This window comes from Curtobacterium sp. MCBA15_007 (genome assembly GCF_001864905.1).
Classification (GTDB): domain Bacteria; phylum Actinomycetota; class Actinomycetes; order Actinomycetales; family Microbacteriaceae; genus Curtobacterium; species Curtobacterium poinsettiae.
This window is the reverse complement of sequence record NZ_MJGM01000056.1, coordinates 144,191-199,741: the sequence shown is the minus strand read 5'-3', so window position 1 is coordinate 199,741 and position 55,551 is coordinate 144,191. Positions and strand designations below refer to the sequence as shown.

The window sequence follows — 55,551 nt, the reverse complement described above, 5'->3', positions numbered from 1 at the left end:
CGAGCCCTCGACGATGGTGCCGCCGGCCTGCAGCGCTCCGGAGGCCTCGGCGGCGTCGATGATCGCGACGCCCAGGCGGTCCTTGACGCTGGCGCCCGGGTTGTAGAACTCGAGCTTCGCGAGCACCTCGGCGCCGCCCGCCTTCGGCAGGCGGTTCAGCTTGACGAGGGGGGTGTTGCCGAACGCCTGGGAGATGTTCTCGTAGATGGTGCCGCTCATCCGGTCCGTCCTTCGCAGCTCAGGTCGCGCATCGCTCTTCCTGGAGGCGCGGTGTGCGCCCGATCCTAGCCACCGGACCCCAGGTGGTCCTGTCCGTGACGGCGCGTGCGCGCCGGACCCGATTCGCGCATCCGGGCCGGTTGCTGCCCCGGCCTGCGAAAGCGACAGGTGTCCGCGGAAGGTTCGCACGGTTCTGTCGCTTTCGCGGGAGTGAGCACGACCAGCGCCGAGGAGAGTCGCTTTCGTGGCGCGATCGACCGCGTCAGCGCACGAACGCCGTCAGGGCGAACCGCTCGTCGGTCGCCTCGAGCACCCGCAGCACGTTGCCGCCGGCCAGCGCACGCAGGTCCGACTCGCCCCAGCCGCGGCGGACCAGCTCCGCCGCGAGCACCGGGTACCGCGACACGTCGCGCAGGTCCGGCGGCAGCACCGGGGTGCCGTCGTAGTCACCGCCGAGGCCCAGGTGCGCCACACCGGCGACGTCACGGGCGTGCTCGACGTGGTCGGCGACGTCAGCCACCGTGACCAAGGGCGGTTCGCCGGACATGCCCGACTCCTCCCAGTCCGCCCACGCCCGGGACACGAACTTCGGCACGAAGGTGATCATCACGACGCCACCGTTGTCGGCGAGCCGGGCGAGCACGTCGTCGGGCACGTTCCGCGGGTGGTCGTCGATCGCGACGGTCGACGAGTGGCTGAACACGACGGGCTGGGTCGCGATGTCGAGGGTGTCCCGCATGGTGGCCGGGGCGGTGTGGGACAGGTCGACGAGCATGCCGATCCGCTCCATCTCGGCGACGACCTGTCGCCCGCGGTCGGTCAGGCCGCCGTGCGCCCGTTCCCCGGTCGCGGAGTCGGCCCAGGGGGTGTCGTCGTTGTGGGTGAGCGTCATGTAGCGGACGCCGAGCCGCGCGAGGGTGCGGAGGACGGCCAGGTCGTCGCCGATCGAGTGCCCGCCCTCGGCGCCGAGCAGGGACGCGATCCGGCCTGAGTCGACCGCCGCACGGACCTCGGCGGCGGTGCGGGCGAGCGCGAGGTCGTCGGGGTAACGCTCGATGATCCGGTGTGCGAGATCGACCTGCTGCAGGGTGGTCGTCACGGGGTCCGGGTCGTCCGCGGGCACGAACACCGACCAGAACTGCCCGACCACGCCGCCGGCACGGAGCTTCGGGATGTCGGTGTGCAGCGAGTCGGTCTCGGTGTCGATGCCGTCGACGCCGGAGTCGTGGCTGTCACGGCGTTCCCAGGGCAGGTCGTTGTGGCCGTCGATGACCGGGAACGGGAGCGCGTCGAACGTCATCCCCCGACGCTACCGCCCGCGCCGTCGTGGCTAGGCTCGTTCTGTGCAGCCCGTCACCCTCCGCACCGAGCGCCTGGCGCTCTCGGTCCCCGAGATCAGCGATGCCGACGACGACCGGTCCGCTCCGACGGTCTGGCCGACGTCGTGACCGTCTCGTTCCGTGTCGTGACGGAGCTGCCGGTGCCGCCGGAGCGCGCCTTCGCACTGTCGCTGGACATCGGCGCGCACGAGCGCTCGATGGCAGCGACCGACGAACGCGCCGTCGCCGGCACGACGACCGGCACGATCGGCCTGGGCGAGACCGTCACCTGGCGGGCGCGGCACTTCGGGATCGTCTGGAAGATGACGAGCGGCATCACCGCCCTGGAGGCTCCCCACCGGTTCGTCGACGAACAGGTGCGTGGGCCGTTCGCCCGCTTCCACCACGAGCACCGGTTCGAGCCGTCGGCCGGCGGGACGCGCATGGTCGACACCATCACGTTCCGCGCTCCGCTCGGTCCGCTGGGCCGCCTGGCCGAGGTGCTCGCGTTGGCCCGGTACATGCCGAAGCTCATCGCCGACCGCAACGCCTCGCTCGCCGCCGAGCTGCGCGGCGGGGACGGCGATCAGGGCGCTGCGAGTTCCCCCAGGGCGTCGTAGGCGGTGGCGACGGCGTCGACCCGCACCCGGCCACCAGGACCCGAGGCGTCGTAGACGTCGTTCGTGATCGCCGCGACGACGGCGAACAGCGCGGCCATCGAGTCGAACGCCGACGGTGAGTCGACCGGGCAGAGGATCGCGGTGGCCGCCGGCGCCGCGATGACTGCGGCCGTCGGGTCGCCGAGCACGACGACGTCCGCGCCGGAGTCGACGCAGTGCCGGACGATCCGTTCGACCCCGGCGGTGTGCCGACGAACGGTCACCAGGACGACGAGGTCGTGCCGGTCGAGGTCGGCGACCTCTTCCCCGAGCCGCTGCCCGGGCGACGGACCGACCCGGACGTCGGACCGCACCTGCGCCAGTTGTGACCGCAGTTGCAGCGCGATCGGGTAGGCCCCGCGTTCGCCGAGGACGAGCACCCGGCGGGCACGGACGATCCGACGGGCCAGCCGCGGCCGGTCCGCTCGGCCGAGGGACGCGAAGGCTGCGTCGAGGTTCCGTGCCTCCACCGCACGCTGGTCGACGTGGGCAGCGTCCTCGGCGACCCACGGCAGGCCCGAGCCCCGCGCCGACATCAGGTTCTGCCGGACCTCGGCGGCGTCCTGGAACCCCAGGGACCGCACGAGTCGCGAGACCGTGGCCTTCGAGGTGCCGGACTCGGCCGCGAGTTCGGCGGAGGTGCCGACGAGCAGGAGTTCCGGGTCGTGCCGCACCATGGCGGCGACCCGTCGTTCCGCGGGCGAGAGCTGTTCCCAGACGGAGTCGATCCGGGCGCGGACGTCGGGGCCGGCGGTGCTCATGCGCGTGCCACCCGATCGACGGCGACGGCCAGGGCGTCGAGGCCGAGGGCGATGTCCGGCGTCGACACGAACTCGTCCGGGTGGTGGCTGATGCCGTCGGGGTTGCGGAGGAACAGCATCGCGACGTCGGTGATGAGCCCGAGCGACATCGCGTCGTGGCCGGCTCGTGAGAACAGCTCCATCGGTGCGGCTTCGCCCGTCGACACGATCCCGGCGCGGACGGCGTCCATCAGCCGGGGCGAGCAGAACACCGCGGGCGCACGGTGCACCTCGGTCGGGGCGACGCTCACCCCGCGCCGTTCACCGATGAACGTGAAGGCCTTGGTGAGTTCGTCCCAGACCTCGTCGCGCTCGTCGTCGAACTCGCCCCGCAGGTCGACGGAGAACCGTGCGAGTCCGGGGACCACGTTGACGGCTCCGGGTTCGACGGTCATCGTGCCGACCGTGCCGACCTGGTGCGACGCCCGGCAGATCCGTTCCACCGCCAACGCCGCTTCGGCAGCGGCGAGCAGGGCGTCGTGCCGTCGTTCGTAGGGGGTGCCGCCGGCGTGCCGGGCTTCACCCACGGCCTCGACCGAGAACCGCCGGGCACTCGCGATGCTCGTGACGACCCCGAGGGCCTGGCCGGCCTGCTCCAGGTGCGGCCCCTGCTCGATGTGCGCTTCGAGGTAGCCGACCACGGAGGCCGGGTCGACCGCAGCGTCACCGACACGCTCCGGGTCGAGGCCGAAGTCGGTGAAGGCCTGCCGCAGGGTCGTGCCGTCATCGTCGGCAAGGTCCCACCAGGCGTCGTCCCAGACCCCGGCCACGGCGGACGACCCGAGCAGTGCCTTGCCGAAGCGGGTGCCTTCTTCGTCGGAGAACGCGATGACCTGGAGTGCGACGGGCAGCGGGCCGTCGGCGGTGAGCCGGGCGGCGGTGCGGATCGCCATGAGCACCCCGACGATGCCGTCGTACCGGCCGGCGTCCACCACGGTGTCCAGGTGGGAGCCGAGCAGCAGCACGGGGGCGTCGGGCGTCGCGCCCGCGGCCCGACCGTGCAGGTTGCCGGCGGCGTCCTGCCACGTGGACAGTCCGGCGTCCTGCATCCAGCCCGCGACGAGGGCGTTGGCCCGAGCGTGTTCCGGCGACAGGTAGACGCGGGTGATCCGGCCCGGTTCGGCGCTGAGGGCGGCGAGCTCGTCGCACCAGCCGGCGACGAGTTCGGCGTCGGCGGTGCCCACGGCGGTCGCGTTCAGGACGGGCAAGGCGCTCACGCGAGCACCTCGGCCTGGGCGCGTGCGGTGGCGGTGGCGGTGGGGTCGCGGAAGACGTCGAGGGCGGCGTCGACCCCGCCGCCGTGCGGCACCGCGTGCCCTGCCCGACGCAGGGCGTGCTCGAGCGCGGCCAGGGTCGTGACGACGGTGTCCTTCCGCGCGTTGTAGCCCATGGTGCCGATGCGCCAGACCCGCCCGTGCAGCGGCCCGAACGACGTGCCGATCTCGATGCCGTGGTCGTCGAGCATCGCGGCGCGGACCTGGTCGCCGACCACGTCGGACGGGATCTCGACGGCGACGACGTTGTGCATCTTGTGGGCGACGTCGCCGAAGACCCGGAGGCCGAGTGCCTGCACGCCGTCGAGCATCGCGCGCCCGGCGGTCTCGTGGCGGGTGACGACGGCGTCGCGGCCTTCTTCGAGCAGGATGCGGGCGCACTCGTGGGCGGCGTAGAGCATCGACGCAGCCTCGGTGTGGTGGTTCAGTCGGCGCGGACCCCAGTAGTCGAGGATCATCGCGAGGTCGAGGTAGTTCGAGCGGATCGGTTCGTCGGCGACGACGTCGCCGGGTTCGCGGATGCCGGCCTCGACGCTCCGCCGCTCGTCGAGCACCGCCACGGCCTTCGGCGACAGCGTGACGGGAGCACTGCCGGACGGGCCGCCGAGGCACTTCTGCAGCCCGGCGCTCACGGCGTCGATCCCCCAGGCGTCGACCTCGAGCGGGTTGCCGCCCACGGTCGCGGTCGCGTCGGTGTAGAGCAGGACCCCGTACCGCTCGCAGATCACACCGAGCTCGTCGAGGGGCTGGTTCATCGTGGTCGAGGTGTCGCCCTGCACGACCGCCAGCACCTTCGGCCGGACGCGGGCGATCGCCGACTCGATCGCGGACGGCGTGAAGACCTGGCCCCACTCGGTCTGGATGGTGTGGACTTCGGCACCGGCACGGCCGGCGATCTCGGCGAGCAGGTGTCCGAACCGGCCGAACACCGGCACGAGCACGCGGTCCCCCGGGGCGAGCAGGGACACGAGCACCGCTTCGATGCCCGCGCGCGAGGTGCCGTCGACGAGCAGCGTGGCGTCGTTCTGCGTGCCGAACACGCGGCGGTAGAGCGCCTGCGTCTCGTTCATCGTCGCGGTCATCCACGGGTCGTACTGGCCGACGAGCGGCGTCGACAGCGCCCGGAGCACGCGCGGGTCGGCGTCGATCGGCCCCGGGCCCATGAGGAGACGGGCAGGTGGGTTCACTGGGAGCATGGTGGTTCCTTCCGTTCCCGATCCGACGATACCGGAACGATCGTTACAGGGGTGTTTCCGACGCGAGCACGGGACGACTGGCCAGGCGACCCTCGACCCGCACCACGCCGCCGTCGGCCGTGGCGATGCGACGGCCACGGAGCCAGGTCTCGGTGACGCTGCCGCGCACACGGAGCCCGTCGAACGCCGAGACCGGGTTGCGGTGCTCGAGCCCGGCGACGTCGACCACGGACCGGGCAGCCGGGTCGAACACGGCGAAGTGGGCCAGCGCACCGGGCGCGATCACGCCGCGGTCGTGCAGCCCGACCAGGGCTGCGGGACCGGTCGTGAACAGCGGCAGCAGTGCCTGGAGCGGGACTCCGCGACGCTCGGCCTCGGTCCACACCGCCCGGAACCCGACCTGCAGCCCGGCGACCCCACCCCAGGCCAGGCCCCAGTCGTCGGTCTTCAGGTCCGCGGTGGAGGGCGAGTGGTCCGACACCACGAGGTCGATCGTGCCGTCGAGCACGCCCGCCCACAGCGCGTCGCGGTTGGCGTCGTCACGGATCGGCGGACAGCACTTGTAGGCGGTCGCGCCGTCCGGGATCGTGCCCGCCTCGAACGACAGGTAGTGCGGACACGTCTCGACCGTGATGCGCACGCCGTCGTCCTTCGCCGCGCGGAGCATCGGCAGCGCGCCCGCGTCGGACAGGTGCAGCACGTGCACCCGTGCCCCGGTGGCCCGTGCGCCGTCGATGACCTGCGCGATCGCGGACCGTTCGGCGGCGACGGGCCGGGTGGCCAGGAAGTCCGCGTACCGGCCACCGAGCGCCTGGTGCGGCACGAGGTGTTCCGGGTCCTCGGCGTGCACGATCAGCAGGGCGTCGATCCGCGCGGCCTCGGCGATCGCGGCGCGGAGCTGCTCGGGGTCGAGGTGCGGGAACTCGACCACACCGCTCGGCGCCGTGAAGCACTTGAAGCCGAAGACGCCAGCGTCGTGCAGGGCGTCGAGCGTCCCGAGGCTCGCGGGGACCGCACCGCCCCAGAACCCGACGTCGACCGCCACCCGGCCCTCGGCGCTCGCCCGCTTGACGGCGAGCGCCTCGACCGTGGTCGTCGCGGGGATCGAGTTGAGCGGCATGTCCACGATCGTGGTGACACCGCCCATCGCAGCGGCCCGGGTCGCGGATGCGAAGCCCTCCCACTCGGTGCGGCCGGGCTCGTTGACGTGCACGTGGGTGTCGACGAGCCCGGGGAGCAGTACCTGCCCGTCCGGCACGGTGTGGTCCTGCACGGTGTCGACGACCGCATCGACCGGCAGGACGTCGGTGACCCGTCCGTCGTGGACGACGACCGCGGCCGGACGGAACGTGCCGTCGACCCAGGCTCGGTGCGCGCGGACGACGAGGTCGGCGGTGGCGGCCGCCGCCGGGAGGCCCGTCACGCGCCCGCCCCGGCCGTCGCGACCGCCACCGGGTGGCGTTCGAAGCCGGCCAGCAGCCCCGACATCGCCTTCGTCGGCGGCAGGGCGTACTCACCACGCTTGCCCGTGGACAACCCGAGGCGGACGAGCGACTCGGCCAGGACCGTGGCAGCCGCGACACCGTCGACGACCGGCGCCCCGATCGCGAGCGAGATCTCGGCGCAGAAGTCGGCCATGCCCGCACACCCGAGCACGACGGCATCGGCTCCCCCGTCGATGACGGCTCGGCACTCCTCGGTCACGAGCGCCCGCGCACCGGACGCGGGGTCGTCGAGCTCGAGCACCGGGACCTCGCACGCACGGATCTCGGTGACGAGCGGTGCGAACCCGTAGCGCTGGGCGAGCTCGTGGGCGCGGCCGGTCGTCCGCGCCAGGGTGGTGACGACGCCGAACCGGCGGCCGAGCATCGCGGCGGCGTGGAACCCGGCCTCGGCGATCCCGATCACCGGCACCGTCGCGAGTTCCCGCGCGGCGTCGAGCCCCGGGTCCCCGAAGCAGGCGACGACGAAGGCGTCCACCCCGTCCTGCTCACCGCGGGCGATCTGCTCGAGCAACCCGGGGACGGCCAGGGCCTCTTCGTAGTGGCTCTCGATCGAGGCCGGCCCCATCGTGGGCTCGACCGCTTCGATCAGGGTGCCGGGCGCGGCGACGGCCTGGGCTGCGACGCCGATCGAACGCGTCATCGACGCGGTGGTGTTGGGGTTGACGACGCGGATGCGCATCGGGGTCCTTCCGGTGGAGCGGGTGGAACGAGTGGAGCGGTGGAACCGGTGGTGCTGGGTGGTGACCATCGTGGCGGGGCCGGGGCGGACCTCCCGGCCGTGGTGTGGATCCGTGGACGAGCGAGCGTCGCGACCCGCCCTGTGGAGGACGGGCGGCGACGCCGACGGTCAGGCGCGACCGACGGCCGCGCCGTCGTCGACCGTCGGGTCGTCCGCGTCGAGCACGGGCATGCTCGGCCGGGCGCGCTCGAGTGCCCAGAAGACGACGAGGCCCAGGCCGCAGCCGATGAACCAGCTGTAGCTCGACAGCCACGGCAGCACGCCCAGCGCCGGGGGCAGGACCGCGCTCGCGACCGAGACCGCGCCGGTGACCACGAGGGTCCAGATGGCGTTCGGGTTGAAGCCGCCGCGGTACCAGTACCGGGCAGTGCGGCTGGTGGAGTACATGTCGTCGATCGCGATGCGCTGCTTGCCGACGATGTAGTAGCCCGCGATGAGGATGCCGAACAGCGGGCCGATCAGCGCACCGAGCACACCGAGCGTGTACAGGATCGCCTGGTCGTTGCCGTACCAGTTCCACGGGGTGAGGAGCACCGAGCCGACGGCGGCGATCGTGCCGCCGGCACGCCACGAGATCTTCCGGGGCGCCACGTTCGAGAAGTCGAACGCGGGGCTGATGAAGTTCGCGACGATGTTGATGCCGACGGTCGCGGTGACGAACGTCAGGCCACCGAGCAGGATCGCGAAGGGTGCTCCGATGGCCTGCACGGTCTCGATCGGGTCGGTGATGAGCTTGCCGAACACCGGCACCGTCGCACTCGCGCAGAGCACCGTCAGGACCGAGAAGAACAGGAAGTTGATCGGCAGTCCCCAGAAGTTGCCGCGCTTGACCGCCCGGAACGACCGGCCGTAGCGCGAGAAGTCACCGAAGTTGAGCATCGGGCCGGAGAAGTAGCTGACCACCAGGGCGACCGCGGACAGCATCACCGGGATCGACGCCCCGAACGACAGCGGCTCGCCCGCCGACAGGGTGAACGAGATGTTGCCGATGCCCGCCTGGCTGACCAGGTAGACCGCGAGCACGATCATCACCACGTAGACCGCCGGTCCGGCCCAGTCGATGAACCGCTTGATGGCCTCCATGCCCATCCAGAACAGCGCCCCCTGCGCCACCCAGAGGATCGCGTACGAGATCCACCCCAGGGCCGACAGCCCGAGGAACGAGTGGTCGAGCAGCCCCGCCGACGCCGGGATGAACTTGAGGAAGATGATGTTCAGCGACTGTGCTGCCAGGAAGGTCTGCACGCCGTACCAGGCCATCGCGATGAGACCGCGGATGATGGCGGGGACGTTCGCGCCGAGCACTCCGAACACCGCGCGGTTGATCACGGGGTACGGCACTCCCGTGCGTTGCGACGGCTTGGCGACCAGGTTCGCGAAGACCTGCACGATCAGGATGCCGACCACCAGGGCGATGAGCACCTGCCAGCTCGCGATGCCGAGGGCGAAGAGCGACCCGGCGGTGACGTAGCCGCCGACCGAGTGCACATCCGACATCCAGAAGGCGAAGAAGTTGTAGCTCGTCCAGCGCTGCTCGCGGAGCGGGGCGAGGTCCTCGTTCGTGAGCGCCGGGTCGTACCCGGGCTTGACGACGCCGGCACCCGCCGGGGCAGGAGCGGCGGTCGTGGTGGGGGCGTGGGGCGCGGCGACTGGTGTCGCGATGTCGGTAGCCATGGCGTCCTCCGAGGGAGTGGGAAGCGGGGCGGTGCGTGCTTGAGCACGAAGCTACGGAGCGACTTCGCCCCCGCCGTTTCCCTCGTGTAACGGTCGTGTGTCCCAGCCCCCGTCCTGGAACGACCGTTCCGGAAGGTCGCAGGAGACCCGCACTGCGGCTTGCCGCATCGATGGGCACGCACCCCGCACGCACCCCGCACGGACAGAAGCGGTGGCGACTGCCGGTGGTACGAATCGACCATGAGCAGGGGAATCAGGATCGATCACGTGGGCGTCACGGTGCCGGACATCGACGCAGCCACGGAGTTCTTCGAGGCGGCGTTCGACGCCGTCGTCCTGTACGACATGCGCCGTCGTGACGAGATGCCGAACAGCAGTCCCGAGGCCCACGGGTACCTCGGGATCCCGAGCACCATGGCGCAGGGGGCCATGCGGATGCTCGCGCTGCCCGAAGGCCCGGGGCTCGAGCTGTTCGAGTACCTGGGACCCGAGCAGCGGCACGCCGCACACCCGTCCGACCTGGGGTGGCAGCACCTGGCGATCTACGCCGACGACCTGGACGAGACGCTCGCCCGGGTCGAGGCGGCCGGGGGCACCCGGAACTCCGACCCCCGCGACCTGCGTGGTGACGAGGCGGGGCCCGGCAACCGGTTCGTGTACACCCGCACGCCGTGGGGATCGACGCTCGAGCTCGTCAGCTACCCGACGCCGCAGCCGTACCTGGTGCACGCGCCGCGGCCGAAGTGGGCGCCGTGGCCGATGCCGGACGACGTCTACCCGGTGCCGGCACCCGCCGTGCACTGACGAGCAACCGCCGCACCGACCGACCAACCGAGAAGCAACACACCGACCAGCAGACCGCCCCTCAGTGCCGGGGCACCTGCCCCGTCCGCCGCACGGCCCGTTCGAGCAGTTCGACGTCGATCCCGACGTGCTGCCGGGCGATCACGCCCGCCTCGGGTGCGCGGCCAGAACACACCGCGTCCACCAGCCGTTCGTGCTCGTGGAGCGCACGGGTCTCCATCTCCGCCATGCCCTCGGCCGTGCCCCACAGGTGCGCCGGAGCGGCGATGGAGATCTGCGCCTCCAACCCGGCGAGCGCCGTCCGCAGGGCGTCGTTCCGCGCGGCGTCGATGATCGTCCGGTGCAGCACGGCGTCGGCCTGCTGCTTCTCGAGGCCCGAGGTGGCGTCGCGGAACACCTCGAGCCGTGCCCGGATCAGGGCGGCGTCCTCCGGGGTCACCCGTTCCGCGGCGGCCGTGGCGAGCGCCCCGTGCAGCAGCGCGATGGCGTCGGCGGTGTCCTGGATCGCCTCCCACCGGGCGAGCAGCACCCGCCCGACGGCGTCCGACGAGCTGTCCGGCCACTCGGTGCGGACGAACGTGCCACCGCCCCGGCCTCGACGGGTCTCGAGCAGCCCCCGTTCGACGAGCCGGGCGATCGCACTGCGAACGGTGACCCGGGCGACGCCGAGCAGGCCGGCCAGTTCGCGTTCCGGCGGCAGGTTCGCGCCGGGCAGGTACTCGCCCACGGCGACGGCGGTCACGAGGCGGTCCTCGACCTCGTCGACGCGCGTCTCGGTCGCACGATCGGACACACGGACCCCCCTTCACGGTGTTACGACCACGTTAAGGCAGCAGAAAAGGTATTGCGTGGGACCTTTTTCCGCTCCATGCTGACCCCCATGTCCAGCATCACCGAATCCACGATGCCGTTCCGCGACGGCGAGACCTGGTACCGGGTCACCACGCCCGACACCCCGGTCGCCGGCGCGCTGCCCCTCGTCGTCCTGCACGGCGGGCCCGGCATGGCCCACGACTACCTCCGGAACCTCGCGGCCCTGGCCGACGAGACCGGCCGGACCGTCGTCCACCACGACCAGTTCGGCTGCGGCCGGAGCACCCACCGCCCGGACGCCCCGGCCGACACCTGGCAGCCGCAGCTGTTCGTCGACGAGTACGCCGCCCTGGTCGAGCACCTCGGGCTCGGCGACCACCACGTGCTCGGGCAGTCGTGGGGCGGCATGCTCGGCGCAGAGATCGCAGTGCAGCAGCCCGCGGGCCTCCGCTCGCTGGCGATCTGCAACTCCCCCGCGTCGATGCAGCTCTGGGTCGACGGCGCCGCCGAGCTCCGCGCGCAGCTGCCCGCCGACGTGCAGGACGCCCTGACCCGGCACGAGACGGCCGGCACCGTCGACGACCCCGAGTACCTTGCGGCGACGCAGGTCTTCTACGAGCGGCACGTCTGCCGCGTGGTCCCGAGCCATCCGGACTTCGTCGACTCCGAGGAGCAGATGGAGCGCGAGCCGACGGTCTACCACACGATGAACGGCCCGAACGAGTTCCACGTCGTCGGCACGATGCGCGACTGGACCATCGTCGACCGGCTCGACCGCGTCGCCGTGCCGACGCTCGTCGTCGCCGGCGAGCACGACGAGGCCACCCCCGCCACGTGGGCCCCGTTCGTCGAGCGGATCGCCGACGTCCGACAGCACGTCTTCCCCGACGCGAGCCACTGCTCGCACCTGGAGCAGCCGGCGGAGTTCCGCCGGGTCGTCGCGGCCTTCCTGGCCGCGCACGACGACGCCTGACCCGGCCACGACCATCCCTGGAGGCGCGGGGCGGGCCCGCCCCGCGCCTCCAGACCGGAAGTCCCCACCCCCACAGCCGCACCCGTCCCTCCACCCGAAACGGAACCCGACATGTCGCAGCAGCACAGCGAGCTCTCCGCACAGCAGCAGCTCGAGGCCTACGGCTACAAGCAAGAGCTCAAGCGCTCCGTCAGCACCACCGACCTGCTCATCTACGGGCTGGTCTTCATGGTCCCGATCGCCCCGTGGGCGATCTTCGGGACCGTCTACAACGCCTCCAGCGGCATGGTGCCGCTGGTGTACCTGGTCGGCCTCGTCGCGATGATCTTCACCGCTCTGGCCTACGCGCAGATGGCGAAGTCGATCCCCCTCGCCGGCAGCGTGTTCTCGTACGTCGGCCGCGGCATCCACCCCACCGCCGGGTTCTTCGCAGGCTGGGCGATCCTGCTCGACTACCTGCTCGTCCCGACGCTGCTCTACGTGTTCGCCGCCGAGAGCATGGTCGGCATCTTCCCGGGCACGCCCCGCTGGCTGTGGGCGCTCGTGTTCGTCGCGATCAACACCGTCATCAACCTGGCCGGGGTGTCCTCGCTCAAGCTCGCGAACCGCATCTTCCTGCTCATCGAGCTCGTCTTCGTCGCGATCTTCGTCGTCATCGCGATCGTCGCGCTGACCGGCGGCACTATTCCGGACGCGTCCTTCAGCACCGCGCAGATCTGGGACCCGGCCAAGGTGTCGGCCCCGCTCATCGCGTCGGCGCTGTCGATCGCGGTGTTGAGCTTCCTGGGCTTCGACGGCATCTCCACCCTGTCCGAGGAGTCCACCGGCCGTCGTGGCGGAGCCGGCACGGCGATGATCCTGGCGCTCGTCATCGTGGCGTTCCTGTTCATCCTGCAGACCTGGCTCGCCAGCGCCATCGCCGGGGGTCGTGACGCGTTCCCGAAGGGTGAGGCCGGAAACGCCTTCTTCACCATCGTCGAGCAGGCGTCGTCGAGCGGGTGGGCCACCGCGTTCTTCGCCGTCAACGTGCTCGCCGTCGGCATCGCGAACGCCATGGCCGCGCAGGCCGCGACGAGCCGCCTCCTCTTCTCGATGAGCCGCGACCGTCAGCTGCCCGCGTTCCTGCACAAGCTCAACGGTCGCCAGGTGCCGCAGAACGCGATCATCGTCGTCTCGGTGCTGTCCGCGATCCTGGTGCTGTTCTTCGTCGGGCAGATCGACACGATCTCGTCGCTCGTGAACTTCGGCGCGCTGTTCGGCTTCATGCTCCTGCACGTGTCCGTCTTCGTGCACCACGTCGTCAAGGGGAAGTCGCGCAACTGGCTGCTGCACCTGGTCGTGCCGCTGATCGGGTTCCTGATCATCGGGTACGTCCTGCTGAACGCCGCGGTCGAGGCGAAGGTCGGCGGCATCGTCTGGCTGATCGTCGGCGCGGCCGTGTTCCTGTACTACCGACGCACCGGCCGTTCCACCGAGGTCGGCTCGGAAGCAGAACCGACGACGGAGGACGCACGATGACCCCGGACCACTTCCTGCCGAACACCCTCGGCCGCCCCGGGTTCTCCGCAGACCGGGAGCCCGTGCTGCGGGTCCGCCCCGGCACCGGCGAGACCATCGGCTTCGAGACCACCGACGCCGTCTACGCCGAACTCGACCAGCACCACGACATGGCGCAGCTGCAGGCACCGATCAACCCGGTGACCGGCCCGGTGTTCGTCGAGGGGGCAGAACCCGGCGACACCCTCGTGGTGACCATCCACGCCATCGAGCTGACCACGCACGGGTGGTCGGTGTCCCTGCCCGGCTCCGGGGCCCTGCAGCACGTGATGGGCGACCGGGTCTTCGCCCGCCGATGCCGGATCTCGGACGGCACGGTGCAGGTGTCCGACCGGCACCGGTTCCCCGTGCGGCCGATGATCGGGTGCATCGGGACGGCCCCGGCCGAGGGTGAGAACTCGACGATCATGCCGGCCTACCCGGAGGGCGGCAACATGGACGTCACCGAGGCCCGCCCCGGCTCGACCGTGTCCCTGCCCGTCCGGGTCCCCGGCGCACTGCTGTCGATCGGCGACATCCACGCGCTCATGGCCGAGGGCGAGTCGTCGTTCGTCGCCATCGAGGCCCAGGGCACCGCGATCGTCTCCGTCGACCTGGTCAAGGGCGGCCCCGTGCTCCGCGCACCCCGCATCGAGACCGCTGACGGCTGGCTGTTCGTCGGTCTCGGCGACCCCGTGCAGGAGAGCGTCCGGCGCGGGTACGAGGACGCCTTCGCGTTCCTCGTCGACGAGCACGGCTGGACCGCCGAGGACGCCTACGCGGTGCTCAGCGCGGTCGGTGACTCGAAGCTCGGCGGGCCGACCGGCTCCACCGCGCCGGACCCGTTGCACCCCTTCGCCGCCGTCGGCGCAGTCACCCTGCACCGGGTCCCGAAGTCGGTGCTGTGAGGGTTCGCTGATGCGGGTTCCCGGTACGACTGTCGTGCCGGGAACCTGCACAGGCATGTGCACGATGATGGGCGCATGCACGACACCATCCGCTACGTCGCGATCGGCGACAGCTTCTCGGAGGGCATCGGCGACGCCGGACCCGCTCCGTTCCCCGGCTGGACCGGACGGCTCGCGAGCGCGATGGCGGGAGCCTCGGACGCCCACGTCTCGTACGCGAACCTCGCGGTGCGCGGCCGACTGCTCGCCGGCGTCCTCGACGGTCAACTCGAGGCCGCACTCGCGCTCGACCCGGCGCCGACCCTGATCACCTTCTGCGCCGGCGGCAACGACCTGCTGCGCCCGCGCTTCGAGGTGGACGCGCTGATCGGGCAGGTCGAGACTGCCGCCGACCGCGTCGAGGCCACCGGGGCGCGCCTGGCACTCTTCAGCCCGGCTGACCCGAGCGCCCGCCTGCCCCTCGGATCCCTGATCAACCGCCGCGGTGATGCCTGGGCCGAGGCGCTCGGCACCCTCGCCCGGCGCCGCGGTCTGCCGTTCGTCGACGTCTCCCGCGACCCGCACCTCGGCCGCGCCGAGTTCTGGTCGGACGACCGGCTGCACATGAACGCCACCGGGCACCAGCGCGTCGCGGACCTGGCGCTGCACGCGGTCCTCGACGGCCCCGCGCCGCTCGAGCCCGCGGACGCCGGCGCCACCCGGGCCCGCCTGGGAGAAGAGCTCCGCTACTACCGCGAGTACGTCCTGCCGTGGCTGCAGCGCCGGATCACCCGCACGTCGTCGGGCGACGGGCGTTCGGCGACCTACCCGACGTGGACGCCGGTGCACGGTCGGGACGCGTAGCCAGCGTCAGCCCGCGACGTACACGCGGGTGGTGACGCCGCTCAGCGCGTGCGCGAACTCGTCGCCCGTCGCCACGAAGCCGCCCGCCTCGTACAGCCGCACCGCCCGGTCGTTGTCGCCGAGCACGTGCAGCACCACGCGCGGGTGGCCGGCAGCCCGGGCATCGTGCACGGCCTCGGACAGCAGCGACCGTCCGACCCCGCGGGCCTGCACGCCGGGACGCACCGCGAGCAACGACAGGTAGGCGGCGTCCGCCGGGTCCGTCGACCGTCCGGTGCCGGGTGCCGTGACCAGCACGAAGCCGTCCACCGCGCCGTCCGGTCCGGGCGCCACCAGCCAGGCGACGTGGTCAGCGGCGAACTTCTGCCGGGCGCGCTCCCGGACCGCCGGGTCCTCGGCGACGCCGTCACGGGCCGCCACGGCCGCAGCCCACAGGTCGATGCAGGTGTCGGTCTCGTCCGGGGCCGCAGGACGTACGACCACGGACGACTCGATCACCCGATCAGCCTACGACCGCCCGGCTCCCGATCCTGAACGACGCCCCACGGTGCTCGTCGGGCAGCCGGTCCCCGCGGCCGTGCAGCTTCTGCCGGAGCGAACCCGGCTCGTACTCCTTCGGGTAGGCCCCGCGGGCACGGAGTTCCGGGATCACGAACTCGATGACGTCCTCCCACGTGCCCGGGGTGACCGCGTACGCCAGGTTGAAGCCGTCGACGTCGGTCAGCTCCTGGATCTCCTGCAGCCGGTCGGCGATGGTCGCTCCCCCACCGACCGCCACCGGGCCGAGCCCGCCGATCGCCGTCTGCCGCGCCAGGTCGCGGATCGTCCACTTCGACCCGTCCTCGCCGGTCGCTGCCGCGATGTTCGCCGCCGCCGACTGGATCGCGTTCGACTCGACGTCGCCGAGGGGCTGGTCCGGGTCCCACTGCGACAGGTCGACGCCCATCCAGCCGGAGTTGAGCACCAGCGCACCGAGCTCCGACGCGTACGACAGGTAGTCCTCGTACTTCGCTTGGGCCAGCTCGTCGGTGGCGTCCGTGATCACGGTGAGCAGCGTGTAGACGCGGGCTGCGTACCGGTCGCGACCAGCTGCCTCCAGGGCGTCCCGGACCTTCGCGACGGTCGACGCGAGCTGCTCGACGGTCGGTGCACCCACGAAGACCGCTTCCGCGTTCTCCGCGGCGAAGCGGATGCCGCGCGGCGACGCGCCCGCCTGGTAGATGACGGGCGTGCGCTGCACGGACGGTTCGGACAGGTGGATGCCGGGCACGTCGAAGTGCGTGCCGTGGTGCTCGATCGGGTGCACTTTCGCCGGGTCCGTGAAGACCCCGGCTTCGCGGTCGGCGACGACGGCGTCGTCCTCCCACGAGCCCTCCCACAGCTTGTAGAGGACCTCGAGGTACTCGTCCGCCACGTCGTACCGGTCGTCGTGCGACAGCTGGTCCGTCTGGCCCATGTTGCGTGCGGCGCTCGGCAGGTACCCGGTGACGACGTTCCAGCCGACCCGGCCCTTCGTCAGGTGGTCGAGCGTCGACATGCGTCGGGCGAACGGGTACGGGTGCTCGTACGCGGTGCCGGCCGTGATGCCGAAGCCCAGGTGCTCGGTCACCGACGCCATCGCCGACACGAGCAGGATCGGGTCGTTCACGGGCACCTGCGACCCGGTGCGGAGCGCGGCCTCGTTCGAGCCGCCGTACACGTCGTAGGTGCCCAGGACGTCGGCGATGAAGATGCCGTCGAACGCCCCGCCCTCGAGCGTCTTCGCCAGGTCGGTCCAGTAGGTCAGGTCGCGGTAGTCCCGCGACCGGTCGCGGGGGTGCCGCCACAGTCCGGAGGACTGGTGCGCGACGCAGTTCATGTCGAACGCGTTGAAGCGGATCTGCCGGTGCTCGCTGCTGGTGGTCACGGGTCGAGACGCTACGTCGGACACCTCGGACCGTCACGGATCGTGACGAAGCGTGACGGTCGGCTCCGGCGACGGACTGGAGGCCCGCCCCGCGTCCGGCGCGCCGCCCGCGCCCGACGCGTGGTCGGCTCCGGTGCTCAGGCGCGGTCGTGGAGCGTGACGTGGTAGCCGTCGGGGTCGGCGAACGTGAACGTCCGGCCGAACGGGCCGTCGATCGGCGCCGAGACGATCCGGTGCCCGTCGGCCACCAGCGCGTCGTGGATCGCCTGGACGTCGGTCGCGTGCAGCCAGATCGCGGCGCCGATGCCGGGCTGTGCCACCGCGTCGAGGTCCGTGCCGGGGACGATGTCACGCAGGGCGAAGGCGATCGGCGTCGTCTCGAACACGACGGCGTGCGGCGGGCCTGCCTGGGAGCGGACGAGACCGAGGTACCGCTCGTAGAACGCCTGCGAGGCATCGAGGTCGCGGGTCTGCAGGGAGATGAAGTCGGGGCCGGTGACGGGCATGTGGTGCTCCTCAGGTTCGTGTCAGTCTTCTGACATGGGACAAGCTATGTCAGACTACTGACATGCGTCAAGACGACACCGGCATCCACCTCGAGACGTCGATCGGCTACCTGCTCAAGGAGACCGCGAGCGCCCTCCGTGCCTCGATGGAAGCCGTGCTGCGCCCACTCGGCATGACGGTGACGCACTACTCCTGCCTCGAACTGCTGGCGCAGCGACCCGGCCTGTCGAACTCCGAGCTCGCGCGCGGCACGTTCGTCACCCGGCAGTCGATGAACGTGCTGCTGCAGACCCTGGAGCGGGACGGCTTCGTCACCCGTGCCACCGAGCCGTCGGTCGGCAAGGCGCTCCCCACGCAGCTGACCGACAGCGGACGACGGAGCCTGGCGCAGGCGAGTGCGGCGATCCGCGGGGTCGAGCAGCGGATGCTCGCCGACCTGACCGCGGACGAGCAGACCGAGGCCCGTCAGATCCTGCGGAGCATGGTCGCTTCACTCCGCAGTGCGGTCTGAGCGCTCGCGGGGTTCGTAGGCTGAGCGGATGGACGTCGCACTGCGGAACAGCACCACCGAAGACCTCGAGTGGCTCGTCGAGCTCCGGGCCGTGGTGCTGCGCGACGACCTGACACGACTCGAGGTGTTCGACGAGGCGCGTGTGCGACAGCGCCTCCGCGACGCGTTCCAGCCACAGCTGACCCGCATCGTCGTGGTCGACGGCCGCGACGTGGGCTCGATCACCGTGCGCAACGAGGACGGCGTCCGCTGGGTCGAGCACTTCTACCTCGCGCCCGACGTCCAGGGCCGTGGGGTCGGGTCGACCGTGCTGCGCGCCGTCCTCGACGAGCCCCACGACGGCCCGACGCGGCTCAACGTGCTGGTGGGCAGCCCGGCTCGCCGACTCTACGAACGACACGGCTTCGTGCTCGACACCGACGACGGCGTCGACGTGTTCATGACGCTTCGGGCCGCCGATCGAGCACCCCACGGAGCGCACTGAGCTGCTCGTCGACCACGTCGGCCATCCGGCGCTCGGCCGGTCCGGTGAGCCAGGCCTCGAGGGCCAGGTGGAACAGCATCACGGTCGTCTCGGCGATGACCGCCGCCTCGGACGGATCGAGCCCGCGGTGGACGAAGGCCTCGCGCACCGCGTCCGTCAGGTCGGCACGCTTCCGGGCGTCGCGCTCCCGGAGCGAGGACTCGGACAGCACCAGCCGCCGCACCGAGCCGACCTCGCCGTGCCGCCCCTCGAACCGCTCGTCGGCGACGGTGCAGAGGCCGTGCACGACGATGTCGAGCGGGTCGATCCCGGTCGGCGCGCCCTCGATGGCAGCCCGGGCGAGGTCGGGGATCTCGTCACCGGCGAAGATCACCTCGCGCTTGTCGGCGAAGTACCGGAAGAAGGTGCGGGTCGTCAGGCCGGCCCGTGCGGTGATCTGCGGCACGGTCGTCGCCTGGTAGCCCTGCTCGGCGAAGAGCTCGAACGCCGCACGCTCGAGTCGCCCTCGGGCATCCGGAGACCAACGCATGTGTCCACAGTAGTGGTGATGACACGTCGTGTCATGGTTGACTGGACGATGACACGTCGTGTCATGACTCACTTCGAGCAAGAGATCGGGACACCATGTCGCCATCGGGCAACGCAGCACTCTGGACCACGTCGACCGGGCGGTTCACCGTCGGGCCCGCACCGGTCCCCCAGCCCGGCCCCGGCGAACTCGTCGTCCGCGCCGAGGCCGTCGCGGTCAACCCGGTCGACGCCGTCGGCGGGCTCTTCCGGCACCTGGTGTTCCCGAAGCTGCGGTTCCCCGCGGTCCTCGGCTCGGACGTCGCCGGCACGGTCGTCGCGATCGGCCCGGACGTCGAGCGCTTCCGCGTGGGCGACCGGGTCGTCGGGCACGCCGCGGGGCAGGAGCAGCACCGGAACAGCGCTGCCGAAGGCGCCTTCCAGCACCAGGTCCTGCTGCTCGAACGCGTGACGACCCCGGTGCCCGACGACCTGTCCGCCGAGCAGGCGGCGGTCCTGCCACTCGCCGTCTCGACCGCAGCGGCCGGTCTCTTCGAACCGGACCAGCTCGCACTGTCACTGCCGACGGCAGACACGGTCGACCGCGACGGCGTCGTCCTGGTGTGGGGTGCGTCCACGAGCGTCGGTGCCAACGCCGTCCAGCTCGCCCGGGCCGCCGGGTACGCCGTGATCGGCACCGCATCGCCGAAGAACCACGGGTTCGTGCAGGACCTCGGGGCCGAGGCCGTGTTCGACTACCGCGACGACGGTGCCGCACGCCGCATCCTCGACGCACTCGCCGACCGGGAGCTCGCCGGCACCCTCGCCTTCGGTCAGGGTTCGTTGACCCGCACGCTCCCGATCGTCCGGACGGCCACCGGCTCCGGCCGGCTCGCATCCGCGTACCCGACACCGGTGACGACGATCCGTGCGCGGCTCGAGCGCCGACACGGGGTCCACGTCACTGCGATCTGGGGCGGCCGCCCGACGGAGTCCGAGGTCGGCCCGGCGATCTACCGCGACTTCCTGCCCGAAGCGCTCCGCACGGGTCGTTACCGTGCCACCCCGACCGCCTCCGTCGTCGGATCGGGACTCGCCGCGATCCCCGACGCCCTGGCCGGGCTCCGCGCCGGTGTCTCCGCCCGGAAGCTCGTCGTCACGCTCCCCTGAGCCGATAGCGTCGGGAGCATGACCGATGCCGACGTGCCCGACGACGAGACCTTCAGCTTCACGATGTCGGGCGGAGGCACGCCACGGGGACACCTGCAGGACCCGAGCGCCGTCACGCTGCACCTGGACCCGCGGCTCCTCGGCGACGCCGCCAGGGGCAAGGAGATGTTCGCCCGAGCCATCGACCAGCAGCACGCGGCACTGTCCGCCTACGCCACGGCGCTCCAGGTCGCCGACGGAGACGTGACCGCCTCCGCGGTGCAGGACGCTGCGACCGCACTGCACGAGGCGCTCCAGTTCCTGCCGATCGCCCACACCGTGTACACGGGCGTCGGCTTCCCCACAGCCCGCGTCGGGGACGGCCCCCGCCCGACCTCGCTGCGACCGGAACGCGGCGAGCGCGGCCTCGGCGTCCATCCGGACATGCTCACGGCGATCCACGGCGACACCTCGCAGCGGTGGGAACTCGCGTGCGAAGAGGGCCTCCCCCTCGCCGTCGAGATCGCACTGGCGACCGATCCGGACGAGAACGTGCGGTCGGCCTTCCTCACGGCGACGAGGTCACGAACCGTCGTCCTGCTCATGGAACAGCGAGAGACCGATCCGGGCGTCCTCGACCAGCTCGCCCAGCAGAGCTACGCGAGCCCCGAACGGAAGTTCCCGCTGCGGTTCATGCACCTCGCACCGCGTGAGCTCGACGGGCTCTACGAGCTCCTCGGTCTCGACGAGCAGGCCATCGCGCGCGCGGAGGCCCGCTGGGCGCAGGCGCAGGATCGGAACGAGCGCATCAGCGTCGGTGACGCGCTGCGTGAGATCGGCGTCATCAGCTGATCCGCTTCGCGTACCAGCGGTCCGAGTACGGATCATCGTTGAACGGCGACACCCGGACGAAGCCGAGCCGTTCGTAGAGCGCACAGGCCTCGGCGAGCTCGGCCCGCGTGTCCAGCCGCAGCGACGTGGTCCCGCGGTCTCGGCAGAAGTCCTCCACGTGGCGCAGGAGCGCCGAACCGATGCCTCGGCCGCGGTGTTCCGGCAGTGTGAACACCTTCGTCAGCTCGCCGACGGCACCGACGAAGCGCACGCCGGCGCAGGCGACAGCGGCTTCCCCTTCACTCGCGACGACGAACACCCCGGAGTCACCCTGCAGGTCGTCGTACGGCTCCTCGTCGAGCGCACGGTCGACCTCGGCCGACGTCGCCGCGCGCCCGTACCACCGCGACGCGACCTCGGTCAGGTAGGCCCGCACGATCGCGTCGGCCCGGCCTGCGCCGGGTCGCTCCGTCTCGAAGATCATCGCGCCCCATGCGTGGCCGCACCCGGCTCAGCGGGACGCGGTCGCCTCGCGCGCGGCGGCTTCCGCCGCGACCCAGGCGAGCATGCCGCACTTGACGCGCATGACGAACTTGGAGACGCCGTGGAAGGCGACGAGGTCCTCGAGGACGTCCTCGTCGGGTTCACCGACGCCGCGTGAGCGCATCATGGTGCGGAACTCCTCGGTCAGTGCGAGGAACTCGGGCACCGTGCGGCCGACGGCCATGTCGGTGAGGACCGATGCCGAGGCCATCGAGATCGAGCAGCCGTCACCCTGCCAGGCGAGCCCGGCGATGCGGTCGGTGCCGGCTTCGAGCCGCAGGCTGACCGTGATCTCGTCGCCGCACGTGGGGTTCCGCTCGAAGTGCGAGGCGTCCGCGTCCGACATCGCACCGTCGCCGTGCCGCGCCTTCGCGTGGTCGAGGATGACCTGCTGGTACAGGCTGTCGAGGGCGTTCACGCGGTCGCTCCGAAGTAGTCGCGGATCTCGGCGACGGCTGCGAGGAACCGGTCGACGTCGTGCTCGGTCGTGTACACGTACGTGCTGGCACGGCTCGTCGCGACGAGGCCGAGCCGGCGGTGCAGGGGCTGGGCGCAGTGGTGGCCGGAGCGCACGGCGATGCCCTGCGCGTCGAGGTACTGCGAGACATCGTGGGCGTGCACACCGTCGACGTCGAAGGACACCAGGCCGGAGCGCGGGACACCGGCGGGCGGGCCGACCAGGCGGATGCCGGGCACGGCAGCGAGGCCGACGAGCATCCGGCGGGCGAGGTGCTCCTCGTGGGCGCGGACCCGTTCCATGCCGATGCCCTGCAGGTAGCGCACGGCCTCGGCCAGGGCGACCGCCTGGGACACGGGCTGCGTGCCGGCCTCGAACCGCTCGGGCGCCGGCATGAACTCGGAGCCCTCCATCGTCACGGTGGTGATCATCGAGCCGCCGGTGCGGAACGGCGGCAGGGCGTTGAGCAGCTCGCTCCGTCCCCAGAGCACGCCGATGCCGTTCGGGCCGAGCATCTTGTGCCCGGAGAACGCGGCGAAGTCGACACCGAGCTGCTGCACGTCGAGGGGACGGTGCGGCGCGGACTGGCAGGCGTCGAGCACCACGAGGGCACCGCGGGCGTGGGCGAGGCCGACGACCTGCTCCACGGGGGCGATCATCCCGGTGACGTTCGAGACGTGCGAGAACGCGACGACCCTCGTGCGGTCGGTGACCAGCGCTGCGGCGTCGTCGGCGGTCCAGGTGCCGTCGTCGGCGACCGGGATCCAGCGCAGGGTCGCACCGGTCAGGGCTGCGAGTTCCTGCCACGGCACGAGGTTGGCGTGGTGCTCGGCCTCGGTCACCAGGATCTCGTCGCCGGCGCCGAGCCGGAAGCGTGCGGCGTCGACGCCCCCGCGACCGCGGCTGGCGTTGGCCATGCCGTAGGCGACGAGGTTGAGGGCGTCGGTGGCGTTCTCGGTCCAGACGACCTCGGCCGGGGCAGCCGCGCCGATGAACCCGGCGACGGTGGCACGGGCGTCCTCGTAGGCGTCGGTGCTGAGCGCCGCGAGCGTGTGCGCACCGCGGTGGACGGCGGCGTTGTCGTGCTCGAGGAAGCGTCGCTCAGCGTCGAGGACCTGACGCGGGCGTTCCGCCGTCGCCCCGGAGTCCAGGTACGCCAACGGCTGCCCGTTCACGTCCTGCGCGAGGATCGGGAAGTCCTGCTTGATCGCCTCGACCTCGGTCTCGGTGAGCGGCTGGTTCGGCGCCACGACTGTCACGTCTCGTCCTCCTGGTGCTGCTGTCCGGAGCAACCCGTCCATGGTGTCCGTTGTTCCCGACCGCGTCCAGTCGGCACGGTGACGGCCCAGGACCACGCCGGGACCTGGGCCGTCGCACGTCGTTCGTTACTCGTTGCCGATCTTCTCGTCCGCTGCGTCGCGGGCGCCGTCGATCTTGTCGTCGTACTTGCCGCCCGTGGCCTTCTTGACCGCGTCGGCCACGCCGCCGAGCACCTTGTCGCTGACGTCCTCGGCCTTCTCGCTCTTCAGGGCGTCCTGGACCTTGCCGTCCTTCAGGAACTCCTGGGCCTTCTTCGTGATGTCGTCGAACCCCGCCATCGGCTGCTCCTCGTCTCGGTGCGGAGCCCGTCGCTCCGTCCTGGCGCCGACAGTAGGCCCCTGGGCCGCCGTCCGCACCGGAACGTCCGGGGTCCTCACACCATCTGGGCGCTGCGACGACGGGCGAGGACGTACCCGACGGCGACCGCGCCGGACACCGCGAGCAACGAGGGCACGAGGATGTCGGTGCCCTGCTGCGTGAACTCGACGACGAGCACGAGCGCCGTGAACGGTGCGCGCATGGTGGTGGCGAGGAAGGCCGCGGCACCGACGAACGCGAAGGCCGCCAGGCTCGGGCCGTCAGCCGGCCAGAGCAGCAGCCACGCGCCACCCAGTCCGCCGCCGATCGCCGAACCGATCGCGATCGAGGGGGTCAGCGTGCCACCGACCGCACCAGCGCCGATGGTGGCCGAGGTGGTCACGGTCCGCAGGACCCCGAGCAGCAGCAGGAACACCACCGGCGAGAGACCGGCGAACGACGAATCGTCCAGGGCGCTGTTCATCGCGACGAGGCCGAGCGCCCGCCCGTTGCCGAGGATCTCCGGGAACGGGATCGCGATGAGCCCGACCATCGCGAACACCAGCGGCAGCACGACGAGCAGGTGCCAGCCCTTCGGCGCGATGCCCTGCAGTCGGTTGGTCAGCTTCACGAACCCGACCCCGGCGAGCCCGAGCACCGGCCCCACGACGATCGCCCAGACCAGCAGCGACGGCGACAGGTGCATCGCGGGCACGTGGTAGAGCACCTCGTCCGGGATCACGAGCCGGGCGGTGATGGCGGCGACGGCACTCGTGGCGAAGGCGGGCAGCGCGGTCGCGAAGCTGATCTCGCCGAGCAGGACCTCGACCGCGAACAGGGCACCGCCGAGGGGCACGTCGTACACGGCGGCGAGGCCGGCCGCGGCACCGCAGGCCACGAGGATCTTCGTCTCGCGCGCCGTCAGCCCCGCACGACGGGTGACGAGCTGGGCGAGCCAGGCCCCGACCTCGCGCGGCGCGACTTCCTTGCCGATGGACGCCCCGAGCCCCACGGCCAGGATCTGGACGCCGGCGTTCGCGAGCGTCGCCAGGGCGGGCATCCGCTTGCCGTCGACGGCCGCGGTGACCGAGACGATCGAACGACCCCACCGACGGAGCGCCCACCAGGCGAACCCGGTCAGGACCCCGGCGGCGGTGAGCGCGAGGAACCGGTTCAGCCCGGAGGGGGCGTCGGCCGCCTCGAGGTGCCCACCGAACCCGTACCCGAAGGCGACGAACTGGATGAGCTGGAGCGCGAGCCAGACCGCGATGCCGGCGATGCCGCCGGAGACGCCCACCAGGGCGGTGACGACGGCGAGCTTGAGGGCCCAGACCGGGGTCGCGTGTCCGGAGTGCGGCATGACCGGAAGCCTAACGGGCCGGACGCACCCGATGACGGACCGCGACGGGCCCGCCGGACGCGGGGCGGGCCTCCAGGCCGGGTGTCCCGACCACCCGCCGTCAGACGGCCGTCACCCGGAACGGCACCACGCCCTCGGCCGGCATGAGCGGCGGCTGCAGGCCGACCGTGCCGAGCACCCGTCCGCTGAAGACGCGCGGGCCGGACCACCAGTCCGGTCGAACCAGGTCATGGCCGGCCCCGATGACCACGGGGTCGACGCGGTACGACGTGTCCGGGTCGAGGTCGCGGAAGGTGACCCGGCCGGTGCCGGACACCTCGGAGCGCCCGATGCTCGCCAGGAAGAAGACCGCCTGCTGCCGGTCCGGCGTGACCGTGCCGTACACGAGCCGCGAGTCGTCGACCTCGTCCGAGCGCACCAGGTCGCCGCCGTGCAGGAGCGGGCGGAGCTCCCGGTACAGCGCGATCCACTCGGTGAGCGCCCGGGACTCCTCGGCGGTCGCACCGGCCAGGTCCCACTCGATGCCGAGGTGCCCGACCAGGGCGGTACCGGCGCGGAAGGCGAGGTCGTGGACCCGACCGGTGGTGTGGTTCCGGCCGCTGGCGATGTGCGAGCCGAGCAGCTCCGGCGGCAGGAGCTGCTGCGTCCACCGGTGCATCTGCTGACGCTCGAGCGGGTCGATGTCGTCAGACACCCACACCCGCGCGGTGTGCTCGATGACGCCGAGGTCGACGCGGCCGCCACCCGACGAGCACGACTCGATCTCGAGCGCCGGGAACCGCTCGCCGAGCGTGGCCATCAACCGGTACGCCGCGAGGGTCTGCTCGTGGACCGCTGCACCGCCACCGGGGAAGCCCGCCTCGACGAGGTCGCGGTTGTGGTCCCACTTGACGTACTCGATGCCGTACTCGCCGATGATCGCCGTCATCCGCTCGAGCACGTACGCGAAGGCCTCGGGGATCGCCAGGTTGAGCACCTGCTGGTCGCGGGAGCGCGCGGGCAGTCGTCCGTCGGCCTGCAGGATCCACTCCGGGTGGGCGCGGGCGAGGTCGCTGTCCTCGTTCACCATCTCGGGTTCGAACCACAGGCCGAACTCCATGCCGAGTGCACGGACGCGGTCGACCAGGGGTCCGAGCCCGTCCGGCCAGACGTCCTCGTCGACGTACCAGTCGCCGAGGCCGGCGTGGTCGTCGCGGCGCCCGCGGAACCAGCCGTCGTCGAGCACGTAGCGTTCGACGCCGAGGGCCGCAGCACGCTCGGCGAGGTCGACGAGGCGGGCCAGGTCGTGGTCGAAGTACACGGCCTCCCACACGTTGATCGTCGTCGGGCGCGGCGTCGTCGGGTGCTGCGGGCGGCTGCGGAGCCAGCGGTGGAACCGTCGGGCCTGGTCGTCGAGTCCGTCGCCGTGCGCGAAGTACACCCACGGCCCCTCGTAGGTGGCACCGGTGTCGAGCCGGACCTCGCCGGGCAGCAGGAGTTCGCCGCCGCCGATGACCTGGCGGCCGGTGGCGAGCCGTTCGGCGTGGTGCCGGTGGTTCCCGCTCCACGCGGTGTGGACGCCCCAGACCTGGCCGCGGGCGAAGCCGAAGCCCGGCTCCCCCACCGTCAGCACGGTCGCCGCGTCGGTGCCGGTGCGGCCCTTCCGTCCCTCGCGCTGGTGGGTGCCGACGACGAGTTCCCGGCGCTGCGGGGTCCGTTCCTTGCCCCAGCGGCCGGCGAAGTCCAGGATCTCGCGGGCCCCCGACGGGATCGGCATCGCGAGCGTCAGGTCGTCGACGGTGTAGGCACCGTCGACGGTGTTCGTCACGCTCGCCCGGGCCCGCACGAGCCCGGAGCCGAGCATCTCGACCACCACCCGGATCGTGAGCCCGGCGGTGGTGTCCGCGGCGTCGGCGGTGACCGTGGTGTCCGTGACCGCGAGGGCCGTCACCGTGAACGCCGGCGACCAGTCGGCACCGTCCCGGTGCCCGGCGAGCCCCGGACGGCCGCTCCAGCCCCGGTGCGGTTCGGGCAGCACCGACAGGCGGACGGGGGCGTCCATCTCGTTCGGGGACACCGGGGTGACGTCGGCGTCGGCGAGGGCCGTCAGCGCGGCGGTGTCGAGCGGGCCGAGCGCCGCTCCCCAGTGCACGACGGCGGGGAGCGCGTCGTCGCGGCAGTCGAGGACGAGCGAGACGCCACCGGCGCTCAGGTGGACGAGTTCGTGCGGCATGCGGGCTCCAGTCGGCGTCGTTGCACGTCAGAGCTTTCCGGTCCGGGGCCGTCCGCTGCAAATCCGGCTGCGGCGCGGCTCAGAACCAGCGCTTCACCTTGAACACCACGTACAGGATCGCCGCGAACAGGACCATCGCGACGATCGACAGCGGGTACCCCCACGTCCAGCCGAGTTCGGGCATGTGCGTGAAGTTCATCCCGTAGATCGCGGCGATGAGCGTCGGTGCGAACAGGATCGCCGCCCAGCCGGAGATCTTCTTCGTGTCGTCGTTCTGCTTCTGGGCCGCCAGGGTGGAGTCGACGGTCAGGGCGTTCTGCAGCAGCTGCCGGAAGGTGTCGAGCCGCTCCACCACCCGGATCGAGTGGTCGAGGACGTCGCGGAACCGGCGCTGCATCTCCACCGGCAGGTGGTACTTCTCGGCACCGCGGTGCAGGTTCTCGATGATGTAGACGAGTGGACGCGCTGCACGCTGGAAGTCGACGACCTCGCCGAACAGCTCGTACACCCGGCGGGACACCCCGGCCTCGCCGGAGAACAGCTGGTCCTCGATCTGGTTGATGTCCTCTTCGAGCCCGTCGATCACCGGCACGTAGCCGTCCACGATGGAGTCCATGAGCGCCCAGAGCTGCGCCTGCGGCCCGACCGTCACCAGACCCGGCTTGCCGCTCATCCGCTGCAGTGCCCGGGGAACGGTCTGCTTGCCCCGCGGGTCGGCCTTCACCACGACGAGGAAGAACGTCTCACCGACGAAGGCGTGCACCTCGCCGAACGCCACCTCTTCCTGCTGGTCGTTGTACAGCGCGGGCTTGAGCACCACGAACAGCGTCGATCCGTAGCGCTCGAGCTTCGGTCGCTGGTGCCCCTCGGCGGAGTCCTCGACGGCGAGCTCGTGCAGACCGAGGGCGACCGCGACGTCGCCGAGTTCCTGGGCGTCGGGCTGGTGCAGGACGATGCACGCACTGGCGCCCTGCTCGTCGAGCATCCGGAAGGTGTCGTCGAGGGACGGACTCGCGATCGGGGCGATCCGGTCGATGTAGACGGTGTTCAGTTCGACGCTCACGCGCCCACCGTACGCAGGGTGGCCGGTCTCCGGCCTGGAGGCCCGTGCCGGCTCCGCCACACGCCCCGCGTCCTGCCTGAACGCGCGCTGCACGACCGCCGCCACCGGCCGCCTACGGTGCAGGTCATCAGCATGCTGACGAAAGGGACTGTCATGAAGAGGATCTGGAAGCGCATCGCGGTGGCCGTGAGCGCGGTCGTCGCCGTCATCGGCGCGTACGTGGGGTCGGGCGCTGCCGGCGGCACGCCCATCCAGGACGCCGCCGGTGGCGCCCTGTCGGCGTCCTCGACCGCGATCGCCCCGGACGGCCCGGCCTTCTCGATCTGGAGTGTGGTCTACGCCGGGCTCATCGGCTACGCGGTGCTGCAGCTCTTCCGCACCGCGAACGACGAACGGCACGAGCGGCTGGTGGTGCCGGCGGTGCTCTCCCTGCTGCTCAACGCCGCGTGGATCCTGTCGGTGCAGTTCGGGTTCCTGTGGGCGAGCGAACCGATCATCGTCGCACTGCTCGTCGTGCTGATCTGGACGTTCACGATCCTGCGCCGGACCCCGTCCCGGGGCGTGGTCGAGGCGATCCTGACCGACGGCACGTTCGGGCTGTACCTCGGGTGGGTCTGTGTCGCGACGGCCGCCAACACCGCCGCGGTGCTGACGGCGGCGGGCTTCCGTGGCTTCGGACTCGGACAGGACCCGTGGGGCGTGCTCGTCGCCGCGGTGGCCGGGCTCGTCGGGGTGCTCATCGCGCTGTGGGGCCGGGGACGCCTGGCACCGATGGCCTCGGTCGCGTGGGGCCTGGCGTGGGTCGCGGTGGCCCGGTTCGACGGGCCGCTCGTCTCCGTCCCGACGGCGGTGGCGGCCGTGGTGGCTGCGGCGGCCGTGGTCGTGGTGACCGTGGTGGTGCGGGCCCGCGCCGGCTGGGTCGGCGGCCGTGCCGGTCGGGCGGCGGCTCCGGTGGCGGCCTGACGCGCGACTGCCTGCGCGTCGTTTCGGGCTGAGCAACACCTCACGCAGCGATTGGGCCGTGAGGTGTCGCTCAGCGCGAAGAATCAGCGCGCGGACACGACCAGGCCGTGCGCGGCGGCGACCGCGGCGTTCGTGACCCGGCCGGCGTGCACGTTCAGGCCTCCGGCGAGGGCGGGGTCGGCCTCGAGCGCGGCTTCCCACCCGCGGTCGGCGATCGCGACGGCGTAGGGCAGCGTGGCGTTCGTCAGCGAGATCGTGCTCGTGCGCGGGACGGCGCCGGGCATGTTCGCCACGCAGTAGTACACGGTGTCGTGCACGGCGAACGTGGGGTCGTCGTGGGTCGTCGGGCGGGAACCCTCGAAGCAGCCGCCCTGGTCGATCGCGATGTCGACCAGCACCGAGCCGGGTCGCATGTCGGCGACCATGGCGTCGGTGACGAGCTTGGGAGCCGAGGCCCCGGGGATCAGCACCGAGCCGATGACCAGGTCCGCGTCGCGCAGGGCCTCGGCGATGGCGTGCGCCGACGACCGCAGGGTCGTGACACGCCCGTCGAACCGGGCGTCCAGGGCCCGGAGCCGCGGCAGGCTGATGTCGAACACGGTGACGTCGGCCCCCATGCCGAGCGCCATCGTCGCGGCGTGCTCCCCCGCGACGCCGCCGCCGATGACGACCACGCGGCCCTTCGGCGTGCCGGGGACCCCGCCGAGCAGCAGTCCGCGTCCGCCGTTCGTCCGCATCAGGTGGAACGCGCCGACCTGGGCGGACAGCCGCCCGGCGACCTCGGACATCGGCGACAGCAGGGGCAGCGAGCGGTCCGGCAGCTGCACGGTCTCGTAGGCGATGGCCGTCGCACCCGAGTCGATGAGGGCGTCGGTCAGGGGGCGGTCTGCGGCGAGGTGCAGGTAGGTGAAGAGCACCTGCCCCGGGCGGATCATCGGGTACTCCGACGCGACCGGCTCCTTCACCTTGAGGATCAGCTCGGCGCGTTCCCACACCTCGGCCGCGGTGTCGACGATCGTGGCGCCGGCGGTGCGGTACTCGTCGTCGGTGAACGCCGAACCGGACCCGGCGCCGGCCTGCACCAGGACCTGGTGGCCGTGCGATGCGAGCTCGGCGACACCGGCGGGGGTGGCCGCGACGCGGTACTCGTTGTTCTTGATCTCGGTGGGGACGCCGATGCGCATGCGGACTCCTTCGTGGGCGGTGCGTTCGTCCCGTCCATTCAGCACCGGATTCGCCCACAGCAGCGCTGAGCCGAACATCCGGACAGCGGCAGCGCGATCCGTGTCACGAGATTCGGCGGAACCGTCCGCAGCAGCAGTCGGTCAGTGCCCGCGCAGCGACTCGCTCGGCAGCTCACCGAAGCGGCTGCGGTAGGTCGCCGAGAAGCGACCGAGGTGCCCGAAGCCCCACGTCCGCGCGATCTCGGCCACGGTCGTCTCGTCCAGCGCACCGCCGACCAGGTCCGTCCGGGCGCCGTCGAGCCGCACGCCGCGCAGGAGTTCCCCCGGCGTCTGGTCGAGGTGCCGACGGAGCGACTGCTGCAACCCGCGGGGGCTGAGGCCGGCCGCCGCCGCGATGTCCGGCGTGCCGATCGCTTCACGCGCGTGCTCGTGCACGAACTCGAGCGCCCGGCGCAGGCGGTCGTGCTCGGGGCCGCTGCCGGACACCGACGCACGCCACTTGTTGCGCCGCGGGAACGCACGGATCGCCGCGGTCGCGAACGCCTCGGCGATGTCGTGCTGGACCATCGGGCTCATGGCCTGTTCGACGTCGAGCCAGACGGCCGAGTACTTCCGCACCACCGATCGCCACAGCGCGATGCCGTCGGCGGTCGGGCGGCGCATCGGTTCGAACGCGAAGTCGTCGTCACCGGCGACGGCACGGACGAAGTCGCGGTCGAGCTGCACCAGGTTCAGGGCGATGTCGTGGTGGTGCAGGGCGTAGGGCTCGGCGAACGGCAGCACGACCGGCACCCCGGCCTGGAGCTCGAACGTCTCGCCGCCCGTGGTGATCCGGCTCGAACCGCTGCGCAGCCACGCGACCAGGAACTCGTCGTCGACCTGGCTCTCGCTGCGCAGGTCGACCATGAACCGCGACGAGCGCAGGGACATCCGCTCGTCACCGACGCCCGCGAAGTCCCAGTGGGCGTTCTCGTGGGTGCGCCGGACGACGGGAGCACGGAAGTCGTAGTCGCCCGTGAAGAACGCGAGGGCCTGGTCGACGTCGCTGCCGACCATCCGCCGGAAGTACCGCGGCCCGGGCCGTTCGAGAGAAAGCACCATGCACCAGAACGTAGGACGGACCACCGACAAACTGCGTCAGATCCCGACTCAGGGCTGCAGGATCGCCTGCCCCACGCTCTCGTCGAGGATCAGGTCCGTGATCAGCCCGGCGGCCAGCGCACCCCGCAGTGACGCCGCCTTCGACCGCCCGGCGACGACGCAGACCCGCCGGGGCGCGCGCTTGATCGTGTCGAGGTCGGGAGCGCCGGCCCGTGCGTTCACGCCGATGTCCTTCCACGAGCCGTCGGACCGGTAGAACACCGTCGAGACGTCCCCGACGACCCCGGCCTGCGTGAGCTCATCGCGGTCCTCGGGGTCCAGGTACCCGCCGGAGTAGACGTGCGAGGGCACCGGGGCCTGCGGGGCGCCGACACCGAACACGACGAGGTCCATCCGCTCGTGCAGGTCGAGCACGCGGCGGATCGAGCGCTCGCGGAACAGTGCCTCCTTCGTCGCGGGGTCGTCGAAGAACGCCGGCACCGGGAACTGCTGCACGAACGCCCCGTACGCCTCGCCGAACCGCCGCAGGATCTCGGACGCGTAGACGATGCCGGTGGTGCGGGTGTTCGCGGCGCCGTTGATCTGCACGATCGTCGAGCCGTGGGTGGTCTTCGGCACCAGGTACCGGCTGACCGCGCTCACGGTCGAACCCCACGAGATCCCGATCACCATGTTCGACTCGACGTACTGCGTCAGGATCCGGGCGGCGGACAGTGCGACGCGCTCGAGCCGGTCGACGTCGCTCGTGTGGTCCGGCACCGGGACGACGTGCGCGTGCACCCCGAAGCGGGATCGGATGCTCCGGCTCAGCGCGGCGGCCTGGTCCAGGGGCGACCGGATCTGGATGTCGACGAGCCCGGTGTCCCTGGCGTACTTCAGCAGCCGCGACACCGACGAGCGCGAGGTGCTGAGTTCGTCGGCGATCGCGTCCATCGTCAGGTCCTGCAGGTAGTACAGGTGGGCGGCGCGCAGCGCCTGCTGCGTGCGCATGGGCTGAGCCGCGTCACTCATGGTGCTCCGATCTGTCGAACGCAACCATGCACGGACGTGCAGGGCCTCTGCAACCCCGGCCGCGCCTCCAGACCGCCGCGTCGGGCCTGGACGACACGTGTGCTGCACGTTCGTGCACGCGAGTTGCCCGCCCTGTCGAACGAGCGCACGATCGATCCTGACCCCACGAACAGACGAAGGAAGCGACGAACCATGTCGAAGAAGACACAGCCCCGGAACACGGTGACCGCCCTCACCGAGCGCCCGAACGCGCAGGTCCTCGTCGTCGGCGGCGGCATCAACGGCATCGCGACGTTCCGTGACCTCGCACTCCAGGGCGTCGACGTCGCCCTGGTCGAGCGTGGCGACTACGCCTCCGGCGCCTCCGCGGCCTCGAGCCACATGATCCACGGCGGCATCCGCTACCTCGAGAACGGCGAGTTCCGCCTGGTGCGCGAGAGCGTGCAGGAGCGCAACGGCCTGATCCGCATCGCCCCGCACTACGTCAAGCCGCTGCAGACGACCATGCCGATCTTCTCGACGTTCTCCGGCATCATGAACGCCCCGCTGCGCATGCTGACGCACAAGCAGCGCTCCACCAAGGAGCGCGGCGCGATGCTCATCAAGATCGGCATGACGATCTACGACTCCTTCTCGCGCGACGGCGGCTCCGTCCCGAAGCACGTCTTCCGCACCAAGAAGGCGGCGCTCGAGGACATGCCGGCCCTCAACAAGGACCTGAAGTACACGGGCACCTACTACGACGCGAGCGTGCACGAGCCCGAGCGCCTGGCCCTCGACGTCCTCAAGGACGGCCTGGCCGCGGGAGCCGACAAGGCACGCGCCGTCAACTACGTCGAGGCAGCCGGCACCCGCGACGGCGGCGTCCTGCTGCGCGACCGCGAGACCGGCGACGAGTTCGTCTTCACGGCCGACGTCGTGATCAACGCCTCCGGCCCCTGGACCGACCTGACGAACGAGGCGTTCGGCGGCGAGACGAAGTTCATGGGCGGCACGAAGGGCTCGCACATCGTCGTCCACAACGACGAGCTGCTCGAAGCCACCAAGGGCCGCGAGCTGTTCTTCGAGAACGACGACGGCCGCATCGTCCTCATCTACCCGCTCAAGGGCCGGGTGCTCATCGGCACGACCGACATCGACGCCGACCCCGCGAAGCCGGTCACGACGACCGACGAGGAGATCGACTACTTCTTCGGGCTCGTCAAGCACGTGTTCCCGCAGATCGAGGTCACCCGCGACCACATCGTCTACAGCTACTCCGGCATCCGCCCGCTCCCCCGCCACGAGGACACCGCCCCCGGCTTCGTGTCGCGTGACTACCGGATCGTGGACACCCAGATCGCCGGCCTGCCGAAGTCGACCGTGCTGTCGCTCGTCGGCGGCAAGTGGACGACGTTCCGTGCCCTCGCTGCACACCTGTCCACCGAGGCGACGACCAAGCTCGGCATGAGCCGCAAGGTCGACACCACCGGCATGCCGATCGGCGGTGGCAAGGAGTTCCCGACCACCGACGCCCAGCGCGCCCTGTGGATCAAGTCGCACCGCGACGGGCTGGACGAGTCACTGGTCGAGGGGCTGCTCGAGCGCTACGGCACCCGTGCCGCCGAGGTCGTGGACGTCCTGACCGACGGCCCGGTGGAGCCGCTCGAGTCCGACCCGTCGCTCACCCGCGCCGAGGTCGCCTACTTCGCCCGCCACGAGCAGGCCGTCCACCTGGTGGACGTCGTCCTGCGCCGCACGAACCTGGCGTTCGTCGGTGGGGTCACGATCGACCTGCTCGACGAGCTGGCCGACGTGCTCGCCGGTGCGCTCGGCTGGACGACCGAGGAGCGCGCGGACGAGGTCCAGCGCACGCTCGACGTCCTGCGCGAGTCGCACGGCGTGATCGTGCCGCTGACGTCCGCTTCGGCGCCGACGTCGCAGCTCGCGTAGTCGACGCCCCGACGGACGGACGGGAGGCCCGGTACCAGCTGGTACCGGGCCTCCCGTCCGTTCGGGGTCGCGTTGGCGGCCCGCTGGTCGCGTCAGAAACGCTCGCCGGTGGGGTCGAGCGCCGTGCGGTCGATGAGCTGGTCGCCGCCGACGGGCTCGCCTTCCCAGTCGACCAGGCGCCAGCCGTCGGCGAACGAGCCCTCGAGTTCGACGATGCCGGTGTTCTCCAGGTGGCGCTTTGTGCCGAAGTGGTCGGGGGTGTTCTGCGCAGCTGCGCTCGCCCACGTGCGGATCGCGGCACCGTGACTGACGGCGGCGGCCACCGCCACCCCGGTGGCCTCGATCTGGCGGACGGCATCGTCGTAGCGCTCGAAGAACTCGACGCCGCTCTCGGCGCCGGGCATCCGAGTCGTCCGGTCACCGCCGGACCAGCCGTGCACGGTGGAGATGTAGGTCTGCACGGAAACCGTGTCGCTCTTGCCCTGGGTGTCGCCCGCCTCGATCTCGCGGAGGCCCGGCAGCACCACGGGCTCGAGGCCGAGCGAGGCCGCCAGGGGTGCCGCCGTGACCTGCGTGCGGACCATCGACGACACGAACAACCGCTCGATCCCACGGTCGGCGAGCGCTGCGGGCAGGGCGTCGGCCTGCTGCTGCCCGAGCTCGGTCAGTCCTGGTCCGGGCACCACGGCATCGAGGATGCCGTGCACGTTCGCGGGGGTCTGGCCGTGGCGGATGAGCAGCAGTCGCATGCCGCCACCCTACGGACCGCCGCTGACGTCAGCCCTGCCGGGTGTTCCAGCGGGGGTTCTTCTTGTTGATGACGTAGACGCGGCCGCGGCGCCGGACGACCTGGGAGCCGGGGATCTTCTTGAGCGCCTTGAGGGAGTTGCGGACCTTCACGACGAGCCTCCTTGTTGATAACGGTTTTCAGTTACAGTAGCCCACATGCGTGCTGCTGCCATCACCCTCGTCACCGCCCTGCACCAGGTCGACGCCGACCGCGTCGCCGCCCGGATCTCCGACGGGCACCGGATGCACGTCGCCGGGAGCGCCTTCGCCACCGCCCGTGCCGTGGCGGACCGCGCCGACCAGCTCGACCGGCTCTGCGGGCCCGAGGCCGACCACGGGCTCGTCGTCACCCTGCACCCGGGGGCCGATGCCCGCGCCGTCGGCATGCTGCTCGCCAACGCGGCACGGTCCGAGACCGGCGACGACCGGGTGCTCCGGCACGTCGTCGGGGTGCTGCGGGCCGACGACGTCGCACACCTGCTCTGGTCGGACGTCGACGACGCCTTCGTGGCCGCGGACCGGATGGCGGCACTCGTCGAGTACGCGACGGTGATCGCCCTCGACCGCATCGAACCGCTGTCCGGCCGTCGGCGTCGGGCGCTCGTGTCCCTGCTGCACCGGATGGCGCCCCAGGCCGTGATCGTCGCCCTGCCCGCGATCCGGAGCGCCGCCGACCTGCCGGCCTCGAACGGCGGCGCGGCACGGGTGCTCGCCACCGGCGCCGGCTGGATGCGCGCACTGTCGAGCGGCGCGGACACCGGGCGCGACGCCCGCGACGCCCTGGTCTCGATGCGCTACCGGGAGCCGCTGCCGTTCCACCCCGGGCGACTGTCGTCCGTCATCGCCGAGGACCTGTCCGCCGGGGTGAACGGTCGCGTGCTGCGGTCGCGGGGGTTCTTCCGCCTGGCATCGCGGCCGGACCACGTCGGCTCGTGGTCGAGCTTCGGGTCGATGCTCGCGCTCGACCCCACCGCGAACCCGTCGTGGGACGCCGATGCCCCGATCGGGCAGGCGCTGTGGTTCGTCGGCGAGCAGCTCGACGTCCGGGCGATCGAGCGGGCCCTCGACGGGGCGCTGCTCACGCCGTCGGAGCTGCTCGCCGGGCCGGACGTGTGGCGCAGCTGGGCGGACCCGTTCCCGGAGTGGCCCGCGGTGGACCCGGCGTCAGAGCACCGGCACGAGTGAGGGCGCGCGTGGGTGCGCACACGTCCCGCGACAGAGCACGAGTCGATCGTCGCGTGCATCGTCGTCTCATGCGCACACACCCGCTGCGTGCGCAGGTTGCGACAGAGCACGAGTCGATCGTCGCGTGCATCGTCGCAGCGCACGCACGCACGCACGGACGGGAGGCGCGGTGCGGGTCGGACCCGCACCGCGCCTCCCGTCCGTGGTCACGTCGAGAGCCGCAGCGTCAACGCGCCGGTGACGCCTCACGCGCAGCAGCCTCGCGCGCAGCGGCAGCCGCGGCGTCCTGCGCGGCGAACGGCAGGTCGCCGAGGTCCAGGTGCGGGTTCGTGTCCTGCGTGAGCACGAGCTCCTTCGCCTCGTCCTCGGTCTCCACGGCCGGCATCGAGCCGGGCAGCGGGCGCTGCGAGGACTCCTTCATGCAGAAGACACCGATCGCGCCGACGACGCTCATCGCCATCAGGAAGTACGCCGGGGCGAGCTCGTCACCCGTCGCCGTGAGCAGCGCCTGCACGATCAGGGGCGTGGTCCCGCCGAACACCGCGATCGCGATGTTGTAGGCGAAGCCCATGCCGCCGTACCGCGTCGACGTCGGGAACAGCGCCGGCAGCGACGCGGCCTGGTTCGACACCCACAGCGCGGTCATCAGCGCGAGCAGCCCGAGGCCGGCGAGCGTCGACCACTGCGCCCCGTGCCCGATCAGCATGAAGGCCGGCACGACGAGCACGACCGTGGTGGCCGCACCGATCCACATCACGACGCGACGGCCGAGGCGGTCGGAGAGCTTGCCGGTCAGCGGGAGCATCACCGCGAGCAGCAGGAGCACCGGGATCGTCAGCAGGGTGCCGTCGATGGCGGAGTAGCCGAGCGAGTCGGTCAGGTACGTCGGCATGTACGAGGTCAGGGCGTAGCCCACGGTGTTCGACGCGGCGACGAGCATGATCGCGATGACGATCGGGCGCCAGTGCTGGCGGACCATCGCGACGACGTTCGCCGGACGCTCACCGTCGAAGGACGCACGGGACTCGCTCGCGGCCTCCTGCGCGGCCTGGGTCGCCTGGAACACCGGCGACTCCTCGATGCGCAGACGGAAGTAGATGGCCACGACACCGATCACACCGGCCGCCAGGAACGGGAAACGCCAGCCGTAGGCGGTCATCGCCTCCTCGCCCAGGGTGATCTGCAGCACCGACACGACGGTTGCACCGAGCGCGAAGCCCAGGTAGCTACCGAAGTCCAGGATGCTCGCGAAGAAGCCGCGACGGCGGTCCGGGGCGTACTCGGTGACGAAGGTCGTGGCCCCGGCGTACTCGCCACCGGTCGAGAAGCCCTGCGCGAGCTTCAGCACGACGAGCAGGATCGGACCGAAGACGCCGATGGTGGCGTACGCGGGCAGCGCACCGATCAGGAACGTCGACGCCGCCATCATGATCAGCGTCGTCGCGAGCACCTTCTGGCGGCCGATCTTGTCGCCCAGGCGTCCGAACACGATGCCGCCCAGGGGGCGTGCGATGTACGTCGCCGCGAAGACACCGAGGCTGAACAGGATCTGCACCGAGGGTTCGGCCGTCGGCAGGAAGACCTTCCCCATCGTGACGGCCAGGTAGCCGTACACGCCGACGTCGTACCACTCCATGGTGTTGCCGACGACCATGCCGCTGACGGCTCGTCGCATCATGCTCTTGTCGACCACGGTGACGTCGCTCTCACGCAGCCGTCGGTGTGGTCGGGTGTTGGTACTGCTGGGGTCGGAACCCATGCCTTGCTCCTCGAGAAGATCGGTGGGCCGTCGGGTACCGGCCCAGAACAGCGAGCGACGTTACCGAGCAACCGAAATGTCATTGGCCGGGGATTCTCAGGAACCGGCGTGTCACCCGGACGGGGGTCACGCCCGATCCGCACCAGCGCGCGGAAGGACGGAACTGTGTAACGACGCCGTAACATCGGGCCCGTGGCGATCGAACCCGAGACGAAGAGCTGGACGTGGGTCATCGAGACCGCGTGCCCCGAGTGCGGCTACGACGGCAGCGCCGTGACGATCCGCGACGTGCCGGGCATCATCGACGACAACACCGCAGGGTGGCCCGAGGTCCTCGGACGCGACGAGGTCCGGGACCGCCCGGACGACCACACGTGGTCACCGCTCGAGTACGGCGCCCACGTGCGGGACGTGCACCGGAAGATGGCCGAACGCCTGGACCTGATGCTCACCGAGGACGCCCCCGCCTTCGCGAACTGGGACCAGGACGCCACCGCCGTCGAGGACCGCTACGGCGAGCAGGACCCCGCGGTCGTCGCCCGGCAGCTGCGGGAGTCGGCGGACCGCGCGGCCCGGGCCTTCGCCGCCGTCCCCGACGAGGTGCTCGAGCGCACCGGGCTCCGGTCCGACGGCAGCGCCTTCACCGTCGCGACGCTCGCCACCTACTACGCGCACGACCCGGTGCACCACCTGTGGGACGTGCGCGGCACGCGCTAGACGTGGGACCACCGGTCGGGAGGCGCGGTGCGGCCCCGCCCCGCGCCTCCCGGCCGCAGGCGGTCGCCCCCGGAACCGGGCGTACCTGCCGGAACCGGGCGTACCTGCCACGAACAAAGGACCAGGGATGCCCGGAAGCACCATCCAGCGCGCGCGTGATGGGAAGGAACGGTCGCTCAGGCGAGTGCGTCGAGCACCGCACGCGCCGTCGCGGCGTCCGTGACCAGCTCGTTGACCAGCCCGCCCCGCACCGCGGCGACGATGCTCGTGACCTTGGCGCTGCCCACGGCCACCCCGACGGCGTGCGGCACGGTCGACAGGACCTCGCGCGAGGTCCGCACCATCCGGTCGCTGCCGGGGAACTCGATCGCCGAGCCGTCGGCCGCGTAGAAGTTCAGGCAGACGTCACCGGCGGCCCGGTCGAACGCGGCGTCCTCGACCGGGATGCCCCGGGCCAGCGCGTCGCGGGTGTGGGTCGGCGCACCGATGCCGAGGATCGCGCCCTTCGCCCGGCTCCAGAGTCCGACGACGTGCTGGAACGCCGGGTCCTCGTCGAGGGTGGACCGCATCGCCGGGGACGGCAGCGCCTGGGCGAACAGGAACGCCGGGATCGCGCCGGAGCGCTCCGCGGCCGTCCGGGTGATCTCGTTCGTCTGGAACCACGGCATCGGGTCGGCCTGCCCACCCACGGTCGGGACGAGCTGGACGCCGGGCATGGTCGGCATGCCCGATCGTGCGACGTCGTACACGGTGCGACCGGACGACATCAGGACGGCGTCGCCGGGGACGAGTCCCATGCCCTCGACCGCGGCGGCCAGCGGTGCGGCCAGGTCGGCGCCGAGCGTCGCGGCGTGGGTGACCGCGGCGAGGTGCACGGCGCGGAGCCCGAGCACGACCTGCAGGCGTTCGGCGAGCGCCACGGTCTCGTCCTGGAACGGGTCGACGACCTCGATGCGGACGAGTCCGGCCTTGCGGGCCTCGGCCACGAGCCGCGAGACGGTCGGGCGCGAGACCCCGAGGCGCGAGGCGATCTCGACCTGGGTGGCGTCCTCGAGGTAGTACATCCGCGCCGCCTGGTAGACGGTGTCCAGCGGGAACCGGGTCCGCGACGAGTCGGGGCCGGGGCCGGCAGTGCTCTCGGACGACATGGAGCGGGACCCTTCGACTCGATCGGACACCGCGATCGTAGTCCGAGCACGGCTCAGCGGATCGTGAACCCGCCGTCCACACGGAGGTCCGCGCCGTTCACCATCGCGCTCGACTCCCCCGCCAGGAACAGCACGGCCGCGGCGATCTCGTCGGGCGTCGCGAAGCGGCCGGTGGGGATCTCGTCCTGGTGCCGGATGCCGTTCTCGTTCGCCCAGGCAGCACGGCCGAGGTCGGTCAGGACGACGGTCGGCGACACGGTGTTCACGGTGACGCCGCGTCCGCCCCACTCGAGCGCGAGCACCGTCGTCAGGCCGATGACGCCGGCCTTCGACGCGCAGTAGGCGGCGTGCCCGTCGATGCCGACGTGGGCCGCCTGCGACGCGATGTTCACGATCCGCCCGTACCCGGCGTCGAGCATGTGCCGGCCGACGGCCTGCGCCACGCGGAACGTGCCGGTCAGGTTGACGTCGATGGTCTTCGCCCAGGTGTCGGCTGCCAGGTCTTCGGCCGCGGCGAGGGCGGCGATGCCGGCGCAGTTCACCAGCACGTCGACGCCGCCGAAGTGCCGGACGACGTCCGCCACGGTGCGGGTCACCGAGTCGGCGTCGGTCACGTCGCAGGCGAACCCGGCGTGGAGGCTCGTGGCCGCGTCCGCCCCGTCGGCGGCGGTGTCCGGTGCGGCCGTCGACGGCACGGCGGACGTGGGCAGGTCGGCCGCGGCCGACGTGGCACCGTCGGCCCGGACGTCGACGATGGCGACGCGGGCGCCCCGGGCCGCCAGGGCCCGGGCGATCGCGTTGCCGATGCCGGACGCCCCGCCGGTGACCACCGCCGTGCGGCCGCTGAAGTCGTTGGTCAGGTCGATCGTGTCGGGGCCCGGTCGGAGGGCCGCGGCGAAGTCCGTCGTCATGTTCGCTCCCTTGCGTTCGGTGCCGAACGTACCAGAAATTGTGTTCTGGACAAACGTTCTCGAAGGTGTACAGTCATCGCCGAAGCCACCCAACGGAGGAACAGCTCATGTCGACGACGACCGAGAACGCGGCCACGACCGCCCCCACCACGATCCCCACGACGATGCGCGCCGTCGTCGTCCACGGCCCCGGTGACTACCGGCTCGAGGAGCGTCCGGTGCCGACGCCCGGCCCCGGGGAACTCCTGCTCCGCACCGACGCCGTCGGCATCTGTGCGAGCGACCTGAAGTGCTACCACGGCGCCGCGAAGTTCTGGGGCGACGAGAACCGTGCGGCCTGGGCCGAGCGCGACCGCATCCCCGGGCACGAGTTCGTCGGCACGATCGTCGCCGGCGACGACGCCGCCCTGGCCAAGCGCGGCGTCGACCTCGGCGACCGGATCGCCTGCGAGCAGATCGTGCCGTGCTGGGAGTGCCGCTACTGCCTCGAGGGCGCGTACTGGATGTGCAACGTGCACGACATGTTCGGCTTCAAGGGCTACGACGGCGCGATGGCCGAGTACGTCCTCGTGCCCGCCAAGGCACTGACCCACCCGGTGTCGAAGGCCCTGCCCGGCCAGGTCGCCGCGTTCTCCGAGCCGCTGTCGTGCGCCTTCCACGCCGTCGAGCGCGGTGACATCAAGTTCGGCGACACCGTGGTGATCGCCGGCGCCGGCCCGATCGGCCTCTCCGCCATCGCCGGTGCGCGGCAGAAGAACCCGCTCCGGATCATCGCGCTCGACGTGGTCGAGGCGAAGCTCGAGCTGGCCCGCAAGGTCGGTGCCGACCTGACGATCAACATCGCCCAGGAGGACGCGGTCGCCCGGGTCAAGGAGCTCACCGACGGCTACGGGGCCGACGTCTACATCGAGGCGACCGGGCACCCGTCCGCGGTGCCGCAGGGACTGAACCTGCTCCGCAAGCTCGGGACCTTCGTCGAGTACTCGGTGTTCAAGGACGACGTGTCCGTGGACTGGTCGATCATCTCCGACGACAAGGAGCTCGACGTCCGCGGCGCCCACCTCGGCCCGCACACCTGGCCGGCGGCGATCAAGCTGCTCGAGGCCGAGACCCTGCCGATGTCGGAGATCTGCACGCACCAGTTCCCGCTCGAGCAGTTCCAGGAGGCGCTCGACCTGGTCGGCGACTCCGCCGGTGCCAGCGTCAAGGTGTCGATCATCCCGTCCCTGACCGCCCCCACCACGGCCGCGCCGCAGGCCTGACCGACTCCACCAGCAGGGAGAGAACGAGCATGTCAGCGACGACATCACGCGCCACCGGCGCCCGCACGACCACCCCCCGCGCCGAGGGCCGCCTGGACCGGATGGGCATCCCCCGTCCGCTCGCCCTCGGGTTCGTCGCCGTCCTGGTCTTCATGACCGGGAACGGCGTCGAGTCGAACTTCATCACGCCGCACATGGTGGCGGTGCTCGGCAGCCCCGAGGCCACCGTGGCGACGATCGTCACGTTCTACAGCCTGGCCGCACTGATCGGCAGCTACGTCTCGGGTGCCCTGTCCGACCTGGTCGGGCCACGCCGGGTGATGATCCTCGGCTTCGCCGTCTGGGTCGTGTTCGAGGTCCTGTTCCTGCTGGCACTCGGCGCCGGCAGCGTCCCGTTCGCCGCCGTCACGTACGCGTTGCGCGGCTTCGGGTACCCGCTGTTCGCCTTCGCGTTCCTGGTCTGGGTGAACATCACCACCCCGGTCGAACGGAACGGCTCCGCGGTCGGCTGGTTCTACGTCGCCTTCACGGGTGGTCTGCCGACCCTCGGCTCGCTGTTCGCGATCGGTGCGATCCCGGTGTTCGGCGGCGGGACCGTCGGCGAGACCGGGGCGATGGTCGCCTCGATCGCCCTCGTCGTGATCGGGTTCCTCATCATGCTGTTCGGCGTCCGGCTGCCGAACGGGTTCACGCGCATCGCCCCCGCCGGTGAGAGCGCCTGGCAGGTGCTGACGAGCGGCATCCGCCTGACGGTCACGCGACCGAAGATCCTGATGGGCTTCCTCGTCCGACTCATCAACACCGCACCCGAGTTCGGCATGTTCGTCGTCCTGCCCGCCGTGATCGCGAACGAGCGCGGCTGGGGCCAGAGCCGCTGGCTGCTCATGACGGTCTGCGTCTACGCCACGAACATCCTGGTCAACGCCCTGTTCGGCTGGGTCGGCGACAAGATCGGCTGGCAGCGCACCGTCAAGTGGTTCGGCATCGTCGGCTCCGCCCTCGGGCTCATCGCCTGGTGGTACGTGCCGCAGCTCGTCCCCGCCGGTTCAGACTGGGGCTACGTGCTCTCCGTCGTCGCCGGCTGCGTGTTCGGCTGCCTGCTCGCCGGGTTCGTGCCGATGGGCGCGATCATGCCGGCGCTGGCCCCCGAGCACAAGGGCGCCGCCATGGCGATGTACACCACGGCCGCCGGCGGTGCCGCGTTCCTCGGCACCGGTGTCGTCGCCGCGGTCTTCGCCCTGGGCGGCGGTGGCCAGGCCGCCACGTGGACGTTCGTCGGCCTGTACGCCTGCGCGTTCGTGATGATCCACTTCCTCAAGGTCCCGCAGGGCGACCGAGGACACTGAGACCCGGGCGACGACGGTCGTCCCGTCGTCGCCCGGTGCACCACCCCACCACCACCTCCGGAGGACCCGCACCATGACCACGATCCACGACGACCCGGACGAGTTCGCCGAAGACCAACTGAGCGGCTGGCTCGCGCTCTACGCCGACCGGGTCCGCGGCGTCCACGGCGGCGTCGTGACCCTGCCCACCGAGGGGGCCGCACCGCAGGTCGCCGTCGTCGTCGGGGGTGGCTCCGGCCACTACCCCGCGTTCTGCGGCGTCGTCGGCCCGGGCTTCGCCACCGGCGCCGTCGTCGGCAACGTCTTCACCTCGCCGTCGACCGCGCAGGTCTACTCGGTCGCCAAGGCCGCCGACCAGGGCCGCGGTGTCGTGCTGTCGTTCGGCAACTACGCCGGTGACACCATGAACTTCGGGCTCGCGGCCGAGCGGCTGCGTGCCGAGGGCATCGACACCCGCATCGTCGTGGTCACCGACGACATCGCCAGTGCCGACGACGAGACGAAGCGCCGCGGCATCGCCGGTGACTTCTCCGTCTTCAAGGCGATGGGCGCCGCCGCTGCCGAGGGCGCCGACCTCGACGAGGTCGAACGGATCGGCCGGGCGTCGAACGCCGCCACCCGCACCATCGGCGTCGCGTTCTCCGGCTGCACCATGCCCGGTGCGACCGAACCGCTGTTCACCGTCCCCGACGGCCACCTCGGCCTGGGGCTCGGCATCCACGGCGAGCCGGGCATCCAGGACGTCCCGCTGCTCCGTGCGACGGACCTGGCGTCGCTGCTCGCCGAACGACTGCTCGCCGACCGCCCCGCGACGGCCGGCACCCGGGTCGCCCCGATCCTCAACGGGCTCGGTGACACCAAGTACGAGGAGCTCTTCCTGCTCTGGGGCCGGGTGCTGCCGCTGCTGCAGGACGCCGGGCTCGAGGTCGTCGAACCCGAGGTCGGCGAACTCGTCACGAGCCTCGACATGGGCGGCTGCTCGCTGACGCTGCAGTGGCTCGACGACGAACTCGAACGGCTCTGGCGCGCCGACGCCTACACGCCCGCGTACCGCAAGGTGGCGGCACCGGTCGCGGCGCTCGTGCCGGCCGATGCGGTGGACGCCGCCGAGGACGAGGCGACGGTCGTGCCGGAGGCGACCGATGCCTCCCGGCAGGCCGCGCAGACGGCGCGAGCCGCCGTCGAGGCGATGGACGCGCTCCTGCGCGAGCACGAGGAGACGCTCGGCCGCATCGACGCGGTCGCCGGGGACGGCGACCACGGCCGCGGCATGGTCAAGGGGATCGGTGCGGCGCGCAAGGCGGTCGACGGGCTCGGCCCGGAGGCCGGGGTCGCCTTCGTCCTCGGACGCGCCGGTGATGCGTGGGCCGCGTTCGCGGGCGGCACCTCCGGTGTCCTGTGGGGCGCCGCACTCGAGGCGTTCGGCCGCTCCCTCGGCGACGACCGCGAGTCGTACCAGGCAGCCGACGTCGTCGACGCGGCACAGGCCTTCGCCGACTCGATCGTCCACCTGGGCGGGGCGTCGCGCGGTGACAAGACACTGCTCGACGCACTGCTGCCGTTCGTGGAGCAGTTGCGTTCCTCGGTCGAAGCTGGTCAGCCACTCGCCGGAGCGTGGCAAGCTGCAGCGGAAGTCGCTCGGGACGAGGCCGACAAGACCGCCGACCTCACGCCGAAGGTCGGACGGGCCAGGCCGCTGGCCGAGAAGAGCCTGGGGACACCCGACGCGGGTGCCACCTCGATGGGGATGATCCTCACGCGGATCGGCGAGGTCCTCGCCGCCCGTGCTGACAAGGAAGGAACACACGCATGACGTACCGTCTCGTGATCGGGTCCGACGACGCCGGGTTCGACTACAAGGAGATCATCAAGGCCGACCTGCTCGCCGACGACCGGGTGTCGGACGTCACCGACGTCGGCGTCGACGCGGACGGCCACACCGCCTACCCCCACGTCGCCGTGGACGCTGCGCGCCTGGTGGCGAACGGCGAGGCCGACCGGGCGATCCTGATCTGCGGCACCGGCCTCGGTGTGGCGATCAGCGCCAACAAGGTGCCGGGCATCCGTGCCGTCACCGCGCACGATTCGTACAGCGTGGAGCGCTCGATCCTGTCGAACGACGCCCAGGTGCTCTGCATGGGGCAGCGCGTCGTCGGCGTCGAGCTCGCCCGTCGGCTGGCGAAGGAGTGGCTCGGCTACGAGTTCGACCGTTCCAGTGCCAGCGCTTCGAAGGTGCAGGCGATCTGCGAGTACGACGGCAGCGCTCCCGCCGGGGTCGACGCGCAGGCGTAGGCAGGGTTCCGCACGACACCGGTGTTCGCGCACTGAACACGCCCATTCGGGTGTTCGGCACGCGAACACCGGTGTTCCGCGGAGCGGCGCCGCCGCCGCTCAGCCCCGCGCGGCCAAGCGGTGCACGACCGCCTTCGTCGCCTCGTACAGGTCGCGGTAGTCGCGGTACCCCGCCTCGTACGCCGCCGTCGCCTCGGGGTCCGGCTCGATCACCGTCGCCGGCGGGTTCCACGCACCGATGTCCACGGTGTCGCCCGGCCCCGCGACGAGTTCGGCCGCCAGGAACGCCGAGCCGAAGCACGCACCGATCGTCACGCTCGGCACCGTCTGCCGCAGCCCGGTGACGTCCGACACGATCGTGGGCCACAGCCGTCCGAGCAGCCCGCCGCCAGCCCCGACGAGTTCGCGGACCTCGACCCCCGCGTCGCCGAGGGCCTCGAGGTGGTGCCGCACCGCGTACGCCGTCGCCTCGAGCGTCGCCCGGTAGATGTCGCCGCGCGTGTGCCGGACTGTCAACCCCGCGAGCACGCCGCGAGCGTCCGGGTCGGCGATCGGCGTCCGTTCCCCCGCGAAGTACGGCAGCATCAGCAGCCCGTTCGCCCCGATGCCGGAGCACCGCGCTTCCTCGAGCATGGTCGACCACTCGCCGTCGACCAGCCGTCGCAGCCAGTCCGTGATCGCCCCGGAGGTCGCCATCCCACCGGACACGCTCGGCTGCCCCGGGTGCGTGCCGACGGTCGTCCACATGCCCGGCACCGACGTGGGTTCGGCGGTCGGCACGATCATGAACATCGTGGTGCCGTACTGCAGGAACATCCGGCCCGGCACGGACTCGCCGACGCTCACGCCCTCGGCCCAGGCGTCGATGGTCCCGGCCGTCACGGGGATGCCGGCCTGGAGGCCCGTGGCCGCGGCCGCCTCGGGCGTCACGACGCCCGCCTGGTCGCCGGACCACAGCAGGCGCGGCATCGCGAGACCGGGTGCCAGTCGGTCGCACCACTCCGGGATCCAGGCGTTCGCGTGCACGTCGTAGAGGGGTGTCGTCTGACTGGCCGAGTGGTGGTCGAGGACGTACTCCCCCGTCAGCCGTTCGACCACGCGGGACGACGGCATCGTGAACCGTACGGCCCGCGCCCAGACGTCGGGTTCGTGCCGCGCGAGCCAGGCGAGCTTCACGCCGGCGGCCTGCGTGCTCAGGGCGGACCCGCAGCGGGCGCGGATCGCCCCCTCGCCGCCGAGCTCCGCCGTGACGTCGTCGAGCAGCGTCGCCGTCCGGGTGTCGATGCCGTACAGGATCGCCGGACCGAGCGGCGAACCGTCGACGTCGGTCAGCAGCGCGCACGGTCCGATGCCGCTCACGCCGACCGCCTGCACCTCGACGTCGGGCACACGGTCGAGCAGGGAGCGGGTGAGCGACGTGAACTCCTCCCACCAGACGTCGGAGTCCATCTCGACCAGGCCCTGCTCGGGCCGGTCGACCTCGTGGCGACGGCTCACCTCGGCGAGCACGGTGCCGTCGAACCGGGCCAGCAAGGCCTTCGTGCTCGACGTCCCGATGTCCAGACCGAGCACCGCGCGCATGCCGCCTCCTTCGCCGCCACACGACCGCCGCCGGTCGCCCCACGAGTCTACGAGCGACGCCCAGCTGCCTGTCGGGGGCCGGACGTACGGTACCCACGACTCGAATGCTCCACGAGGGGAACCCGATGAAGAAGTCAGCCTGGCTGCCAGCCGTCATCGCACCGGTCGTCGTCGCCGGCGCCGTGGCCGCGCCGATGATCGCGAACGCCGCGAACGACCCGATCGCGGGGACGAACCCCACTGCGGCGGCCGTCATCGCCAGCATCGCGAAGTCGTCGGACGCCCAGTACTCGGGCAAGCTCTCGCAGACGAGCGCGCTCGGGCTCCCCGAACTGCCCACCGGGTCCGGCGGCTCCTCGGTGGAAGGCGACGCCTCCGACGTGCTCGGACTCCTCACCGCGTCGCACACCGCCCGTGTCTACGTCGACGGCCCCGACAAGCAGCGCGTCCAGCTGACGCAGCAGCTCGCCGAGCAGGACGTCGTCCGGAACGGCTCCGACGTCTGGACCTGGGACTCGAAGGAGCGCACCGCCACGCACGTGACGCTGCCGAGCGACACCGCGAAGGACCCGCAGGACGGCACGACGGCCCCGGCCGACATCGCGGAGCAGGCCATCGACGCCATCACCCCGACCACCACCGTGTCGAAGCCGACCCAGGTCAGCGTCGCCGGCCACGACGCCTGGCAGATCACCCTGACCCCGAAGTCGTCCGACACCCTCGTCGGAGCCGTCCGGTTGGCCGTCGACCAGCAGACCGGGCTCCCGCTCCGTGCAAGCGTCCAGGCCGCCGGCGCGGACGAGCCCGCGGTGCAGGTCGGGTTCACCAGCCTCGACTACGGCGCCCCGGCAGCCCGGCTCTTCGACTTCACCCCGCCGTCGAACGCGAAGGTGACGGAGAAGGACCTGTCCGACGCCGGCACCCACACGAAGGGCGAGCACGGCGACCGCCGTGGCACCCCGAGCGGTGACGAGCCGACCTTCACGGGCACGGGCTGGGGCACCATCGCCGAGCTCCCCACGGGCACCGCCGACCAGTCCGGGCTCGACGGAGACGCCTCGGGCCTGCTCGACCAGCTGACGAAGCCCGTCGACGGCGGCCGCGCGGTGCAGACGTCGCTCGTGTCGGTCTACCTGACCGACGACGGCCGCGTCTTCGCGGGCGCCGTGCCGGTGGCCTCCCTGGTCGACGCCGCGAAGTGAGCACGGCCGACCACCAGGTGAGCACGGCCGGGCCGGCGCCCGACCTGGCGATCCGCACCACGGGCCTCCAGAAGGTGTTCCGCAAGCAGCGCGCGGTCGACGGCATCGACCTGGCGGTGCCGCGCGGCGCGGTCTTCGGGTTCCTCGGGCCGAACGGTTCCGGCAAGACCACCACCATCCGGATGCTGCTCGGTCTGTCGAGCGCGAGCGGCGGCACCATCGAACTGCTCGGTGAACCGATGCCGAAGGCGCTGCACGATGTCCTGCCCCGCGTCGGCGCGCTCGTCGAGGGGCCGGCCTTCTACCCGTACCTGTCTGGTCGGGCGAACCTGCAGCGCTTCGACGCGGCCGACCCCACGTCCGACCCGCGAACGCGCAAGACCCGCGTCGCCCGTGCCCTCGACCGCGTCGGGCTGACCCACGCCGCCGACAAGAAGGCGCACGCGTACTCCCTCGGTATGAAGCAGCGGCTCGGCCTGGCGAACGCCCTGCTGTCCCCGCGTGACCTGCTGGTGCTCGACGAGCCGACCAACGGCCTCGACCCGCAGGGCACGCGCGAGGTCCGCAACCTGATCCGGTCCCTGGCCGACGACGGCACGACGGTGTTCGTGTCGAGCCACCTGCTGGCCGAGATCGAACAGGTCTGCACGCACGCGGCCGTCATGCGGACGGGCAAGATCGTCGCGCAGGGCCCCCTCGACGAGCTGCGCGCAGCCGGCGCCCGGACCGTGACCGTGCGGACGCCCGACGTCGGCCAGGCCGGCACCGTCCTCACGCGGCTCGGGCTGACTCCTCGGCACGACGGCGGGGCCGACGTGCTCGTGGCCGACCTGCCGAACGAGCTGCTGCCCGAGACCATCACCGCCGAACTCGTGCGCGCCGACGTCCGGGTCCGTGGCCTGGACGTCGGCGGTGGCACCCTCGAGGACCTGTTCGTCGCACTCACCGGAGAGGGATTCGATGTCGCAGCCTGACGTGGCCGTGCGCGAGGTGCCCGTGCGCCGTCGGCAGCGCACGTTCGCACTGCTCGGTTCGGAGCTCGCGCTGGTGTTCCGGCGACGCCGCACCTGGGCGATGCTCGGGGCGCTGGCACTCGTGCCGATCCTGATCGCGGTCGCCGTGCGGCTGACCACCGACGGCGACGACGGCGGGCCGGCGTTCCTCGGCGACATCACCAACAACGGGCTGTTCGTGGCGTTCACCGCGCTGACCGTGTCGATTCCGCTGTTCCTGCCGCTCACCGTGGGTGTGGTGGCCGGGGACACCGTCGCGGGCGAGGCCAGCCACGGCACGATCCGCTACCTGCTCGTCGCACCGACCGGCCGGGTGCGGTTCGTCCTGGTGAAGTTCGTCGGCGCCGTCGCGTTCTGCCTGGCCGCCACGCTGCTCGTCGTGCTGGTCGGCGCCGCGATCGGTGCCGTGCTGTTCCCGATCGGGCCGGTCACGCTGCTGTCCGGCACGCAGGTCGACGGCTGGTCGTACGCCGGCCGGGCCCTGCTGCTCGCGCTGTACGTCGCGATGTCGATGCTCGGGCTCGTGGCGATCGGCATGTTCGCCTCGACCCTGACGAACGTGCCGGTCGGGGCGATGGCGGCGACGGTCGTGCTCGCCGGGGCGTCGCAGGTGCTCGACCAGCTCCCCCAGCTCGACTGGCTGCACCCGTACCTGTTCTCGCACCAGTGGCTCGGCTTCGGCGACCTGCTGCGCGACCCGATCTCGTTCGACTCGTTCGGATCGAACGCGGTGCTGCAGCTCGGGTACGTCGTGGTGTTCGGAGCGCTGGCCTACAGCCGGTTCGCCTCGAAGGACATCCTGAGCTGACGCGGACGGGGCCCGGCACGAAGGTGCCGGGCCCCGGCAACGCTCAGCTCGCTCAGCTCGCGGGCGAGGCCGATCCGCCGGCCATCGTCTCCGTGTCGGTCCCCCGCGCGTCGGCGTACCGGTCGCGCAGGTCACGCGCCTTCTCGGAGCGGTACCAGTCGAGCCGCGCCCCGGTCTCCACGGTCTGCATCCCGATGACGACCTTGCCGCGGGACTTCATCTCGGCCAGGTCCTCGTACGCCTCGACGATGTACTCGAACGGGTAGAAGCCCGAGATCAGGACCTGCACGCGACGGTCCTGCACGGCCTTCGCCAGCAGGGTCAGCAGCTCGCGGGTCTCCTCGTCCTCGGCGGGCGCGCGGAGGAACCGGACCTCGATGTCCCGGCGTTCCTCGGACGACACGAACCGCTCCTGCCCGACGCCGAGGCGCTCGGCCAGCAGCTCGGCGTTGCTCTCGCCGTGGTTGTCGATGAACGCGGTGATGGGCCGTCCGTCGGCGATGTCGCGGATGCGGTCCTCCTCGCCCTCGCCGTACGCGACGGGCAGCGTCCCGATCTGTCGCAGGTAGTCGTGGTTGCGCGGGCTGCCCAGGGCGATCACGGTCGCGCCGGCGTCGTGCGCCAACTGGCACTCGATGTGCCCGACACCACCCGCCGCGGCCGAGATGACGACGGTGTCCTGCGGTCCGAGCCGCAGCGACCGGACGATCGACACCGCCGTGCAGCCCGCCAGGTACAGGCCGCCGGCGACCTCCCACCCGACGTGCTCCGGCTTCTTGATGACGGCGCCGCGCGGCACCGCGATCCAGGTGGCGTGGGCGCCGCCGGTCGGCGCGTGCCCCATCACCTCGTCGCCGATGCGCAGGTCCTTCACGCCGTCGCCACGCGCGCGGACGATGCCGGCGAAGTCGACGCCCTGGTGTGCGGGGAACTCGAGGTCGACGTGGTCGCGGAGCTTCCCCTCGCGCAGGAACCGCTCGATGTGGTTCAGGCCCGCGGCCACGATCTCGACGACGATCTCGCCCGGACCTGCCGTGGGCTTCTCCTGGGGGACGAGCTCGACGACGTCGAAGTCTCCGTACCGGTCGTACTGCACTGCACTGCCGACTCGCATGGGTGCTCCTTCGCTCAGGTGTGCGTCCGTGCTACTCGGTGTTCCCGCATGCAACCCGAAGACGCGGGGTACCGCGGCTGTGGACGCGACCAGACGACGGACGGGAGGCCCGTGGCGGCCCCGCCACGAGCCTCCCGTCCGTCCTGACGCGCGTGCACCGCACGCAACGGCCGGGCACGACGCCTGCTGGCGCTCGGATCAGTGCTTGCCGGCGGCCGCGATGACGGACCGGACCGTCTCGGCGTCGAGGTGGAAGGCCTGCGGGTCGGCGGCGCCGCGCGGCACGCGGACCGGTGTGGACCAGACCGAGCCGTCCGCGGCGACGTCGACGACGAGTGCGCCGCTGTCGACGACGGCGGACTCTTCGTCGTAGGGGCCGACGACGTCGGTGTCGTTCGCGACGCCGGGGGCGACGAGGACCGGGACGCCGGCGAGCGACCCGGCGAAGTGGTGGTGGTAGTGGCCGCCGAGGACGACGCGGACGTCGGAACCGCGGATGACGTCGGCGAGCGCCTCGGGGTTCTGCAGGCGGAGTGCCTCGTGCAGCTCGGTCGGGGCGGGCAGCGGTGGGTGGTGCAGCACGACGACGGTGCCGTGCGGGGCGTCGGTTGCGCCGTCCGCGTCGGCGAGGGCCGTGCGCAGGTGCTCGAGCGCCGTGTCGCTGAGCTCGCCGTACCCGGCACCCGGCACGCTCGTGTCGACGGTCACGATCCGGCAACCGGCCACGACCGACTGCCCGGAGACCGGGACCGTCGGCGGCAGGTACTCCATGGTGTGCACGAGCGCCGCGCCGCCCTCGCCCAGGACGTGCCCGTTGGTCAGGACCTGACGGAAGCCCTCGCGCAGGTCGTGGTTGCCGGGCACCGCGACGAGGGCTGCACCGTGCCGTTGCGCCCAGCCGCCGACGCGGTCCCGCACGGTGGCGTAGGACTCGGGACTGCCGTCCTCGGAGACGTCGCCGGAGACCACCACCAGCCCGATGCCGGGGACGTCGTCGACGTGGGCGAGCAGCCGTTCGAGCGCGACCGTGGTGTCGACCGCGCCCTGGTGCAGGGCCCCGTCGCCGGTCAGGTGGGTGTCGGAGAGGTGGAGGATGCGGAGGGTCCCGGCTGCTGGCGGCTGCATGCGTCCACGGTAGCCACGGCCCCCGTCAGTCCGGTGCGGCGGCCACGGCAGATCGTCTCTGCCCTCGATCGATCCGGAGACGTAGGATGTCTGCATGACCTCGACGGACGACCAGCACCGGATCGACCCCGCCACCGGGGCACCGGCACCCGCGACCGGACCTGCGTCCGCCGCTCGCACGCGGGTCAAGCGGCAGCTGCCGACGGTGCGGGACCTCGCGCCGCTCATGCAGTTCAAGAAGCCGTCGCTGCCGGGTCGGCGTCAGCGCCTCGAACAGGCCTTGACGATCTGGGACCTGCGGGACATCGCCGCCCGCCGTACCCCGAAGGCCGCGTTCGACTACACCGAGGGCGCGGCCGAGGCGGAGATCTCGCTCGCCCGTGCGCGGCAGGCGTTCGAGGACATCGAGTTCACCCCGGCGATCCTGCGGGACGTGTCGAAGGTGGACACCTCGCGTCAGGTGCTCGGGGCGCCGGTGTCGTACCCGTTCGGCATCGCGCCGACGGGCTTCACGCGGATGATGCAGACCGAGGGCGAGCGGGCCGGCGCCCGGGCGGCCGGGCGAGCGGGCATCCCGTTCTCGCTGTCCACGATGGGCACCACCGCGATCGAGGACGTCCGCGACGCCAACCCGCACGGCCGCAACTGGTTCCAGCTGTACATGTGGAAGGACCGCGAGAAGTCGATGGCGCTGGTCTCCCGGGCCCAGCAGGCCGGGTTCGACACGCTCCTGGTCACCGTGGACGTCCCCGTCGCGGGTGCGCGGCTGCGGGACAAGCGGAACGGGTTCTCGATCCCGCCGCAGTTGAGCGCTCGGACCGTGGTGAACGCCATCCCGCGGCCGTGGTGGTGGTTCGACTTCCTGACCACCGAGCCGCTGGCGTTCGCGTCGCTCGACCGCTGGTCCGGCACCGTCGGGGAGCTGCTCGACCACATGTTCGACCCGACGGTCACCTACGAGGACCTCGCCTGGATCCGCGACCAGTGGCAGGGCAAGGTCGTCGTCAAGGGCGTGCAGTCCCTGGCGGACGCGAAGCGCCTCGCCGACCTGGGGGTCGACGGGATCACGCTGTCGAACCACGGCGGTCGGCAGCTCGACCGGGCACCGGTGCCGTTCCACCTGCTGCCCTCCGTGGTCAAGGAGGTCGGCAACGACACCGAGGTGCACCTCGACACGGGCATCATGTCCGGCGCCGACATCGTCGCCGCCGTGGCCCTCGGCGCGACGTTCACGATGGTCGGCCGTGCCTACCTGTACGGGCTGATGGCCGGCGGCGAGGCCGGGGTGGACCGGATGATCCAGATCCTGTCCGAGCAGATCGAGCGGACCATGCGGCTGCTCGGGGTGGCCTCGCTCGACGAGCTCGAGCCGGGACACGTGACGCAGCTGCAGCGCCTGCAGCCGATCCCCCGGGCCTGATCGCGCGTTCGACTGCGGCCACCGGATGTTCGTCGGTCGATTTCCGTGACACCCCCCGAACGGGTCACAGATGATGCAAGATGTGCGTGGACGCGTCAACGAAACCCTCGGCACCCGGCCGGCTGCTGCGTCCGTCCCTCCCCGCATCCTGCGCCCGAGCATCCACGAGGAGCCCGACATCTCGACCCGAAGCACGTGCACGCCGCCGCGCGGCACGACCCCACGACACCCGTCCACTCCCCGGTCCACGACCGCCTCTGCACCCACCGACGGGCGCACCCGATGATCCGCCACCGCGCGATCCTGGCGGCCGCGACCGCCGGCGCCCTGGTCCTCGGCGTCCCGACCGCCGCTTCCGCCCGCACCTGGTGGGGCTGGGACGGGGAGCGCCACCGGCACCACGCCCCGGTGGACCCTACCCCGACACCGGTCCCGGACGAGACGGAGCCCACGGCCCCCACCGACGAGTGGACCCCGGAGGCGGAGCCCACGCAGGACTCCGCGCCGGTCGAGGACACCGCGCCCGTCGTCGAACCCGAACCCGCGTCCGCGCCCGCGCCCGACGCGGAACCCGGAGTGGACGCTGCCCCGGACGCCGACGCCTCCCCCGCAGACCTGTCCGCACTCGCGCCCGACGCCCCGTTCGTCGAGGACTTCACCACGAACGCCGTCACCGGCCTGGTCCAGTCGCTCTACCCGCAGTCGTGGCACCCGTACCCCGACGGCACCTCGGGCATCTACGCGCCGAGCAAGACCGTCTCGGTCCACGACGGCGTGATGGACGTCGCCCTCGGCACCGGTGCCGGAGCGGCCGGCACCTTCGGTTCCTCCGACGGCGCCTGGGACCACGTCGGCGGCTCGTTCTCGGTGCGCGCGAAAGCGACCGGCGGCGACGGCAACGGCGCGGCCTTCATGCTGTGGCCGACGTCGAACGTGTGGTCCGACGGCGAGATCGACTTCCCCGAGGGCAACTTCGAGGACAGCCCCTCGGCGTTCCACCACTCGATGACCCCGGGCAAGGAGTCCGACCGGGTCCAGGTCGGCACCGGTGTCTCGTGGCGCGAGTGGCACACGTACAAGGTGGACTGGGTGCCCGGTGAATCCGTGACCTACAGCGTCGACGGCACGGTCCTCGACACCGTCACGGAGGACGTGCCGACGACCCCGCACCGCTTCATGTTCCAGGTCGGCAACTGGGGCGAGCAGGGCAACCTGCTCATCGACTGGGTCTCGACGACCGAGTAGCGTCCGCAGGCCGCACCACGACGGACGGGAGGCC

Annotated in this window: 54 protein-coding genes (1 of these 54 running past the window's edge); 23 read left to right on the top strand and 31 right to left on the bottom strand. The window is 71.7% G+C overall.

Features of this window, described 5'->3' with window-relative positions; translation table 11 throughout:
• Together cysK and BIU95_RS14700 are read right to left on the bottom strand one after the other, a co-directional pair.
• Window positions 1-219: the 5' portion of a cysteine synthase A gene (gene cysK, locus BIU95_RS14705; protein ID WP_017888498.1), read on the bottom strand. The gene continues 720 nt to the left of window position 1, outside the view; only the first 219 of its 939 coding nucleotides appear in the window; its start codon is at window positions 217-219; its stop codon lies beyond the left edge, outside the window.
• Window positions 220-481: 262 nt separating this feature from the next.
• On the bottom strand, window positions 482-1,519 hold the full coding sequence (locus BIU95_RS14700; protein WP_071252011.1) for a dipeptidase: 1,038 nt from the start codon (window positions 1,517-1,519) through the stop codon (window positions 482-484).
• A 144-nt stretch (window positions 1,520-1,663) separates the two neighbouring features.
• On the opposite strand from BIU95_RS14700, the gene BIU95_RS14695 reads away from it, so the two are divergent.
• Window positions 1,664-2,158: an SRPBCC family protein gene (locus BIU95_RS14695; protein WP_056070522.1), complete on the top strand. Its 495-nt coding sequence runs from the start codon at window positions 1,664-1,666 to the stop codon at window positions 2,156-2,158.
• Here BIU95_RS14695 and BIU95_RS14690 read toward each other — a convergent pair.
• The 6 genes from BIU95_RS14690 to BIU95_RS14665 form a co-directional block, all read right to left on the bottom strand.
• Entirely contained in the window at window positions 2,125-2,958 is an 834-nt protein-coding gene (locus tag BIU95_RS14690) for a MurR/RpiR family transcriptional regulator (protein WP_056070518.1), read from the bottom strand. The two genes, BIU95_RS14695 and BIU95_RS14690, sit on opposite strands and share 34 nt — an antisense overlap.
• Entirely contained in the window at window positions 2,955-4,214 is a 1,260-nt protein-coding gene (locus tag BIU95_RS14685) for an allantoate amidohydrolase (protein ID WP_017888493.1), read from the bottom strand. Before BIU95_RS14685 ends, BIU95_RS14690 begins: the two co-directional genes overlap by 4 nt.
• The gene (locus BIU95_RS14680; protein ID WP_040420060.1) at window positions 4,211-5,467 is read right to left on the bottom strand and encodes an alanine--glyoxylate aminotransferase family protein; all 1,257 of its coding nucleotides are present in this window, start codon (window positions 5,465-5,467) and stop codon (window positions 4,211-4,213) included. Before BIU95_RS14680 ends, BIU95_RS14685 begins: the two co-directional genes overlap by 4 nt.
• Before the next feature lie 43 nt (window positions 5,468-5,510).
• Window positions 5,511-6,890 (bottom strand): allantoinase AllB, encoded by a 1,380-nt coding sequence (gene allB, locus BIU95_RS14675; RefSeq protein ID WP_071252010.1) that lies wholly within the window; start codon window positions 6,888-6,890, stop codon window positions 5,511-5,513.
• The gene (locus BIU95_RS14670) at window positions 6,887-7,651 is read right to left on the bottom strand and encodes an aspartate/glutamate racemase family protein (protein ID WP_071252009.1); all 765 of its coding nucleotides are present in this window, start codon (window positions 7,649-7,651) and stop codon (window positions 6,887-6,889) included. Before BIU95_RS14670 ends, allB begins: the two co-directional genes overlap by 4 nt.
• A gap of 168 nt (window positions 7,652-7,819) precedes the next feature.
• The gene (locus BIU95_RS14665; protein ID WP_071252008.1) at window positions 7,820-9,385 is read right to left on the bottom strand and encodes an NCS1 family nucleobase:cation symporter-1; all 1,566 of its coding nucleotides are present in this window, start codon (window positions 9,383-9,385) and stop codon (window positions 7,820-7,822) included.
• A 240-nt stretch (window positions 9,386-9,625) separates the two neighbouring features.
• Here BIU95_RS14665 and BIU95_RS14660 point away from each other — a divergent pair, with 240 nt between their 5' ends.
• Complete coding sequence (locus BIU95_RS14660; RefSeq protein WP_071252007.1) at window positions 9,626-10,189, top strand: VOC family protein; 564 nt, start codon at window positions 9,626-9,628, stop codon at window positions 10,187-10,189.
• A gap of 61 nt (window positions 10,190-10,250) precedes the next feature.
• Here the strand turns inward: BIU95_RS14660 and BIU95_RS14655 are convergent, their stop codons facing one another.
• Window positions 10,251-10,982: a FadR/GntR family transcriptional regulator gene (locus tag BIU95_RS14655; RefSeq protein ID WP_017888487.1), complete on the bottom strand. Its 732-nt coding sequence runs from the start codon at window positions 10,980-10,982 to the stop codon at window positions 10,251-10,253.
• Between the two features lie 87 nt (window positions 10,983-11,069).
• Between BIU95_RS14655 and BIU95_RS14650 the strand changes: the two genes are divergently transcribed.
• The 4 genes from BIU95_RS14650 (at window position 11,070) to BIU95_RS14635 (ending at window position 15,262) form a co-directional block, all read left to right on the top strand.
• On the top strand, window positions 11,070-11,975 hold the full coding sequence (locus tag BIU95_RS14650; RefSeq protein WP_236559519.1) for a proline iminopeptidase-family hydrolase: 906 nt from the start codon (window positions 11,070-11,072) through the stop codon (window positions 11,973-11,975).
• Between the two features lie 111 nt (window positions 11,976-12,086).
• Window positions 12,087-13,493: an APC family permease gene (locus tag BIU95_RS14645; protein ID WP_071252005.1), complete on the top strand. Its 1,407-nt coding sequence runs from the start codon at window positions 12,087-12,089 to the stop codon at window positions 13,491-13,493.
• Window positions 13,490-14,419, top strand: a complete 930-nt coding sequence (locus BIU95_RS14640) for an acetamidase/formamidase family protein (RefSeq protein WP_071252004.1) — start codon at window positions 13,490-13,492, stop codon at window positions 14,417-14,419. The genes BIU95_RS14645 and BIU95_RS14640 overlap by 4 nt, the downstream gene beginning before the upstream one ends.
• A 75-nt stretch (window positions 14,420-14,494) precedes the next feature.
• Window positions 14,495-15,262 carry an SGNH/GDSL hydrolase family protein gene (locus BIU95_RS14635; RefSeq protein ID WP_071252003.1) on the top strand — a complete coding sequence of 256 codons (768 nt, stop codon included), beginning with the start codon at window positions 14,495-14,497 and terminating at the stop codon, window positions 15,260-15,262.
• A gap of 6 nt (window positions 15,263-15,268) precedes the next feature.
• On the opposite strand, the gene BIU95_RS14630 is transcribed toward BIU95_RS14635, so the two are convergent.
• The 3 genes from BIU95_RS14630 to BIU95_RS14620 form a co-directional block, all read right to left on the bottom strand.
• Entirely contained in the window at window positions 15,269-15,760 is a 492-nt protein-coding gene (locus tag BIU95_RS14630) for a GNAT family N-acetyltransferase (RefSeq protein ID WP_071252002.1), read from the bottom strand.
• A 4-nt stretch (window positions 15,761-15,764) separates the two neighbouring features.
• Window positions 15,765-17,168 (bottom strand): LLM class flavin-dependent oxidoreductase, encoded by a 1,404-nt coding sequence (locus tag BIU95_RS14625; RefSeq protein ID WP_071252001.1) that lies wholly within the window; start codon window positions 17,166-17,168, stop codon window positions 15,765-15,767.
• Between the two features lie 137 nt (window positions 17,169-17,305).
• Complete coding sequence (locus tag BIU95_RS14620) at window positions 17,306-17,674, bottom strand: VOC family protein (RefSeq protein ID WP_017888480.1); 369 nt, start codon at window positions 17,672-17,674, stop codon at window positions 17,306-17,308.
• A 62-nt stretch (window positions 17,675-17,736) separates the two neighbouring features.
• Between BIU95_RS14620 and BIU95_RS14615 the strand changes: the two genes are divergently transcribed.
• On the top strand, window positions 17,737-18,186 hold the full coding sequence (locus tag BIU95_RS14615; RefSeq protein WP_071252000.1) for a MarR family winged helix-turn-helix transcriptional regulator: 450 nt from the start codon (window positions 17,737-17,739) through the stop codon (window positions 18,184-18,186).
• A gap of 28 nt (window positions 18,187-18,214) precedes the next feature.
• Window positions 18,215-18,670, top strand: a complete 456-nt coding sequence (locus BIU95_RS14610) for a GNAT family N-acetyltransferase (RefSeq protein WP_071251999.1) — start codon at window positions 18,215-18,217, stop codon at window positions 18,668-18,670.
• On the opposite strand, the gene BIU95_RS14605 is transcribed toward BIU95_RS14610, so the two are convergent.
• Entirely contained in the window at window positions 18,624-19,199 is a 576-nt protein-coding gene (locus BIU95_RS14605; protein ID WP_071251998.1) for a TetR family transcriptional regulator, read from the bottom strand. The two genes, BIU95_RS14610 and BIU95_RS14605, sit on opposite strands and share 47 nt — an antisense overlap.
• Before the next feature lie 95 nt (window positions 19,200-19,294).
• Here BIU95_RS14605 and BIU95_RS14600 point away from each other — a divergent pair, with 95 nt between their 5' ends.
• Both BIU95_RS14600 and BIU95_RS14595 read left to right on the top strand, forming a co-directional pair.
• Window positions 19,295-20,347 carry a zinc-binding alcohol dehydrogenase family protein gene (locus BIU95_RS14600; protein ID WP_056070474.1) on the top strand — a complete coding sequence of 351 codons (1,053 nt, stop codon included), beginning with the start codon at window positions 19,295-19,297 and terminating at the stop codon, window positions 20,345-20,347.
• An 18-nt stretch (window positions 20,348-20,365) separates the two neighbouring features.
• On the top strand, window positions 20,366-21,178 hold the full coding sequence (locus BIU95_RS14595; RefSeq protein ID WP_071251997.1) for a hypothetical protein: 813 nt from the start codon (window positions 20,366-20,368) through the stop codon (window positions 21,176-21,178).
• Here the strand turns inward: BIU95_RS14595 and BIU95_RS14590 are convergent.
• The 7 genes from BIU95_RS14590 to BIU95_RS14560 form a co-directional block, all read right to left on the bottom strand.
• A complete protein-coding gene (locus tag BIU95_RS14590; protein ID WP_017888473.1) occupies window positions 21,171-21,641 on the bottom strand; it encodes a GNAT family N-acetyltransferase in 471 nt (156 codons plus the stop codon). The genes BIU95_RS14595 and BIU95_RS14590 overlap by 8 nt on opposite strands.
• 27 nt (window positions 21,642-21,668) lie before the next feature.
• Complete coding sequence (gene sufU / locus BIU95_RS14585; RefSeq protein ID WP_017888472.1) at window positions 21,669-22,118, bottom strand: Fe-S cluster assembly sulfur transfer protein SufU; 450 nt, start codon at window positions 22,116-22,118, stop codon at window positions 21,669-21,671.
• Complete coding sequence (locus BIU95_RS14580) at window positions 22,115-23,407, bottom strand: aminotransferase class V-fold PLP-dependent enzyme (RefSeq protein ID WP_071251996.1); 1,293 nt, start codon at window positions 23,405-23,407, stop codon at window positions 22,115-22,117. Before BIU95_RS14580 ends, sufU begins: the two co-directional genes overlap by 4 nt.
• A gap of 135 nt (window positions 23,408-23,542) precedes the next feature.
• Window positions 23,543-23,755, bottom strand: a complete 213-nt coding sequence (locus BIU95_RS14575; RefSeq protein WP_017888470.1) for an antitoxin — start codon at window positions 23,753-23,755, stop codon at window positions 23,543-23,545.
• 95 nt (window positions 23,756-23,850) lie between these two features.
• Entirely contained in the window at window positions 23,851-25,134 is a 1,284-nt protein-coding gene (locus BIU95_RS14570; RefSeq protein WP_017888469.1) for a chloride channel protein, read from the bottom strand.
• 100 nt (window positions 25,135-25,234) lie between these two features.
• Window positions 25,235-27,346, bottom strand: a complete 2,112-nt coding sequence (locus tag BIU95_RS14565; RefSeq protein WP_071251995.1) for an alpha-galactosidase — start codon at window positions 27,344-27,346, stop codon at window positions 25,235-25,237.
• Window positions 27,347-27,425: 79 nt separating this feature from the next.
• Window positions 27,426-28,409, bottom strand: coding sequence for a magnesium and cobalt transport protein CorA (locus tag BIU95_RS14560; protein WP_017888467.1), 984 nt, complete (start codon window positions 28,407-28,409; stop codon window positions 27,426-27,428).
• Window positions 28,410-28,562: 153 nt separating this feature from the next.
• Between BIU95_RS14560 and BIU95_RS14555 the strand changes: the two genes are divergently transcribed.
• Window positions 28,563-29,372: a tryptophan-rich sensory protein gene (locus tag BIU95_RS14555; protein WP_017888466.1), complete on the top strand. Its 810-nt coding sequence runs from the start codon at window positions 28,563-28,565 to the stop codon at window positions 29,370-29,372.
• An 83-nt stretch (window positions 29,373-29,455) separates the two neighbouring features.
• Here BIU95_RS14555 and ald read toward each other — a convergent pair whose 3' ends face one another.
• The 3 genes from ald to BIU95_RS14540 all read right to left on the bottom strand — a co-directional run bounded on the left by ald (window position 29,456) and on the right by BIU95_RS14540 (window position 32,647).
• On the bottom strand, window positions 29,456-30,556 hold the full coding sequence (ald, locus tag BIU95_RS14550; RefSeq protein WP_017888465.1) for an alanine dehydrogenase: 1,101 nt from the start codon (window positions 30,554-30,556) through the stop codon (window positions 29,456-29,458).
• Window positions 30,557-30,697: 141 nt separating this feature from the next.
• A complete protein-coding gene (locus tag BIU95_RS14545) occupies window positions 30,698-31,657 on the bottom strand; it encodes an AraC family transcriptional regulator (RefSeq protein WP_083389395.1) in 960 nt (319 codons plus the stop codon).
• Between the two features lie 48 nt (window positions 31,658-31,705).
• Entirely contained in the window at window positions 31,706-32,647 is a 942-nt protein-coding gene (locus BIU95_RS14540; protein WP_017888463.1) for a sugar-binding transcriptional regulator, read from the bottom strand.
• Window positions 32,648-32,860: 213 nt separating this feature from the next.
• Between BIU95_RS14540 and BIU95_RS14535 the strand changes: the two genes are divergently transcribed.
• Window positions 32,861-34,600, top strand: coding sequence for a glycerol-3-phosphate dehydrogenase/oxidase (locus BIU95_RS14535; protein ID WP_017888462.1), 1,740 nt, complete (start codon window positions 32,861-32,863; stop codon window positions 34,598-34,600).
• A gap of 92 nt (window positions 34,601-34,692) precedes the next feature.
• Here BIU95_RS14535 and BIU95_RS14530 read toward each other — a convergent pair whose 3' ends face one another.
• Together BIU95_RS14530 and ykgO are read right to left on the bottom strand one after the other, a co-directional pair.
• Window positions 34,693-35,349 (bottom strand): histidine phosphatase family protein, encoded by a 657-nt coding sequence (locus tag BIU95_RS14530; RefSeq protein WP_017888461.1) that lies wholly within the window; start codon window positions 35,347-35,349, stop codon window positions 34,693-34,695.
• 28 nt (window positions 35,350-35,377) lie between these two features.
• Window positions 35,378-35,500 (bottom strand): type B 50S ribosomal protein L36, encoded by a 123-nt coding sequence (ykgO, locus tag BIU95_RS14525; protein WP_017888460.1) that lies wholly within the window; start codon window positions 35,498-35,500, stop codon window positions 35,378-35,380.
• A gap of 45 nt (window positions 35,501-35,545) precedes the next feature.
• Here ykgO and BIU95_RS14520 point away from each other — a divergent pair, with 45 nt between their 5' ends.
• Window positions 35,546-36,574, top strand: coding sequence for a GTP-binding protein (locus BIU95_RS14520; protein ID WP_017888459.1), 1,029 nt, complete (start codon window positions 35,546-35,548; stop codon window positions 36,572-36,574).
• Between the two features lie 226 nt (window positions 36,575-36,800).
• Here BIU95_RS14520 and BIU95_RS14515 read toward each other — a convergent pair whose 3' ends face one another.
• Window positions 36,801-38,333, bottom strand: a complete 1,533-nt coding sequence (locus BIU95_RS14515) for an MFS transporter (RefSeq protein WP_071251993.1) — start codon at window positions 38,331-38,333, stop codon at window positions 36,801-36,803.
• A 192-nt stretch (window positions 38,334-38,525) separates the two neighbouring features.
• Between BIU95_RS14515 and BIU95_RS14510 the strand changes: the two genes are divergently transcribed.
• Entirely contained in the window at window positions 38,526-39,050 is a 525-nt protein-coding gene (locus tag BIU95_RS14510; protein WP_042538191.1) for a DinB family protein, read from the top strand.
• A gap of 176 nt (window positions 39,051-39,226) precedes the next feature.
• Here the strand turns inward: BIU95_RS14510 and BIU95_RS14505 are convergent, their stop codons facing one another.
• Both BIU95_RS14505 and BIU95_RS14500 read right to left on the bottom strand, forming a co-directional pair.
• The gene (locus BIU95_RS14505; protein ID WP_071251992.1) at window positions 39,227-40,198 is read right to left on the bottom strand and encodes a sugar-binding transcriptional regulator; all 972 of its coding nucleotides are present in this window, start codon (window positions 40,196-40,198) and stop codon (window positions 39,227-39,229) included.
• 53 nt (window positions 40,199-40,251) lie between these two features.
• Window positions 40,252-41,109 (bottom strand): GolD/DthD family dehydrogenase, encoded by an 858-nt coding sequence (locus BIU95_RS14500; protein WP_071251991.1) that lies wholly within the window; start codon window positions 41,107-41,109, stop codon window positions 40,252-40,254.
• 107 nt (window positions 41,110-41,216) lie between these two features.
• Between BIU95_RS14500 and BIU95_RS14495 the strand changes: the two genes are divergently transcribed.
• The 4 genes from BIU95_RS14495 (at window position 41,217) to BIU95_RS14480 (ending at window position 46,009) form a co-directional block, all read left to right on the top strand.
• Window positions 41,217-42,371: an erythritol/L-threitol dehydrogenase gene (locus tag BIU95_RS14495; RefSeq protein ID WP_017888454.1), complete on the top strand. Its 1,155-nt coding sequence runs from the start codon at window positions 41,217-41,219 to the stop codon at window positions 42,369-42,371.
• 29 nt (window positions 42,372-42,400) lie between these two features.
• Window positions 42,401-43,717, top strand: coding sequence for an MFS transporter (locus BIU95_RS14490; protein WP_042538194.1), 1,317 nt, complete (start codon window positions 42,401-42,403; stop codon window positions 43,715-43,717).
• A 73-nt stretch (window positions 43,718-43,790) separates the two neighbouring features.
• Window positions 43,791-45,530: a dihydroxyacetone kinase family protein gene (locus tag BIU95_RS14485; protein WP_071251990.1), complete on the top strand. Its 1,740-nt coding sequence runs from the start codon at window positions 43,791-43,793 to the stop codon at window positions 45,528-45,530.
• Window positions 45,527-46,009, top strand: a complete 483-nt coding sequence (locus BIU95_RS14480) for a ribose-5-phosphate isomerase (protein ID WP_017888451.1) — start codon at window positions 45,527-45,529, stop codon at window positions 46,007-46,009. Before BIU95_RS14485 ends, BIU95_RS14480 begins: the two co-directional genes overlap by 4 nt.
• Before the next feature lie 99 nt (window positions 46,010-46,108).
• Here BIU95_RS14480 and BIU95_RS14475 read toward each other — a convergent pair whose 3' ends face one another.
• Window positions 46,109-47,590, bottom strand: coding sequence for an FGGY-family carbohydrate kinase (locus BIU95_RS14475; RefSeq protein WP_071251989.1), 1,482 nt, complete (start codon window positions 47,588-47,590; stop codon window positions 46,109-46,111).
• A gap of 125 nt (window positions 47,591-47,715) precedes the next feature.
• Here BIU95_RS14475 and BIU95_RS14470 point away from each other — a divergent pair, with 125 nt between their 5' ends.
• From BIU95_RS14470 to BIU95_RS14460, 3 genes are read left to right on the top strand one after another with little or no spacing between them, the layout of a single operon-like run.
• On the top strand, window positions 47,716-48,792 hold the full coding sequence (locus BIU95_RS14470) for a sigma-E factor regulatory protein RseB domain-containing protein (protein ID WP_071252047.1): 1,077 nt from the start codon (window positions 47,716-47,718) through the stop codon (window positions 48,790-48,792).
• Window positions 48,789-49,766: an ABC transporter ATP-binding protein gene (locus tag BIU95_RS14465; protein WP_071251988.1), complete on the top strand. Its 978-nt coding sequence runs from the start codon at window positions 48,789-48,791 to the stop codon at window positions 49,764-49,766. The genes BIU95_RS14470 and BIU95_RS14465 overlap by 4 nt, the downstream gene beginning before the upstream one ends.
• Entirely contained in the window at window positions 49,753-50,613 is an 861-nt protein-coding gene (locus BIU95_RS14460) for an ABC transporter permease (protein WP_017888447.1), read from the top strand. Before BIU95_RS14465 ends, BIU95_RS14460 begins: the two co-directional genes overlap by 14 nt.
• 52 nt (window positions 50,614-50,665) lie before the next feature.
• Here the strand turns inward: BIU95_RS14460 and BIU95_RS14455 are convergent, their stop codons facing one another.
• The gene (locus tag BIU95_RS14455) at window positions 50,666-51,727 is read right to left on the bottom strand and encodes an NADP-dependent oxidoreductase (RefSeq protein ID WP_081612354.1); all 1,062 of its coding nucleotides are present in this window, start codon (window positions 51,725-51,727) and stop codon (window positions 50,666-50,668) included.
• A gap of 198 nt (window positions 51,728-51,925) precedes the next feature.
• Window positions 51,926-52,852 carry a metallophosphoesterase gene (locus BIU95_RS14450; RefSeq protein WP_056071042.1) on the bottom strand — a complete coding sequence of 309 codons (927 nt, stop codon included), beginning with the start codon at window positions 52,850-52,852 and terminating at the stop codon, window positions 51,926-51,928.
• 226 nt (window positions 52,853-53,078) lie between these two features.
• On the opposite strand from BIU95_RS14450, the gene BIU95_RS14445 reads away from it, so the two are divergent.
• Both BIU95_RS14445 and BIU95_RS19110 read left to right on the top strand, forming a co-directional pair.
• Complete coding sequence (locus tag BIU95_RS14445; protein ID WP_042538277.1) at window positions 53,079-54,272, top strand: alpha-hydroxy acid oxidase; 1,194 nt, start codon at window positions 53,079-53,081, stop codon at window positions 54,270-54,272.
• A gap of 282 nt (window positions 54,273-54,554) precedes the next feature.
• The gene (locus tag BIU95_RS19110) at window positions 54,555-55,517 is read left to right on the top strand and encodes a family 16 glycosylhydrolase (RefSeq protein ID WP_254783377.1); all 963 of its coding nucleotides are present in this window, start codon (window positions 54,555-54,557) and stop codon (window positions 55,515-55,517) included.
• The last annotated feature ends 34 nt before the right edge of the window (window positions 55,518-55,551 follow it).

What these genes read in the sequence shown, in the direction of transcription:
- BIU95_RS14680 (WP_040420060.1), bottom strand. Translation starts at nt 5,467, where the DNA reads ATGCTCCCAGTGAACCCACCTGCCCGTCTCCTCATGGGCCCGGGGCCG.
- BIU95_RS14565 (WP_071251995.1), bottom strand. Translation starts at nt 27,346, where the DNA reads ATGCCGCACGAACTCGTCCACCTGAGCGCCGGTGGCGTCTCGCTCGTC.
- BIU95_RS14575 (WP_017888470.1), bottom strand. Translation starts at nt 23,755, where the DNA reads ATGGCGGGGTTCGACGACATCACGAAGAAGGCCCAGGAGTTCCTGAAG.
- BIU95_RS14505 (WP_071251992.1), bottom strand. Translation starts at nt 40,198, where the DNA reads ATGTCGTCCGAGAGCACTGCCGGCCCCGGCCCCGACTCGTCGCGGACC.
- BIU95_RS14635 (WP_071252003.1), top strand. Translation starts at nt 14,495, where the DNA reads ATGCACGACACCATCCGCTACGTCGCGATCGGCGACAGCTTCTCGGAG.
- BIU95_RS14535 (WP_017888462.1), top strand. Translation starts at nt 32,861, where the DNA reads ATGTCGAAGAAGACACAGCCCCGGAACACGGTGACCGCCCTCACCGAG.
- BIU95_RS14460 (WP_017888447.1), top strand. Translation starts at nt 49,753, where the DNA reads ATGTCGCAGCCTGACGTGGCCGTGCGCGAGGTGCCCGTGCGCCGTCGG.
- BIU95_RS14645 (WP_071252005.1), top strand. Translation starts at nt 12,087, where the DNA reads ATGTCGCAGCAGCACAGCGAGCTCTCCGCACAGCAGCAGCTCGAGGCC.
- BIU95_RS14480 (WP_017888451.1), top strand. Translation starts at nt 45,527, where the DNA reads ATGACGTACCGTCTCGTGATCGGGTCCGACGACGCCGGGTTCGACTAC.
- BIU95_RS14540 (WP_017888463.1), bottom strand. Translation starts at nt 32,647, where the DNA reads ATGCGCACGCAGCAGGCGCTGCGCGCCGCCCACCTGTACTACCTGCAG.
- ald (WP_017888465.1), bottom strand. Translation starts at nt 30,556, where the DNA reads ATGCGCATCGGCGTCCCCACCGAGATCAAGAACAACGAGTACCGCGTC.
- BIU95_RS14520 (WP_017888459.1), top strand. Translation starts at nt 35,546, where the DNA reads ATGCGTGCTGCTGCCATCACCCTCGTCACCGCCCTGCACCAGGTCGAC.
- BIU95_RS14600 (WP_056070474.1), top strand. Translation starts at nt 19,295, where the DNA reads ATGTCGCCATCGGGCAACGCAGCACTCTGGACCACGTCGACCGGGCGG.
- BIU95_RS14650 (WP_236559519.1), top strand. Translation starts at nt 11,070, where the DNA reads ATGTCCAGCATCACCGAATCCACGATGCCGTTCCGCGACGGCGAGACC.
- BIU95_RS14590 (WP_017888473.1), bottom strand. Translation starts at nt 21,641, where the DNA reads ATGATCTTCGAGACGGAGCGACCCGGCGCAGGCCGGGCCGACGCGATC.
- BIU95_RS14490 (WP_042538194.1), top strand. Translation starts at nt 42,401, where the DNA reads ATGTCAGCGACGACATCACGCGCCACCGGCGCCCGCACGACCACCCCC.
- BIU95_RS14595 (WP_071251997.1), top strand. Translation starts at nt 20,366, where the DNA reads ATGACCGATGCCGACGTGCCCGACGACGAGACCTTCAGCTTCACGATG.
- BIU95_RS14665 (WP_071252008.1), bottom strand. Translation starts at nt 9,385, where the DNA reads ATGGCTACCGACATCGCGACACCAGTCGCCGCGCCCCACGCCCCCACC.
- BIU95_RS14670 (WP_071252009.1), bottom strand. Translation starts at nt 7,651, where the DNA reads ATGCGCATCCGCGTCGTCAACCCCAACACCACCGCGTCGATGACGCGT.
- BIU95_RS14475 (WP_071251989.1), bottom strand. Translation starts at nt 47,590, where the DNA reads ATGCGCGCGGTGCTCGGTCTGGACATCGGGACGTCGAGCACGAAGGCC.
- BIU95_RS14470 (WP_071252047.1), top strand. Translation starts at nt 47,716, where the DNA reads ATGAAGAAGTCAGCCTGGCTGCCAGCCGTCATCGCACCGGTCGTCGTC.
- BIU95_RS14660 (WP_071252007.1), top strand. Translation starts at nt 9,626, where the DNA reads ATGAGCAGGGGAATCAGGATCGATCACGTGGGCGTCACGGTGCCGGAC.
- BIU95_RS14690 (WP_056070518.1), bottom strand. Translation starts at nt 2,958, where the DNA reads ATGAGCACCGCCGGCCCCGACGTCCGCGCCCGGATCGACTCCGTCTGG.
- BIU95_RS14620 (WP_017888480.1), bottom strand. Translation starts at nt 17,674, where the DNA reads ATGCCCGTCACCGGCCCCGACTTCATCTCCCTGCAGACCCGCGACCTC.
- BIU95_RS14485 (WP_071251990.1), top strand. Translation starts at nt 43,791, where the DNA reads ATGACCACGATCCACGACGACCCGGACGAGTTCGCCGAAGACCAACTG.
- BIU95_RS14700 (WP_071252011.1), bottom strand. Translation starts at nt 1,519, where the DNA reads ATGACGTTCGACGCGCTCCCGTTCCCGGTCATCGACGGCCACAACGAC.
- BIU95_RS14495 (WP_017888454.1), top strand. Translation starts at nt 41,217, where the DNA reads ATGTCGACGACGACCGAGAACGCGGCCACGACCGCCCCCACCACGATC.
- BIU95_RS14450 (WP_056071042.1), bottom strand. Translation starts at nt 52,852, where the DNA reads ATGCAGCCGCCAGCAGCCGGGACCCTCCGCATCCTCCACCTCTCCGAC.
- BIU95_RS14445 (WP_042538277.1), top strand. Translation starts at nt 53,079, where the DNA reads ATGCAGTTCAAGAAGCCGTCGCTGCCGGGTCGGCGTCAGCGCCTCGAA.
- BIU95_RS14640 (WP_071252004.1), top strand. Translation starts at nt 13,490, where the DNA reads ATGACCCCGGACCACTTCCTGCCGAACACCCTCGGCCGCCCCGGGTTC.
- BIU95_RS14605 (WP_071251998.1), bottom strand. Translation starts at nt 19,199, where the DNA reads ATGCGTTGGTCTCCGGATGCCCGAGGGCGACTCGAGCGTGCGGCGTTC.
- BIU95_RS14530 (WP_017888461.1), bottom strand. Translation starts at nt 35,349, where the DNA reads ATGCGACTGCTGCTCATCCGCCACGGCCAGACCCCCGCGAACGTGCAC.
- BIU95_RS14570 (WP_017888469.1), bottom strand. Translation starts at nt 25,134, where the DNA reads ATGCCGCACTCCGGACACGCGACCCCGGTCTGGGCCCTCAAGCTCGCC.
- BIU95_RS14515 (WP_071251993.1), bottom strand. Translation starts at nt 38,333, where the DNA reads ATGGGTTCCGACCCCAGCAGTACCAACACCCGACCACACCGACGGCTG.
- BIU95_RS14545 (WP_083389395.1), bottom strand. Translation starts at nt 31,657, where the DNA reads ATGGTGCTTTCTCTCGAACGGCCCGGGCCGCGGTACTTCCGGCGGATG.
- BIU95_RS14615 (WP_071252000.1), top strand. Translation starts at nt 17,737, where the DNA reads ATGCGTCAAGACGACACCGGCATCCACCTCGAGACGTCGATCGGCTAC.
- BIU95_RS14500 (WP_071251991.1), bottom strand. Translation starts at nt 41,109, where the DNA reads ATGACGACGGACTTCGCCGCGGCCCTCCGACCGGGCCCCGACACGATC.
- BIU95_RS19110 (WP_254783377.1), top strand. Translation starts at nt 54,555, where the DNA reads ATGATCCGCCACCGCGCGATCCTGGCGGCCGCGACCGCCGGCGCCCTG.
- BIU95_RS14455 (WP_081612354.1), bottom strand. Translation starts at nt 51,727, where the DNA reads ATGCGAGTCGGCAGTGCAGTGCAGTACGACCGGTACGGAGACTTCGAC.
- BIU95_RS14610 (WP_071251999.1), top strand. Translation starts at nt 18,215, where the DNA reads ATGGACGTCGCACTGCGGAACAGCACCACCGAAGACCTCGAGTGGCTC.
- BIU95_RS14555 (WP_017888466.1), top strand. Translation starts at nt 28,563, where the DNA reads ATGAAGAGGATCTGGAAGCGCATCGCGGTGGCCGTGAGCGCGGTCGTC.